Raw genomic sequence first — 45,283 nt, 5'->3', positions numbered from 1 at the left:
TTTGTGACGGAGACGATTGGGATCGAGGACGTGGAGAAGGCGTTCGCGCGGATGCATGAGGGCGACGTTCTGCGTTCGGTGGTGGTGCTCTGATGACCGCCCGGATCGAACACCTCGTCACCTCCGGCACGTTCTCCCTCGACGGGGGCACGTGGGACGTCGACAACAACGTCTGGATCGTCGGCGATGACGAGGAAGCGGTCGTCATCGATGCGGCGCACGACGCCGACGCGATCCTCGCCGCGCTCGGCGGACGGCGGCTGCGGGCGATCCTCTGTACGCACGCGCACGACGACCACATCGACGCCGCGCCCGCGCTGGCGGCCCGTACCGGCGCGACGATCCATCTCCACCCCGACGACCTGCCGCTGTGGAAGCAGACCTATCCGAGCGGGGCGCCGGACCGGGAGCTGGCGCACGGACAGGTGCTGACCATCGCCGGTACGGACCTCACGGTGCTGCACACGCCGGGACACGCGCCGGGCGCGGTCTGCTTCCACGCGCCCGACCTGGGGGTCGTGTTCAGCGGTGACACGCTCTTCCAGGGCGGGCCGGGCGCGACCGGGCGATCATTCTCGGACTTCCCGACCATCGTCGAGTCCATCCGCGAACGGCTCCTGACCCTCCCGCCCGAGACGAAGGTGCTGACCGGGCACGGCGACAGCACCACCATCGGGGACGAGGCGCCGCACGTGGAGGAGTGGATCGCGCGGGGCCACTGAGACGGGGCCGTAGCGGTGTCACTTGCTGCCGGTTTTCGAACCTTTGCGCCGCTATCCCCTGCACTCTGTCAGGCGGGCCGGTTACCGTGCTCGGTATGGCAACCAGCACAGCACCGACCGCGCACGGATACGCATTGCTGATTGCCGCCGATCCGCCGGTACGGCGGGCACTGCCGGCGACCACCGTGTTGCCGCAGCTGGCCGCCGTTCCGCCGGCGCACCTCGTGGGTGCCGCGTACGCCAGTGCCGTGCAGCTGGCCAATCCCGACGACCCGAACACGGTGCTGACCCACATCCGCACCGCGGCCGGCGTCGAGGGCCCGCTGTTCATCTATCTGGCGGGGCACCTCCAGGTGGACGCGCGGCAGGGCAGACCGCACCTGGCGCTGGCCCGGACCGCGCCGCGCACGGTCCGGTACACGGCGCTGCCGTGGCACTGGCTCGCCGCGGAGCTCCAGCACCGGCCGCCGGGCAGCACCACGGTCGTGGCCGATCTGGCGGCGGCGCCGGAGGTCTGGCAGCAACTGGGCGCGGGGCAGCTGTCGCTGGGCGGACCGTTCCTGCTGTACGGCACGGTGCAGCGGACCGACAAGCGGAGCCGGCCGCAGCCGGCGTACACCCAGGCCCTCGCGCAGGCGCTGCGCGCGGCGCACCAACGGCCCGGTACGGAGGAACTGCACGCCCACGTGGCGCGCACCGCCGCCCTGGACGGGGCGACGACGCTGTGGCTGGGCGGGGCGCCGGCCGTCAACGGGGCGTCGGCCGTCAACGGGGGGTCGGGCGTCAACGGGGCGCCGGGCGGGTGGCCGGCGGCCACGCCTGCCGCGGGGCCCGCGCCGATGGCGCCCGGCGCGCCGGATGCCTTCGCCCCGGCCGAGTACGGCGCGCCGGCGGCCGCCGAGTACGACGCGCCTGTTGCCGAGTACGGCGGGCCGGTGCCGGAGTACGACGCGCCTGGGCTGGAGTACAGCGCGCCGGTGCTGGCTTACGGCGCGGCCGCGCCCGAGCCGGGGCCTGCGGCTGCCGCGGCGGCTGAGCCGGAGCCGACGCCGGAGGCCGCGTACGAGGCTGACGTGTCTTACGGGGCGGCGGGGACCACGGCCGCCGCGTCGGGGGCGGCGTCGGCGTCGGAGTCCGCGCCGGAGTCGGACGACTATGAGCTGGCCCCCGCGGCCACGCCGGCCTCCCCGAGGGCGACGCTTCCCGAGGCGCCCGAGGCGGCGCCCTCCGAGACCCCCGAGGTGCAGCTCTCCAAGGCCCCCGAGACGCAGCTCTCCAAGGCCCCTGAGGCGCAGCGTTTCGAGGCACCCGAGGCGGCGGCACCCGCGGCCCCCGAGGCACAGCGTTCCGAGGCTTCTGAAGGGGCGGCACCCGCAGCCCCCGAGGCGGTGGCCCCCGCGGCGCCCCAGGCGGCGCATCATGCGGCCCCCGAGGCGCAGCGCTCCGAGTCCCCGAAGGGCACCGCCCCTGCCCCCGACCTCGACCCCGCTCCCGCCGCCACCCCCGTGCCCTTGCCGCCCATGCCCGCGCGGCCGCCGATTCCCGTGGTGGCGGCGATACCCCCGGTGCCGGGTGCGGCGCCCGTCGAGGAGCCGCACCACGCGGTGTTCGCCGCGGCCGCCGCCGGGCGGCACGGCGAGGCCGCCGCGATGGCCGCCGCCTGGGAGCAGGCGGCGCTCCGGAGCCACGGGCCCGTGTCGCCCGAGGCGGTGCACTGGATCGAGGTACAGGCCGAGCTGGCGCGCCAGGCCGAGGAGCCGGCACGGGCGAGCGGGCTGTGGATGCGGTCCGCGCACGTCCGGCTGGCCGGCGGGCAGAACGCCACGGACCCCGAGGTCACGGCCGCCGTGGACCGCGCCCACCACTGCTGGCACCAGGTCAGCGACCGGGACAGCATCCAGGACCTGGGCGTGGAGCTGGCGAACCTGCGCGGCCGGGTGCCGGGCAAGAGCGGTGCCCGCGACGACGTGCAGCGCCGCCTCGCCCAGCTGACCGAGACCGTCAACCGCCAGCGCCCGACCGCCCGGTCCGCCTGAGGCCGGTCCGCCTACGGCCCGGTCCGCCTACGGCCCGGTCCGCCTACGGCCCGGTCCGCCTCCCGCTCGGCCCGCGTACCGCCCAGCCCGTCGCCCGCTCAGCCCGTAGCCCGCTCCAGGATGCGGGCGGCCACGGCGGGGGAGTCGACCAGCGGGTGCAGCGCGAGGGCCCGTAGCGCCGCCTCGCGGTCCTTGAAGACGGCCGCCTCCACGGCCGCCCGCTCCACCGCCTTCAGCTGGAGCATCAGCCCCAACTGGTCCTCGCGGAGCGGCGCGCACGGCAGCGGGGTGGCGCCGCCCGACCCCACCTCGCACACCGTCTCGATGATCGCCTCGGGAGCGAGCGCCGGAACGGTCGTACCGTTGCGCACGTTCAGGATCAGCCGGGTCCGCCGGTCGTCGGCGATCGCGTGCATCAGGGCCAGCGCCACCCGGTCGTACCCCCCGCCCTCCAGGTCGCAGCTGTCGCGCTGCCAGCCGCCGCTCGCCTCCCGGCTCTCGGCCATGTACGTCTCCTCGCGCTCCAGGCGCGTGCGCTCCCACAGCCCGTACGCGTCCTCCGGGCGCTCCGCCGCCGCCTCGAAGAAGCCGCCCTGCTGCCGGTCGAGGAAGGCGCCGCGGGGCTCGTCCGACTCCCGTACGGAGGCGAGCGTCTCGCGGCGGAAGTAGTAGTAGTGCAGGTACTCGTTGGGGAGCGCCCCGAGGGCGTGCAGCCACTCCGCCCCGAAGAGCCGCCCCTCCTCGAACGACCCGAGCGCTTCGGGGTCGGCGAGCAGCCCCGGAAGCAGATCGCGGCCGTCGCCGGCGGTCAACGAGCGGAGCCAGCCGAGATGGTTGAGCCCCACGTAGTCGTACCGCACCGCGTCCGGGTCGGCGCCCGCCGCGCGTGCGGCGCGCCGCACCAGGCCGACCGGCGAGTCGCAGATGCCGATGACCCGGTCGCCCAGCACCTCCGCCATCGCCTCGGTGACCATGCCCGCCGGGTTGGTGAAGTTGATGATCCAGGCGTCCGGTGCCAGCGCCGCGGCGCGCTCGGCGATCCGCAGCGCCACGGGGATGGTGCGCAGCCCGTAGAGCACGCCGCCCGCGCCCACCGTCTCCTGGCCGAGCACGCCCTCGGAGAGCGGGATCCGCTCGTCGGCGACGCGGCCCGCCGTACCGCCGACGCGGATCGCGGAGAAGACGAAGTCCGCGCCGCGCAGGGCGTCGTCGAGGTCCGTCGCGAGCCGTACCTTCACCGGCTTCTCGCGCCCCGCCGCCTGCTGCTCCAGGACGGCCGCGATCACCCGCAGCCGGTTCGCGTCGGTGTCGTACAGCGTCACCTCCGTCACGGCGCGCGTGGGGTCGTCGAGCAGCGCGCGGTGGACCAGCGGTACCCGGAAACCGCCGCCACCGAGAATCGTGAGCCTCATGGGCCGGAACGTACCGCACGAAAGTGCCGGAACCCACCGCACGAACGTGGACCCGAACCCGCCCCGCCGGCGGCCGTGCGGCCCCGTCATCCGGCACACTGGCGTGACGCGCACGGACGAAAGGGGCAGGCAAGGTGAGCGCTCAAGACGGAGAACGGTTCGCTCCCACGAGTCCCGTGCCGACGGTGCTCGACCCGCTCGCCGCCGTACGCGGGCCGCAGGACCCGGCCACGGACGTCTACCTCACGGGCACGGTGTTCCTCGACGTCATCTTCACCGGGCTGGACTCGGCGCCCGTCCGCGGCACCGAGTCCTGGGCGCGCGGCATGGGTTCGAGCCCCGGCGGGGTCGCCAACATGGCGACGGCGCTGGCCCGGCTGGGCCTGCACACCTCGCTGGCGGCGGCCTTCGGGGACGACATGTATGGCGAGTACTGCTGGGACGCGCTGCGCCAGGGAGAGGGCATCGACCTGTCGATGTCGCGGAAGGTGCCCGGGTGGCACTCGCCGGTGACCGTATCGATGGCGTACGAGGGCGAGCGCACGATGGTCTCGCACGGGCACGAGGCGCCGCCCCCGGAGTCCGCGTTCGACGGCGGGCACGCGCCCGGCTGCCCGCCCCCGTCACGCGCCTGCGTGGCCTCGCTGGTGCCGGGGCGCCGCGAGGGCTGGCTGGGGTGCGCGGCGGGACGTGGTGCCCGCATCTTCGCGGACGTGGGCTGGGACGACACCGGACGCTGGGATCCGGCCGACCTCGCCGACCTCGAACACTGCGAGGCGTTCCTGCCGAACGCCGAGGAGGCGATGCGGTACACGCGTACGGACTCGCCGCAGGCCGCCGCCCGGAAGCTCGCCGACCTGGTGCCGGTCGCGGTGGTCACGATGGGCGCGCGGGGCGCCTGCGCGGTGGACGCGCGGACCGGGGAGAGCGCCGAGGTGCCGGCGATCGCGGTGGAGGCGCTCGACCCGACCGGTGCCGGCGACGTCTTCGTGGCGGGCTTCGTGACGGGCACGCTCGCGGGGTGGCCGCTGGCCGACCGGCTGGCGTTCGCGGGGCTGACGGCCGCGCTGTCGGTACAGGAGTTCGGCGGGTCCCTCTCGGCGCCCGGCTGGTCGGAGATCGCCACGTGGTGGCAGCAGGTCCGCGATCACCACACGGACGCGCTGGAGGGGACGGGGAACGGCGACCGCGGCGTCCTGCCGCTGCGGGAGCGGTACGCCTTCCTGGAGGGCGTCCTCCCGGCCGCCTACCGCCAGTGGCCCCTGGCCCGGGCCCTCCCCACGATCGGCTTTCGCCGTACGAGGTGACGGCACCGGCGACGGAGTGAGGCCACTGGCGACGGACGCGACGGCACCGGCGACCGATGCAACGGCACCGCAACAGCGACGACGGATGCGTGCCGAGCCTTTTGGGTAACCCCCCGGGCCTTGTGGGTAACCCCTGAGCAAGGGGGCGACGTCCGTTCGATTCGCCCCGAGAGTGAGCGGCCGCGCCCCTCTCCGCGATCGGCTTTCGCCGCGCGGAGCAGGCGCGGGACGGGTGTGTGCCGGGGGCTCTCCCCGGGGCCGTCATCGGGCCGCCCACAAAAGTTCTCCGTCGATGTCGGTGCCGCGTCGTACCCTGGACGTGCTCAGGAGAGCCGCAGGCATCGCTACGTAGAAATGGGGATCAGCAGGCCACAGAGCCGGCCCATGACGCAGACACCCACCAATCAGCAGGCGCGCGCCCAGTTCACCGTCCCGCCCAAGCACCCCATGGTCACGGTCCTGGGGTCCGGGGACTCGTTGCTGCGCGTGATCGAGAACGCCTTTCCGGCGGTCGACATCCACGTCCGTGGCAACGAGGTCAGCGCGGTCGGAGATCCCGCGGACGTCGCGCTGATCCAGCGCCTGTTCGACGAGATGATGCTGGTGCTCCGCACCGGACAGCCGATGACGGAGGACGCAGTGGAACGCTCGATCGCCATGCTGCGTTCGGCGGAGGACGGCGAGGGCGGGACGAGCGAGACCCCGGCAGAGGTGCTCACGCAGAACATCCTCTCCAACCGGGGCCGTACGATCCGCCCGAAGACGCTGAACCAGAAGCGGTACGTCGACGCCATCGACCAGCACACCGTCGTCTTCGGTATCGGCCCCGCCGGTACGGGCAAGACCTACCTCGCCATGGCCAAGGCGGTGCAGGCCCTGCAGTCCAAGCAGGTCAACCGCATCATCCTGACCCGGCCCGCCGTCGAGGCGGGCGAGCGCCTGGGCTTCCTGCCCGGCACGCTCTACGAGAAGATCGACCCGTATCTGCGCCCGCTCTACGACGCGCTGCACGACATGCTCGACCCCGACTCCATCCCGCGCCTGATGGCCGCCGGGACGATCGAGGTCGCGCCGCTGGCGTACATGCGCGGCCGGACGCTGAACGACGCGTTCATCATCCTCGACGAGGCGCAGAACACGAACCCCGAGCAGATGAAGATGTTCCTCACCCGGCTCGGCTTCGATTCCAAGATCGTGATCACGGGTGACGTGACGCAGATCGACCTGCCCGGCGGGACGAAGAGCGGCCTGCGCCAGGTCCAGGAGATCCTGGACGGCGTCGACGACGTTCATTTCTCGCGCCTCACCAGCACCGACGTCGTCCGGCACAAGCTCGTGGGCCGTATTGTCGACGCGTACGAGCAGTACGACAGCCGCAACGGAAAGCACTGAGCAGAGCAACGATGGCAATCGACGTCAACAATGAGTCCGGTACGGACATCGACGAGCAGGCGGTCCTCGACGTCGCCCGCTACGCCCTCGCCCGGATGCGCATTCACCCGCTGTCCGAGCTGTCGGTGATCGTCGTCGACGCCGAGGCCATGGAGCAGCTCCACATCCAGTGGATGGACCTCCCCGGCCCGACCGACGTGATGTCCTTCCCGATGGACGAGCTGCGGCCGCCGGCCAAGGACGAGGAGGAGCCCCCGCAGGGGCTCCTCGGCGACATCGTCCTCTGCCCCGAGGTCGCCAAGAAGCAGGGCGAGGACGCGCCGACCGGGCACTCCATGGACGAGGAGCTGCAGTTGCTCACCGTCCACGGCGTCCTCCACCTCCTCGGGTACGACCACGAGGAGCCGGACGAGAAGGCCGAGATGTTCGGCCTCCAGGCGGCGATCGTCGACGGCTGGCGGGCCGAGCGCGGCATCGAGGGCCCCTCCCCGGCGCCCACCACCCGGTGACGCGGTGTCCGCCCAACTGATCGCCGTCGCGGTCCTCCTGGTCGTGGTCGCGTGGCTCGCCGCCTGCGCGGAGGCGGGCCTCGCCCGTACGACCAGCTTCCGCGCCGACGAGGCCGTACGGTCCAGCCGGCGCGGCGCCACGAAGCTCGCGGCTGTCGCCGCCGATCCGACGCGCTATCTCAACGTCGCGTTGCTGGTGCGCGTGGGCTGCGAGATGGCCGCCGCCGTGGTCGTCACCTTCTGGTGCGTGCGCCGGTTCGACGAGACGTGGGAGGCGGTGACCGTCGCCATCGCGGTGATGGTGCTCGTCTCGTACGTCGCGGTCGGGGTCTCGCCGCGCACGATCGGCCGGCAGCATCCCCTGAACACGGCGACGGCCGCGGCATACGTCCTGCTGCCCCTCGCCCGGATCATGGGGCCGATCCCGCAACTGCTCATCCTGCTGGGTAACGCGCTCACCCCGGGCAAGGGCTTCCGCAAGGGCCCCTTCGCCTCCGAGGCCGAGCTGCGCGCCATGGTCGACCTCGCGGAGCAGGAATCGCTGATCGAGGACGACGAGCGCCGCATGGTGCACTCCGTCTTCCAGCTCGGCGACACGCTCGTGCGCGAGGTGATGGTGCCGCGCACGGACCTGGTGTCCGTCGAGCGGTTCAAGACGATCCGCCAGGCGCTCACGCTGGCGCTGCGCTCCGGCTTCTCGCGCATTCCCGTGACGGGGGAGAGCGAGGACGACGTCGTGGGTGTCGTCTACGTCAAGGACCTCGCCCGCAAGGTGCACATCAGCCGCGACGCGGAGACGGAGCTGGTGTCGACGGCGATGCGGCCCGCGGTGTTCGTGCCGGACACGAAGAACGCGGGTGACCTGCTGCGGGAGATGCAGCGCGACCGCAACCATGTTGCGGTCGTGATTGACGAGTACGGGGGTACGGCCGGGATCGTCACGATCGAGGACATTCTCGAAGAGATCGTCGGCGAGATCACCGACGAGTACGACCGGGAGCTGCCGCCGGTGCAGGAGCTGGGTGACGGCCGGTACCGGGTCACCGCCCGCCTGGACATCGGCGACCTCGGTGAGCTGTACGGCCTGGAGCTGGACGACGAGGACGTGGAAACGGTCGGCGGCCTGCTCGCGAAGTTGCTGGGCCGGGTACCGATCGCCGGCGCGCAGGCGGAGGTCGACCTCGCGGACGACGCGGTCGACCCTGCGCTCAAGGCCCTTCGGCTGACCGCGGAGTCCCCCGCGGGGCGGCGCAACAAGATCGTCACGGTGCTTGTCGAGCCGGTGGCGCCTTTGGCGCCGGGGACCGCGGTGGAGTAGGCCGCACCGCCGTTGTCGGGTGCGGTGCCGGTCGCTGCCGGTCGCTGCCGCGGGGGCTTTTCGTACGTTGCCTGGTGCGGCGCCGTCCGCTGGCGTGGGGGGCGTCTGAATTTGCCGGGTGCCCCGCCGTTTCGCCTGCGGCGCGGATCCGCTGCGCGGGGCTTGGCGTTACGGGGTCGGGTCTCCGCGGCAGGGGGTCCGGACTGCTTCGCTTTACGTCCGGACCCCCTACCGCTACGACCCGCCCCCTCCCGTCGGTGGTGGGTGGAAGGACGGGCCCCCGTCACGCCGTGCGGGTGTGCCTGCGGAGGCCGAAGGTGACCAGGGCGGCGACCGTCAGCAGGATGACTGTGTCGGCTGCCAGGGCCAGGCGTACTCCGTTGAGGGTTGCCGTGGCGAAGTCGGCTCCTTCGGCGCGTAGCGCGTTGATCCGGGCGGAGGCCAGGGCGCTCAGCAGGGGGATGCCGACCGTCATGCCGATCTGCTGGGCGCTGGTGACCAGGCCCGTTGCCAGGCCCTGTTCCTCATTGCGGAGGCCGGATGTGGCGGTGACGCCGTAGGAGACGATCACCCAGAGGTGGCCCAGGGAGGCGAAGGTGACGCCTGCCATGGCGAGCCATGCTGAGGGCGCCTCCGTGCCCAGGCCCAGAAGGGAGGCGGTCAGGGTCGCCTGGACGAGCAGGCCGGTCAGCAGCGTGCGGCGGGCGCCGAAGCGGGCGATCATGCGGGGGGCCACGATGCCGGCGAGCGCGGAGACCACGCCCTGGACGCCGAAGATCAGGCCGGTGCGGAAGGGCGAGAGGTGCAGCACCTCCTGGAGGTACAGGGTCAGGAGGAAGACGACGGTGCTCATCATCGAGACCGTGGTGAGGCCCGCGAGGTTGCCGAACGCCACCGTCGGGCGGCGGAGCATGGGCAGGGATACCAGCGGTTCGGGGGAGCGGGCCTCGACCAGAACGAAGGCTGCGAGGAGCGCGAAGCCCGCTACGAGAGTGATCAGGACATCCGCGTGCGCGAAGCCGTTCGTCGCGGCTGTGGAGAGGGCGTAGATCAGGGCGAGGAGGCCGCCGGTGACGGTGACGGCGCCCGGTACGTCGATCCGGGGGCGGTCCGGGCGGAGGCTCTCGGTCAGGAGCGTGGGCGCCAGGGCGAGGATGCCCGCGCCGGCCACGGCCAGCAGACCCATCGTCGAGCGCCAACCGAGGGAGTCGGTGAGGACGCCGCCGAGGACCATGCCGACGGTGAAGCCCAGGGACAGCAGGGTGCCGCTGATGCCCAGGGCGCGTTCGCGCTGCGGGCCCTCGGCGAAGGTGGTGGTGAGCAGGGCCATGCCGGTCGGCACGATGACGGCAGCGCCGACGCCCTGCAGCGCGCGACCGGCCAGGAACACGGCGGGCGACCAGGCCACGGTGGCCAGGACGGAGGCCGCGGCGAAGAGCCCGAGGCCGGTGAGGAAGAGCCGGCGGCGGCCGTAGAGATCGGCGATCCGGCCGGAGAGCAGGAGGAAGCCGCCGGACGGGAGGGCGAAGGCGGTGACCGCCCACTGGAGGTCGGCCTGGCCCATGCCGAGGTCCCTGCCCAGCACCGGGAGCGCGACGTTCAGGATGGAGAAGTCCAGGGCGACGATGAACTGCGCGGCGCAGAGGATGAGGAGGACGAGCCGGTCCCGGCCGGACATGCCGGTGGTGGGAGCGGGCGTGGGACGGCGTACGGCCTCGGGGGCGGAGGTCTGGGTGGGCATGTGCAGAGCCTCGCCGCACGGAATAACCCGTGGGGAGCGGCGACTTATCGTGGTGTTCGCACCACCAGCCAGGGACCAGGGGGAATGGCGTGTCGGAGCCCGGTACGAGTGTGCGTGCCATGCGGGAGGACAAACCGCGGCGGCGCGAGGAACTGCGTGCGTTCCTTCGGGCGCGGCGGGCGCGGGTCAGCCCGGCCGAGGCGGGGCTGCCCGACGGCGGGCGGCGCCGTACGCCGGGGCTGCGCCGTGAAGAGGTCGCCGTCCTCGCCGGCGTCGGCGCCTCCTGGTACCAGTGGCTGGAGCAGGGCCGCGACATCAGCGTCTCGCCGCAGGTGCTGGACGCGGTGGCGCGGGTGCTGAAGCTGCGCGACGCCGAGCGGCGCCATCTCTACGTACTGGCCGGGCTGAACCCGCCGCTGCCGCGCTCCGAGTACGACGGCGATCCGATCTGCGAGGGGCTCCAGCGGATGATCGACGCGTGGCTGCCGTTCCCGGCGCACATCATGGACCCGTACTGGAACACCGTCGCGTACAACGAGGCGTCGCGGCTGGTGATGGGCCACGGGCAGCCGGGCGTCTCGCCGAACTGCGTGATCGCCTACTTCACCGATCCGGTCTACCGCTCCCGCGCGAAGAGCTGGGAGCGGATCGCACCCCAGGTCGTCGCCCAGTACCGCGCGGCCTGCTCGGAACGCCCCGGCGACGAGGGCTTCGCCGAGGTGGTGAGGGAGGCCTCGGCAGCCAGCGAGGACTTCGCCCGCCTGTGGGCCCAACAGGACGTCACGGTCGGCGGCCAGCTCCCGAAGGAAATGGAGCACCCCCTGGTGGGCACCCTGCGCTTCGAGTCCACACAGCTGCGAGTGCCCTCCCGCCAGGACCTGACCGTGGTCATGCACAACGCCCAGCCCGACGATGAGACCGAGGCAAAGCTCCGCCTCCTGCTGCGACGCGGCGGAATGTACTCAGTGGCCGGCTGACGCACGCACCTGTCCTTCCACCCACCACCGACGGGAGGGGGCGGGTCGTAGCGGTAGGGGGTCCGGACGTAAAGCGAAGCAGTCCGGACCCCCTACCGCGGAGACCCGACCCCGTAACGCCAAGCCCCGCGCAGCGGCACAGCCCGCCGCAGGCGAAACGGCGGGGCACCCGGCAAATTCAGACGCCCCCGCGGCAGCGAACGGCGCCGCACCAGGCAACGTACGAAAAGCCCCGCGGCAGCGACCGGCACCGCACGCGACCCCCATGCCCCCGTCGGCTCAAGCCAAGCGCAGCGATAGGGTCGGCCACATGAGCGACAGCGCAAGCGCAGAGCTGGACCCCGAAGACCGCAAGATCGTCACGCTCGCCCGTTCGGCGCGCGCCCGGAACGGTGTCGCCGAGGGTGCCGCCGTGCGGGACGAGACCGGACGGACGTATGTCGCGGGCACCGTGACGCTGGACTCCCTGAAGCTGTCCGCCCTGCAGACCGCCGTCGCGATGGCCGTCGCCAGCGGCGCGCAGTCCCTGGAGGCCGCCGCCGTGGTCACCGAGGCGGCGACCGCGGCCGACGCGGACCGGGCCGCCGTCCGGGACCTGGGCGGCGCGGAGACGCCCGTGCTGGTCGCGGGCCCCGACGGCGTGGTGCGCGAGACCGTCAAGGCGGGCTGACCACCGCAGCCCGCCCGGACCACCGGCCGGGCCCGGCCGACGACCACCGGACCGGCCGACCGGCCCGGCCGACGACCACCGGCCCGGTCCGACCGGCCCGGTGGTCGGTGTCATGCCCGCGATCGGGGAGAATGGGCGCCATGAGCGTTCGTACAGACTCCTCCGCCCCGTACCGCGCCGGCTTCGCGTGCTTCGTCGGCCGCCCGAACGCGGGCAAGTCGACCCTGACGAACGCTCTCGTCGGTACGAAGGTGGCCATCACCTCCAACCGGCCGCAGACCACCCGGCACACCGTCCGCGGCATCGTGCACCGCCCGGACGCGCAGCTCGTCCTCGTCGACACCCCGGGTCTGCACAAGCCGCGCACGCTGCTGGGCGAGCGGCTGAACGACGTCGTGCGGACCACCTGGGCCGAGGTCGACGTGATCGGGTTCTGTCTGCCCGCCGACCAGAAGATCGGTCCCGGCGACCGGTTCATCGCCGGTGAGCTGGCGGAGGTCAAGAAGACGCCCAAGGTCGCCATCGTGACCAAGAGCGACCTCGTGGACTCCAAGACGCTCGCCGAGCAGCTGCTCGCCATCGACAGGCTCGGGCAGGAGCTCGGGATCGAGTGGGCCGAGATCATTCCGGTGTCGGCGGTGGGCGACAGCCAGGTGGGGCTGCTGGCCGATCTGCTGGTGCCCATGCTGCCCGAGAGCCCGCCGCTGTACCCGGAGGGCGACCTCACCGACGAGCCCGAGCAGGTCATGGTCGCGGAGCTGATCCGCGAGGCCGCGCTCGAAGGCGTACGGGACGAGCTGCCGCACTCCATCGCGGTCGTCGTCGAGGAGATGCTGCCGCGCGAGGACCGGCCCGCCGACAAGCCGCTGCTCGACATCCACGCCTTCGTCTACATCGAGCGGCCCAGCCAGAAGGGCATCATCATCGGCCCCAAGGGCAAGCGCCTGAAGGAGGTCGGGATGAAGTCGCGGAAGCACATCGAGGCGCTGCTCGGCACGCCGGTCTACCTGGATCTGCACGTGAAGGTCGCCAAGGACTGGCAGCGGGACCCGAAGCAGCTGCGCAAGCTCGGTTTCTGAGGCACGCCGGGCCACCGGTACGGGTCACGCCACGCCCCGGATACGGCGTACGAAGAGCGCGCCGGCCAGCCCGACCGCCGCGGCCGTCAGATACAGCGCGGGGTAGCCGCCCGCGTAGCGGACCACCGGGGCCGCCAGTGCCGGGGCGATCACCTGGGGCAGTGAATTGGCGATGTTGATGATGCCCAGGTCCTTGCCGCGGTCCGCTGCGGCCGGCAGGACGTCCGTCATGAGGGCGAAGTCGACCGAGGTGAACACGCCGAAGCCGATGCCCAGCGTCGCGGCGGCGACCAGCGCGCCGGGCCAGGTCTGCCAGCAGGCGAGCAGCACGGTGGCCACCGTCATCAGCACCCCGGCCCACAGCACGAACGGCTTGCGGCGGCCCACGCGGTCCGACCAGTGACCGGCCACCACGACCGTGGCCAGCAGCAGGGCGCCGTTGACGGCCGTCAGGAGCAGGACGCCGCTCTCCGGGTCCGGGTGGTGGAGCGCGTCACGCAGGTAGTACAGCAGGTAGAGCAGCACCAGTGAGTTGCCGAGGTTGATCAGGAAGCGGGTCAGCCAGGCCCAGGCCAGGTCCGGGTGGCGGCGCGGGCTGAGCCGGAAGCCGTGCAGGAAGGCGCGCCACACGAAGGGCGGGCGGCGGTCGGCCGGCAGTACCGGCTCGCGGTGCAGCAGGACGTACGGGAGCGGCGCGAGCAGCGTGAAGGCGGCGCAGGCGAGGTAGCCGGCGGGGATGCCGCCGGCCGCGGTGGCGAGTCCGGTACCGGCGAGGATGCCGAGGATCTGGGCGACGCCCAGCCAGCCGCCGACCGCGCCGCGCTGCCGGCGCGGCACCCGGTCCGGCACCGCAGCGGTGAGGGCGGCGAACGCGGCGCTCAGCGCGAGCTGCACCAGGCACCAGCCCAGCAGCATGACGGGCCAGGTGCCGGCCGCCGACAGCAGCACCAGTCCGCCCGCGCCCCCGGCGACGCCGCCCACGATCCAGGGCCGCCGGCGGCCGTAGCGGGACGCCGTACGGTCCGAGACCGCGCCGAAGACGGGCGTGGCGGCCAGTGCGACGGCGGCGCCCGCGCCGGTCACCCAGGCCAGTACGGATTCCTTGGCGGTGCCCGGCGGCGCCAGCTCGGCGGCCTGGAGCGCCAGGAGGATCTGCAGCGGGCCGAACCAGCCGACCCACAGCGCACCGTTGGCGAGGGAGAGGGCGCCCGTCCAGCCGCCGCCGACCCGTTCGGCGGGCTCGGCCAGGGCGTCCGCAGCCGCCGCCGGGCCCGCCGCCGGTCTCACCGCTGGGCCCGCAGCGCGTCCCGCAGCCAGTGGAAGGACGCCTTCGGAGTGCGGGCCAGCGTGGCGTAGTCGACGTGGACCAGGCCGAAGCGCTGCGCGTAGCCCTCCGCCCATTCGAAGTTGTCGAGGAGTGACCAGACGAAGTAGCCCCGGACATCCACCCCGGCCGTCATCGCCTCGTGCAGCGCCCGCAGGTGGCTGTCGAGGAAGGCGATCCGCTCGTGGTCCTCGGTGCCGTCGTACGAGCAGCCGTTCTCGGTGATGACGACGGGTGGCAGGGCGGCGGCGTAGCGGTCGTGGAAGGTGGTGAGCAGCTCGGTCAGCGCCTCGGGGACGACCGGCCAGCCGAAGGCGGTACGGGGACGGTCCGTGATCTCGCGCGGCGCGAAGGGCAGCTCGGGCGGGATCGGAATGCCCGCGAGATCGGTGGCGGGGGCCGCCGGGTCGGGCGCCCCCACCAGCGTCGGCTGGTAGTAGTTGATGCCGTACCGGTCCAGGGGCTGGGAGATGACCTTCAGGTCCTCCGCCACCGGGCCGGGGAGCAGTGCGGCCAGTTCCTCGTCGGGGTAGCGGCCGAGCAGCAGGGGGTCGGCGAAGAGGCGGTTGAGGAGGAGGTCGTAGAGGTCTGCCGCGTCCCGGTCGGCCTGCGCCGCCGAGGCCGGCCAGGTCGGGCCGTGGGAATTGGCGATGCCGACGCTGTCGGCGCCGCGGGCCCGGAGTGCCTGGAGCGCGAGGCCGTGGCCGAGGAGCTGGTGGTGGGCCGCGGGCAGCGCGTCGAAGAGCAGCTTCCTGCCCGGCGCGTGCACGCCCAGACCGTAGCCCAGCAGGGTGACCTCGGCGGGCTCGTTCAGGGTGATCCAGTGCGGTACCCGGTCCCCGAGACGGGCCGCGACCACGTCCGCGTACGCGGCGAAGGCGTGCGCGGTGTCCCGTACGAGCCAGCCGCCCGCCTCCTCCAGCGGCTGCGGGGTGTCCCAGTGGTAGAGGGTGGGGAGCGGCTGCACCCCGGCGGCCAGCAGCTCGTCGACCAGCCGGTCGTAGAAGTCCAGGCCCGCCGCGTTGACCGGGCCCGTGCCGCCGGGCAGGACGCGGGGCCAGGAGACCGAGAAGCGGTACGCGTCGGCGCCGAGGTCCGCGAGCAGGCCGACGTCCTCGCGGTAGCGGTGGTAGTGGCCGGTGGCAACGGCGGAGTCGGAGCCGTCCTTCACCCGGCCGGGCACGGCCGTGAACGCGTCCCAGGACGACCGGCCGCGCCCGTCCTCGTCCACCGCGCCCTCGATCTGCTGCGCCGAGGTGGACACGCCCCACAGGAAGCCCGCGGGGAAGCGGGGGAGGGAGCCGGGCGACGGGCGGTGCGGGGGCGGCGGCGTCATGGGCGGGATCTTCTTGACCCTTCAGTAACAAGTCAAGGGTGCCGCCCCGCGTGACGTGTCAGGAATGCGGGCGGAGCCGCCGGCCCGCACCCCTGGCACGCGTCGTCACGCGCCTTCCTTCAGCACCCGGGTGATCAGCTTGCGCTGGGGATCGGTCAGCCGGGGATCGGCGCAGTACACCGTCCGGTCGTCGACCGTGATCTGGTACGCGAAGCCGTCCGGCACTCCCACCGGCGGCTCACTGCGGCCCTCTGCCAGGGCCCGCTCGGCCAGGTCGTCCCACTGCGTTGCGTCGGCCCGGCCGGCGGTGTCGATCTCGGCGTACTTCTCGATGCCGGCGAAGCCGCCGGTGCGCCTCACACGAATCCGCATGACGGCAGCCTTCTCCTCAGGACGCCCCGGGTCAATGACCCCGGCTGTTGGTGACGCCCACCTGCGACCAGGCCTTGACCAGCGCCTCGTGCTCCGCACCCTGGTCGCCGTAGCGCGCCTTGGCCGCGTCGATCGTCAACTTGGCGAAATCCGTGAACTGGGCGTCCTTCGCGAGCTCGCCGCCGGTCAGCACGTCGTACCAGATCCGGCCCGCGCGCTCCCAGGCGTTGCCCCCGAGCGACACCGCCGCGAGGTAGAAGGCGTGGTTGGGGATGCCGGAGTTGATGTGCACCCCGCCGTTGTCCTGCGAGGTCTCCACGTACCCGTCCATCGTGGCGGGCTGCGGGTCCTTGCCGAGGACGTCGTCGTCGTACGCGGTGCCCGGCGCCTTCATCGAGCGCAGCGCCTTGCCCTTGTCGACCTCCGGGCCGAGCAGCCCGTCGCCGATGAGCCAGTCCGCCTGCTCGGCGGTCTGCTTGAGGGAGTACTGCTTGATCAGCGAGCCGAAGACGTCCGAGACCGACTCGTTCAGCGCGCCGGACTGGCCGAGGTACTCCAGGTTGGCGGTGTACTGCGTGACGCCGTGGGTCAGCTCGTGGCCGATCACGTCCAGGGCGCTGGTGAAGTCCAGGAACAGCTCGCCGTCGCCGTCCCCGAAGACCATCCGCTCGCCGTCCCAGAAGGCGTTGTTGTACTCCTTGCCGTAATGGACCGTGGCGTCCAGCGGCAGCCCGGCGCCGTCGATGGAGTGCCGCTCGTACCCCTTGAAGAACAGCTCGAAGGTGGCGCCGAGGCCCGCGAAGGCGCGGTTCACCGAGGAGTCGGAACCGGCCTCGTCGGACTCGCCGCGCACCTTCTTGCCGGGCAGCGTCTCGCGGCCCTCCGCGTCGTAGATCGTGCGCTGCGGCTTGTCGCTGCCGGCCCGGGCCTCGGCCGGCGCGGCCATGCCGCGGACGGTGGTGAGGCGGCGGCGGGTGCGCTGCAGGGCGTCGTGCTCCAGGGTCCGGCGGGCACGGCCGGAGATCGTGGAGTTCTCCGCGCGGGAGAGGTGATCGAGGAGGTGCGGGGGGACGATCCCGCAGAACGGATGGCTGGTGTTCGAGGAAGTGGCGTCCATGCGGCGAGCGTGACACCCCGTGTGAGCTGTGTCACTCCCCACTGCCGAGATTCCCTGGAATGTGTGCTTGGCCGCTAAACGGCCACAACGGATCTTCAGTCCCGCATACTGATACGGGACGTCCATTCGCCTTGGGTCTCGGCTAGGGTGCTGAGCATCATGCGTTTCGGGCTGCTTCTCCTTAGCTGCCGCGGCGAGGGCCTGTAGTCGTAGGCCGACCCCCTCCCCGCGGAGTTCGGTGTTGCGTTCCCCAAGCCCGTCGGCCTCCCCCGAGCTCTTCGAGCAGGGGGCGCCCCCTCCCGTTCACCTACGAGGAGCCCTACGCATCATGTCGAAGCCCGAGAACGCCATCGGTCGCCCGACCCCCGTCACCGCCGCTGCCATCCAGCAGAAGCCGTCCGGCATGCCGGTGCACAAGTACGGCCGCTACGAAGCGGTGGAGATTCCTGACCGTACGTGGCCGGACCAGCGCATCACCAAGGCTCCGCGCTGGCTGTCGACCGACCTGCGCGACGGCAACCAGGCACTGATCGACCCCATGTCGCCCGCCCGCAAGCGCGAGATGTTCGACCTGCTGGTCAAGATGGGCTACAAGGAGATCGAGGTCGGCTTCCCCTCCTCCGGCGAGACCGACTTCAACTTCGTACGCTCGATCATCGAAGAGGGCGCGATCCCCGAGGACGTGACGATCTCCGTCCTGACGCAGGCCCGCGAAGAGCTGATCGAGAAGACCGTCGAGTCGCTGCGGGGCGCCCACCGCGCGACGGTCCACCTGTACAACGCCACGGCGCCCACCTTCCGCCGGGTCGTCTTCCGCGGCTCCAAGGAAGAGGTCAAGCAGATCGCCGTGGACGGCACGCGGCTGGTCATGGAGTACGCCGAGAAGATCCTGGGCGACGAGACGATCTTCGGCTACCAGTACAGCCCCGAGATCTTCACCGACACCGAGCTGGACTTCGCCCTGGAGGTCTGCGAGGCGGTCATGGACGTCTGGCAGCCCGAGGAGGGCCGCGAGATCATCCTGAACCTGCCCGCCACGGTCGAGCGCTCCACGCCCTCCACCCACGCGGACCGCTTCGAGTGGATGTCCCGCAAGCTGTCCCGCCGTGAGTACGTCTGCCTGTCGACCCACCCGCACAACGACCGCGGCACCGCCGTCGCCGCCGCCGAGCTGGCCGTGATGGCCGGCGCCGACCGCGTCGAGGGCTGCCTGTTCGGCCAGGGCGAGCGCACCGGCAACGTCGACCTGGTCACCCTGGGCATGAACCTGTTCTCGCAGGGTGTCGACCCGATGATCGACTTCTCGCAGATCGACGAGATCCGCCGTACGTCCGAGTACTGCAACCAGATGGAGATCCACCCGCGCCACCCCTACGCGGGCGATCTGGTCTACACCGCCTTCTCCGGCTCCCACCAGGACGCCATCAAGAAGGGCTTCGACGCCCGGGAGGCCGAGGCGGCCGCCGCGGGCAAGAGCGTGGACGAGTTCGAGTGGGCGGTCCCGTACCTGCCCATCGACCCCATGGACGTCGGCCGCTCCTACGAGGCCGTCATCCGCGTCAACTCGCAGTCCGGCAAGGGCGGCATCTCCTACGTCCTGAAGAACGACCACAAGCTGGACCTGCCCCGCCGCATGCAGATCGAGTTCTCCCGGACCATCCAGGAGAAGACCGACTCCGAGGGCGGCGAGGTCACGCCGGCGGCCATCTGGTCCACCTTCCAGGACGAGTACCTGCCCACCCCGGACAACGCCTGGGGCCGTATCTCGCTGCGCTCCGCGCAGACCTCCACGACGACCGAGGGCACCGACGCGCTGACCGTCGAGGCGGTCGTCGACGGTCAGGACACGGTGCTGACCGGTTCCGGCAACGGCCCGCTGGCCGCGTTCTTCGACGCGCTGCACGCCATCGACGTCGACGTCCGGCTGCTGGACTACGTCGAGCACACGATGAGCGAGGGCGCCGGCGCCCAGGCCGCCGCGTACATCGAGTGCGCGATCGGCGACAAGGTTCTGTGGGGCGTCGGCATCGACGCGAACATTGTCCGCGCCTCGATCAAGGCCGTCGTCTCCGCCGTCAACCGCGCGAGCCGCTGACGCCCGTACGGGTGTGTCGGGCAAACCCGCTGGCCGGGTCCCGGACCGTACCGCCGGGCCGGATTTCCGGCCCCCGGTGAGGCCCTGCGGAAGGCCCCGCCCCTCGCGGACACGAGGGGCGGGGCCTTCCGCATCTCCCCGTACGACATGCTGACGCGACGGACTTGATGTGGCTAACATCACGTCAGCGCGGCAGCGTTGCCGTGTGGGCACCGCCTGTGCCCGCCAAGGGCTACGGGGGCGTTACGGAGGTTCGACGTGATGCACAAGCTGGGTCTGGTGGGCGTGCGCACGTCTTGGCGCACGATCGCCGACGGCGAGTTCTTCTGTACCGAGTGCGGTGGTGATCGCAACTACCGCCGCCGCACGGGCAAGCGCCGGCTGACCCTGCTCGGACTCCCCGTCCTCCCGCGGGGCGAGGCCGGGCCCGTACTGGAATGCTCCTCCTGCGGCGGCCACTTCGGCCTCGACGCCCTGGACCACCCGACCACCACCCGCTTCTCCGCGATGCTCCGCGACGCCGTGCACACGGTGGCCCTCGCGGTCCTGGCGGCGGGCGGCACGTCGGCCCGCCCGGTCCGCGAGCAGGCGGTCTCGGTGGTACGCGCCTCCGGCTTCACCGAGTGCACGGAGGACCAGCTGCTCTCCCTGCTGGCCGCGCTGGCCGCGGACACGGGCCGGCTCCCCGGCACGTACCACGACGGCCGGGACGGGCTCGACCCCTGCGGGACCGCGCTGGCCATAGAGCTCCACGAAGCGCTGGAGCCGCTCGCCCCGCATCTCGCCCCTGCGGGCCGGGAATCCCTGCTGCTGCAGGGCGCGCGCATCGCCCTCGCGGACGGCCCCTACGCCGGGCCGGAGCGCGAGGTCCTCCTGACCGTCGGCACGGCGCTCTCCCTGGACGAGGCCGACACGGAGCGGCTGCTCGCCGCGGCGCGTACGCCGTCTTGAGGCTTACGCCTTGAGCACCGCGAGGAACGCGGCCCACGCGTCCGCGGAGAAGACGACCGCCGGGCCGTGGGGGTTCTTGCTGTCCCGGACGGGGATGACGGGGCCGACGTGGTCGGCGACCTCGACGCAGTCGCCGCCGTGCCCGTCGCTGTAACTGCTCTTGCGCCAGTGCGCGGTGGTCAGGTCGATGCTCATGCTGTCCTGTAGCCCTCCGCCGCCGACTCGATCAGGGCCAGGGACGCCTGCGGCGACAATGCGGCGGCCCTGAGCAGATCGTATGTCCACTGTGCACGCTTCACCAGGGACGGATCGTCGGCCAGAGTTCCCGAATACTCCGCCTCCAGATAGACAGTTGGCGGAGCGTCCCCGAACTCCATGAGCTTCATCGGCCCCAGCATGGATGCGTGCGCCCCGGCCGCGAACGGGATCACCTGGAGCACGACCTTGCGGCTGCGCGCGAGCCCCGCGATGTGGTCCAGTTGCTGCGCCATGGCGACGTGGCCGCCCACCGGGATGCGCAGCACGCTCTCGTGCAGGATCGCCCAGTAGGTGACCCGCGACGGGTCGTTGAGGAGGCACGCCCGGTCCATCCGAGCGGAGACGATGTGCTCGATGTATTCGTCGGGCGCCAGCGGATTGCTCGCCAATGCGATCGCTCGCGCATACGCGGGTGTCTGCATGAGGCCCGGCACGAGCGCGTGCGAGAAGTCGCAGATGCTCGTCGCGAGCGCCTCCAGCTCGGCCGCGGCAGCGAAGTACTCCGCATACCGCGAGTCATTAATCAGCTTCTCGCACATGCGGGCGAAAAAGCCGTCCGTCTGTAGGGTTTCGTCGATCCTTTCCGCTACATCGAGTTGTGGCTTTCGGATCGCCTGTTCGAACTGGCCGATGTAGCCGCCGGATACGAACACCCTTCTCCCCAGTTCCTCCTGGGTGAACTGGGCGGCCTCCCGGCGCCGCTTCAGTTCAGCGCCGAAGAATTCCCAGGCGGCCTGTCGTGGGCCGCCGTGGTTGCGCCCCTTGCCGGTCATGGCCATGGCCTAACCCCCTCGCCCTGCCGCGCAGTTGTAGCGCGCGCACGGCTGCCGATTTTAGATCGGCACCCGCATCCTGAGGATGTGAACAGCGAAAATCTCCCGGAGGAAAAGACCGTGACGGGAAAGTGGGACAGGCGGTTGGCGGCGGAAAGAATCGGGGACGCGGAGGCGGCGGTGCGGGAATTGCGGGAAGCGTTCGCGCGGGTCGGTGTCGTGCTCCCCTCTCTCCGTCTCGACCTCATTTCGTGCGCGTACGAAACCCCTCGGCCGCTGGTCGAATTCGGACGCTGCACGGTCGGAACGGCACGGAAACTGATCGCCGTGCTGCGGGAGCGCGAGCAATGGCACGAGCAACGGCACGAGAAGGAAGCGAGCGAAGAGCGATGAGCGCCGCGGTGGGTTCGTACGTCGTGGACACCCGGACGGGCAGAGTGGGACTGGTGATGGGGAGCGAGGGTCCGTACCTCCAGCTGCGCCCGGTGGGCGGCGGGCGGGAGTGGGACTGCGATCCCGAGGCGGTACGGGACGCCACCGCGCAGGAGCGGCTGAGCGCGGCCACGGCCTACGTGAACGCCCGCAGCCGCGGCGAGGTGGGCTGACCGGCCCGCCGTACCGTCGTCGGCCGCCCGTGCCGGGACGGCACACCCGTACGCGACAATGGGCGCATGAGTCTGTTCCGTGATGACGGTGTCGTGCTGCGCACCCAGAAGCTGGGTGAGGCGGACCGGATCATCACGCTGCTGACCCGCGGGCACGGCCGGGTTCGGGCCGTGGCCCGCGGCGTACGGCGTACGAAGTCGAAGTTCGGCGCCCGGCTGGAGCCGTTCTCCCACGTGGACGTGCAGTTCTTCGCGCGGGGCTCGGAACTGATCGGGCGCGGGCTGCCGCTCTGCACGCAGAGCGAGACGATCGCCGCCTACGGTGGCGGCATCGTGCGGGACTACGACCGGTACACCGCGGGGACCGCGATGCTGGAGACGGCGGAGCGGTTCACCGACCACGAGGGCGAGCCGGCGGTGCAGCAGTACCTCCTCCTCGTGGGCGGGCTGCGGACGCTCGCCAACGGGGAGCACGCCCCGCATCTCGTGCTCGACGCCTTTCTGCTGCGGTCGCTCGCCGTGAACGGCTACGCACCCAGCTTTGACGACTGCGCGCGGTGCGGAATGCCCGGTCCGAACCGGTTCTTCTCGGTCGGCGCGGGCGGAGTGATATGCGGGGAGTGCCGTGTGCCCGGCAGCGTCGTACCCTCCTCTGAGTCGATCGCGCTGCTCAGCGCGTTGCTGACGGGGGACTGGGGCACGGCGGACGCGGCCGAGGCCCGGCACGTCCGGGAGGGCAGCGGGCTGGTCGCGGCGTATCTGCAGTGGCACCTGGAGCGGGGACTGCGCTCGCTCCGCTACGTAGAGAAGTAACCACCCAAGAGCTCCCCTCAAGAGCTCCACCGAAGAACTAGGAGACGTGGCACGCATGGCACGACGTGGGATTCTGGGCCGTTCGCGGCGGGAGTACCAGGCGCCGGAGCCGCACCCGTCCGGTGCGCGGCCGCCGAAGATCCCCGGTGAGCTGGTCCCCGAGCACGTGGCCATCGTGATGGACGGCAACGGGCGCTGGGCCAAGGAGCGCGGGCTGCCGCGCACCGAGGGGCACAAGGTCGGTGCCGAGCAGGTGCTGGACGTGCTGCAGGGCGCCATCGAGATGGGCGTGAAGGCCATCTCGCTGTACGCCTTCTCCACCGAGAACTGGAAGCGGTCGCCCGACGAGGTGCGCTTCCTGATGAACTTCAACCGCGACTTCATCCGCAAGACGCGTGACCAGCTGGACGCGCTCGGGATCCGGGTGCGCTGGGTGGGGCGGATGCCCAAGCTGTGGAAGTCGGTGGCCAAGGAGCTGCAGGTCGCGCAGGAGCAGACGAAGGACAACGACGGCCTCACGCTGTACTTCTGCATGAACTACGGCGGGCGCGCGGAGATCGCGGATGCGGCGCAGGCGATGGCCGAGGACGTGAAGGCGGGCCGGCTGGACCCGTCGAAGGTCAGCGAGAAGACCTTCTCGAAGTACATGTACTACCCGGACATGCCGGACGTGGACATGTTCCTGCGGCCCTCCGGCGAGCAGCGCACGTCGAACTACCTGATCTGGCAGAGCGCCTACGCCGAGATGGTCTTCCAGGACGTGCTGTGGCCCGACTTCGACCGGCGGAACCTGTGGGACGCGTGCATGGAGTACGCCAAGCGGGACCGGCGCTTCGGCGGCGCGCTGCCGAACGAGGTTTCCGGATCCGCACAGGAGGGCGCCGGGCAGCAGGCCTGAGCGGACGCTGAAGGGCCCGGGAGCCGCCGTGCGGCTTCCCGGGCCCTTCCTGGGTCCTCGGCGTCCCTCAGGACGCCTCCGCGGCCTTCGCGCAGTCCCCGCACGTGCCGAAGATCTCGATCGTGTGCCCGACGTCACGGAAGCCGTGCTCCGCCGCGATCTGATCGGCCCACCGCTCCACCGCGGGGCCCTCGACCTCCACGGCCTTGCCGCAGGAGCGGCAGACCAGGTGGTGATGGTGGTCGTCGGTGCTGCACCGGCGGTAGACGGCCTCGCCCTCGCTGGTGCGCAGCACGTCCACCTCGCCGGCGTCGGCCAGCGACTGGAGCGTGCGGTAGACCGTGGTGAGCCCCACCGAGTCGCCCCGGTGCTTGAGCATGTCGTGCAGTTCCTGTGCGCTGCGGAACTCGTCGACCTCGTCGAGAGCCGCGGCCACGGCGGCTCGCTGCCGCGTCGACCGGCCGCGCACCGGAGATCCCGCGCTCGTCGCCACCGTTGCCTCCCTTAGGCGTAGAACATCCCCCTGCGGAACGTCCGGCCATTGTGCCAGGTGATGACCGGAAGCCTGGTGGGACGCTTACACCCGTACGCTCATGCCGCGCTCACCGTGTGCCTCACGTGCTCACCCCGACGTCGTCCGCCGGCTTCCGGGCGGCCGGCACGCCGCCCGGCCCCTCCAGGGTGCACCCCTGCTCGTCCCGGACGACAGCTCGCGCGCGTCTTTTCGCCAATGGCGCGGCGACCAGCGAGAAGACGGCGAACACCGCGATGGCCAGCAGCACGATGCTCGCACCCGGCGGCACGTCCACGTAGAACGACACGGCCGTACCCGAGAGCGTGACGATCACACCGATCGCCACCGAGATGGCGAGGGTCGCGGCGAAGCCGCGGGTGGCCTGCTGGGCCGCCGCGACCGGCACCACCAGCAGCGCGCTGACCAGCAGCAGGCCGACGGCGCGCATGGCGACGGTGACGGTGACGGCGGCGGTGACCGCGAGCAGCAGGTTCAGGACGCGGACCGGCAGCCCGGTGACGCGGGCGAACTCCTCGTCCTGGCAGATCGCGAAGAGCTGGCGGCGCAGCCCGAGCGTGATCACGAGCACGAAGGCGGCCAGGATCGCGGTGACCGTGACGTCCTCGGGGGAGACGCTGGTGATGGAGCCGAAGAGGTAGCTCGTGAGGTTGGCGGTGGAGCCGCCGGGCGCGAGGTTGATGATCAGTACGCCGCCGGCCATGCCGCCGTAGAAGAGCATGGCGAGCGCGATGTCGCCGCGGGTCTTGCCGTACGAGCGGACCAGCTCCATGATCACCGCGCCGACCGTGGCGACCAGGACGGCCATCCACACCGGAGAGGTGTTGAGCAGGACGCCGAGCGCGACACCGGTCAGCGCGACGTGCCCGATGCCGTCGCCCATGATCGCCTGGCGGCGCTGTACGAGATAGATGCCGACGGCGGGCGCGGTGATGCCGACCAGTGCGGCCGCGATCAGCGCCCGCTGCATGAAGGCGTAGGTGAGGATGTCCATCTCAGGTCAGCAGTCCTGTCCGGACGGGCTCGTGGGCCGCGTCCGCGTGCGGGTGTACGTGATCGTGGCCCGGCAGGGCGTGCTGGCCCACGGCCTCCGGGGGCGGCCCGTCGTGGACGACGCAGCCGTCCCGCAGCACCACGGCACGGTCGATGAGCGGCTCCAGCGGGCCCAGCTCGTGCAGCACGAGCAGAACCGTGGCGCCGGCCTCGACCTGCGCGCGCAGCGTCGCCGCCAGCACCTCCTGGCTGGCGAGGTCCACGCCGGCCATCGGCTCGTCCATGATCAGCAGTTCGGGCTCGGCGACCAGCGCGCGGGCTATCAGGACGCGCTGGTGCTGGCCGCCGGAGAGCGCGCCGACCGAGTCCTTCGCGCGGTCGGCCATGCCGACCTGCTCCAGCGCCGACATGACGGCCGCGCGGTCGGCCTTCCCCGGCCACTTCAGCTTCGTACGGGCCAGCCGGCCGGCCGCCACGACCTCGCGGACCGTGGCGGGCACGCCGCCCGCCGCCGTGGTGCGCTGCGGCACGTAGCCGATGCGCGCCCAGTCCTTGAAGCGGCGCGCGGGTGTACCGAACAGCTCCAGTTCGCCGGCGCTCAGCGGGACCTGGCCGACCACCGCGCGGACGGCGGTGGACTTGCCGGAGCCGTTGGCGCCGAGCAGCGCGACGACCTCGCCGCGCCGCACGGTCAGGTCGATGCCGCGCAGCACGGGGCGTGCGCCCAGCGACGCGCTCGCGCCGCGCAGCGAGACGACGGCCGGTGCCTCGTCGGGACCGCTGTCCGTACCGCTCATGGCAGCTCCTTCTCCGGCGTCCGGCCCGGTCACTTGGCGCCCAGTGCCTTCTGCAGCGCCTTGAGGTTGGACTCCATGACGGCGAGGTAGTCGTCGCCGCGGGACTTCTTGGTGATGCCCTCGATGGGGTCCAGCACGTCGGTCTTGGCGTGCACGTCCTTGGCCAGCGTCTTGGCCATGTCGGGGCTGGTCAGCGTCTCGAAGAAGACGGTGTGGACGTCGTGCTCCTTCGCCAGCCCCTGCAGCTCCTTCACCCGGCTGCCGCTGACGTCGGTGGCCTCCGGGTCCAGGCCGCTGATGGCCTCCTCGGTGAGGCCGTAGCGCTCGGCGAGGTAGCCGAAGGCGGCGTGGGTGGTGATGAAGGTGTCCGACTTCCGGTTCTTCAGCCCGTCCTTGTACTCCTGGTTCAGCTTGTCCAGCCGCTTCACCAGCGCGTCGGTGTTCTTCTCGTAGTCGGCCTTGTGCTTGGGGTCGGCCGCGGCGAGGGTCTTGCCGACGCCCTTGGCGGCCTCGGCGTACTTCACGGGGTCCAGCCAGATGTGCGGGTCGAGGCCGGACTCGTCGCCGTGGTCGTGGCCCTCGTGGCCGTGCTCCTCGTGGCCGTGCTCCTCGTGACCGTGGGCGCCGACCTCGGCGCCGTGGCGCTCCAGGGTGGTGAAGGAGGCGGCGTCGGCGGTGTGCTCCACGCCGGACTGCTTGACCGCCTCGTCGACGGCCGGCTGGACACCCTTGAGGTAGACGACGGCGTCGGACTCGCCGAGCTGGGCGGTCTGCTTGGGGCTGAGCTCCAGGTCGTGCGGCTCGGTGCCGGGAGCGGTGAGGCTGGTCACCGACACGTGCTCGCCGCCGATCTCCTCGGCGAGGTACTGCATCGGGTAGAAGGACGCCGTCACGGCGAGCTTGCCGTCCTCCTTGCCGTCCGTGCCGGAGCAGGCGGAGACGGCGAGAAGGCCCAGGACAGCGGAGCCGGCAAGGGCCGCGGTGGATATTCGACGGCGTACGTTCATGACAGTCATTTTCAACTGGACTGGAAACGATTGTCAACAAACCAGGTGAGACGGGGACAGTGACGGGAACCGATTTGATCCGGGGGGCATGGCCGCCGGTAACCTGAAGCATTCGCCCGCCCGCCTCCCGACCACGCCCCTCCAGGAGGCGCCAGGGCGCCGCTCCTATTAATCGTTCGTCGTCGCAATGAAGAGAGCACCGTGGCCGCCGACAAGATCGACACCATCGTCAGCCTGAGCAAGCGCCGTGGCTTCGTATACCCGTGCAGTGAGATCTACGGCGGCCAGCGCGCCGCCTGGGACTACGGTCCCCTCGGTGTGGAGCTGAAGGAGAACATCAAGCGTCAGTGGTGGCGCAACATGGTCACCTCGCGCGAGGACGTGGTCGGTCTCGACTCGTCGGTCATCCTGGCCTCGGAGGTCTGGGTGGCGTCCGGTCACGTCGCGACCTTCACGGACCCGCTGACCGAGTGCACCTCCTGCCACAAGCGCTTCCGCGCCGACCACCTCGAAGAGGCCTACGAGGCGAAGCACGGGCGCCTGCCCGAGAACGGTCTCGCCGACGTCAACTGCCCGCACTGCGGCAACAAGGGCAGCTTCACCGAGCCCAAGCAGTTCTCCGGCCTGCTCTCCACGCACCTCGGCCCGACCCAGGACTCCGGCTCGGTCGCGTACCTCCGTCCCGAGACCGCCCAGGGCATCTTCACCAACTTCGCCCAGGTGCAGCAGACCTCGCGCAAGAAGCCCCCGTTCGGCATCGCCCAGATGGGCAAGTCCTTCCGGAACGAGATCACGCCGGGCAACTTCATCTTCCGCACCCGCGAGTTCGAGCAGATGGAGATGGAGTTCTTCGTCAAGCCGGGCGAGGACGAGACCTGGCACGAGTACTGGATGGAGCAGCGCTGGAACTGGTACCGCGACCTGGGCCTGCGCGAGGAGAACATCCGGTGGTACGAGCACCCCAAGGAGAAGCTCTCCCACTACTCCAAGCGCACCGCTGACATCGAGTACCGCTTCCAGTTCGGCGGCTCGGAGTGGGGCGAGCTGGAGGGCGTCGCGAACCGTACGGACTACGACCTCGCCTCGCACTCCAAGGCGTCCGGCCAGGACCTGTCCTACTTCGACCAGGAGGCCGGCGAGCGCTACACCCCGTTCGTCATCGAGCCCGCGGCCGGTGTCGGCCGGGCGATGCTCGCCTTCATGCTCGACGCGTACTTCGAGGACGAGGCGCCGAACGCCAAGGGCAAGATGGAGAAGCGCACGGTCATGCGCCTCGACCCGCGCCTGTCGCCGGTCAAGGTCGCCGTCCTCCCGCTGTCCCGGAACCCGCAGCTGTCCCCGAAGGCCAAGGGCCTCGCGGCGGACCTGCGCAAGAACTGGAACATCGAGTTCGACGACGCGGGCGCCATCGGCCGCCGCTACCGCCGCCAGGACGAGATCGGCACGCCGTTCTGCGTCACGGTCGACTTCGACACCCTCGACGACAACGCCGTGACCGTGCGCGAGCGCGACACGATGAAGCAGGAGCGGGTCTCCCTGGACCAGATCCAGGGCTACCTGGGCGCGCGGCTGCTGGGCTGCTGACCCTGCGCGCTGTGCGCGCTGATTTAACGACTGCCGGCCGGTCCCCGCGGGTGCGGGGCCGGCCGGCGGCGTATGTGCGCTCCGCGATGGCGGAGTGCGGCATGGCGTCGGCTGCTCGCGCAGTTCCCCGCGCCCCTACGCGCCGAAGCGGACATGCAGCCCGTCGAGCAGAGCTATTCCGCCGCCGCATTCGGCCACGGCGCGGCATTCTGCGGCGGGGCGCACAACCCGCGAAGGACCAGTTCACGTACCACCGTGAACTGGCCTTCGATTTCGGGGCGCTGCCAATCGCCGGCGTGGCACGGGTCGTGGAACCGGGCGGTGGCGTCGAAGACGGCGCGGGCGGTGGCGTCGGGGTCCGGCGCGTACGCGAACGTGCCCTCCGCGACGCCGTCCGCGACGATCCGGGCGAGCTGCCGGACCAGTACGGCGATGTGCGCGTCGACGACCTCGGCGGCCTCGGACGCCAGGACCAGGTACGTCGCGAACAGTTCGGGATCGTCGCCCGCCTTGCGCCGCTTCGCAGCGAAGAGCGCGTCCAGCCACCGCGGCAGCCGGTCGGCCGCCGGGAGGCCGGAGTCCCCGGCGAGTTCGTCGAGCACGCCGGTCGTGCGGTCCAGCCAGCGCCCCGTGACCGCCTCGCGCAGCGCCGCCTTCGTGGGGAAGTGCCGGTAGACGCTGCCGTGGCTGACGCCCAGCGCCCGCGCCACGTCGACCACCGTGGCCTTGGCCTGGCCGTGCCGGCGCAGCACCTCTTCGGTGGCCTGGAGGATGCGTTCGCGGGTCAGCGGCTCGGGCGGCATGGGGCGTCGGGCCTTCCTGGTCGAGGGGCGGCGGGCGGGGTGCCGTGCTACGGACGGTATCCGACGCCCCGCCCGCCGCCGGGCCGGGTCAGCGCTCGCTGTCCAGGTGCGCCATCTGGTTGGCCGGGTAGCGGTCGCCCGCCGCCGCGCCGGCCGGGACCGCCCGCTCGATGGCGGCCAGGTCGGCGGCGTCCAGGGTGACGTCCAGCGCGCCGAGCGCCTCGGTCAGCCGCTCGCGGGTGCGGGCGCCGATCAGCGGAACGATGTCCTCGCCGCGGGCGAGCACCCAGGCGATGGCGGTCTGCGCGACCGAGGCGCCCTTGCGCTCGGCGATGGCCCGCAGCGCCTCGACCAGCCCGAGGTTGTGGTCGAGGTTGTCGCCCTGGAAGCGCGGGCTCATGCCGCGGAAGTCGTTCGCGGCGAGCTTCCGGTCCCGGCTGAAGTGCCCGCTGATCAGGCCGCGGGAGAGGACGCCGTACGCGGTGATCCCGATGCCCAGCTCGCGGGCCGCGGGCAGGATCTCTTCCTCGATGCCGCGCGAGATGAGGGAGTACTCGATCTGGAGGTCGGAGACGGGCGCCACGGCCGCCGCCCTGCGCAGCGTCTCCGCGCCGACCTCGGAGAGGCCGACGTGGCGGACGTGCCCGGCCTCGATCAGCTCGGCGATGGCGCCGACGGTCTCCTCGACCGGTACGTCCGGGTCCAGGCGGGCGATGCGGTAGACGTCGATGTGGTCGGTGCCGAGGCGCTGGAGGGAGTACGCGGCGAAGTTCTTCACCGCGGCCGGCCGCCCGTCGTAGCCGGTGAACGCGCCCTCGACCGTCCGCAGGGCGCCGAACTTGACGCTGATCAGGGCGTTGTCGCGGGCGGCCGCCGGGGCGGTGCGCAGCGCTTCGTTGAGGAGCAGTTCGTTGTGGCCCATGCCGTAGAAGTCGCCGGTGTCCAGGAGGGTGATCCCGGCGTCCAGCGCCGCGTGGACGGTGGCGAGGGATTCGGCGCGGTCGCTGTCCCCGTAGAGCGCGGACATGCCCATGCAGCCGAGGCCGAGGGCGGAGGTCTGGGGGCCGGTGGTGCCAAGAGTGCGCGTCTGCATGCATCCACCGTCGCATGACAGCTGACAGATTTCAATAATTGTCATTCGTGTCGGCTGTCGGCGGACAGTCGTCAGTTGTCGGCCGTCAGCTGTCGTGCGTCGGCGCGCGTCGGATGGGGACGGGGCGGCGGCCGGGGTCAGGACAGGGCGCGCGGCAGCCGCAGGGACAGGCCCGTCATGGCCAGCAGGCCGACGAACTGGACGGCCAGCGCGACGAGCAGCGCGTCCCGTACGCCGGCCGACGGGACGAGCCCCAGGAACACCGAGCCGATCGTCGCGACGCCGAGCGCCAGGCAGGTCTGCTGCGCCGTGACCGAGAGGCCGCTGCCCGCGCCCGCCCGCTCCGGCGGCACGGCCGCCAGCATCACCCGGAAGTACGTCGGGAGCTGGAAGCCCTGCCCCGCCCCGATGACGGCCATCGCGGGGGCCAGCGAGACCGGGTCCAGGTCCGGCCAGCCGGCGAGCACGGTCGCCGCGAGCACGGCCAGCCCCACCGCGTGCGTCACCGCGCCGGCCGTCAGCACCCGGCTGCCCAACCGGGGCGCCAGCCGCGGCCCCCACATGGACGTGATCAGGTACGTCACGCTCATCGGCGCCACCGCGGCGCCCGCCACCACCGGCGACAGCCCCAGCCCCTGCTGGAGCGCGACCGCCACCACGAACATGAAGCCGCCGAACCCGGCGAACAACGGGACCGCCACCGCGAGCCCGCGCCGCAGCCCCGGCTCGCGCAGCAGCGACGGCGGCAGCAGCGGCGCCCCGCCACTGCGCTCGGCACGCCGCTCGACCACGTAGAACGCCCAGGCCAGCAGGGGTGCGGCGGCGAGCAGCAGCCACGACCACAGCGGGCCGCCGGCCGTCCGGCCCTCCGTCAGCGGCAGCAGCAGCGCAACGAGTGCGAGCGCGAACAGCAACGTACCGGCCCGGTCGCCGCGGGCCGGCCGGGCCGCCCGGCTGTCCGGTACCGAGAACCGGCCCAGCAGCAGGATGGCCGCCACCACCGGCACGTTCACCAGGAAGATCGCGCGCCAGCCGGTACCCAGCAGGTCGGCGGAGACCAGCAGCCCGCCGAGCAGCTGCCCGGCGACCCCGGCGACGCCGCCCGTCGCGCCGTACAGGCCGAGCGCCCGGCCGCGCAGGGCGCCCGACGTGGTCGCGTGGATCGTGGCCAGCACCTGCGGCAGCATCACCGCGGACGCCGCGCCCTGCGCCGCGCGCGCCGCCACCAGCGTCCAGGCGTCCGGCGCCAGCCCGCAGGCCAGCGAGGTCAGGCCGAAGGCGGCCGCGCCCCACAGGAACAGCCGCCGCCGGCCGTAGGTGTCGCCGAGCCGCCCGCCGAGGACGAGCAGCACGGCGTACGCCATGGCGTACGCGGCCGCGACCATCTCCAGGACCGCGGGCCCGGCCCGCAGCTCGCGTCCGATGGACGGCAGGGCGACGTTCACGATGAAGAAGTCGGTCATGGGCAGCGCGGCACCCAGCAGCAGGGTGGCCAGGCCGAGCGCGGTCAGCCGGGCGGGCGCCGCCGGGCCCGGTGTCGTCGGATCCGGGCCCGTCAGGCCCGGTGTGGTCGGTTCGGGTGTCGTCGTGGTGCTCACACTCCGAAGATCCGGCAGCGCTCAGCCGGGTACCAGAGTGTGTTCATCCTGGTACCAGCGCTACCTGGCAACCGGCTCGGCCGTGCGCCACGCTGGAACCATGAGCGTCACCTCACCCCCCGCGCCCGCCCGCAGCGCCGCCGACGTCCGCCGCGACGAGCTGGCCGCGTTCCTGCGCAGCCGCCGCGAACGCATCCCGCCCGAGCGGGTCGGCCTGCCGCGCGGCACGCGCCGGCGCACCCCGGGGCTGCGCCGCGAGGAGGTCGCGCAGCTCGCCGCGGTCGGCGTCACCTGGTACACCTGGCTCGAACAGGCCAGGGACATCCATGTCTCGGCGCAGGTGCTGGACGCGGTCGCGCGGGCGCTGCTGATGGACGCCAGCGAACGCGCCCACCTCTTCGCGCTGGCCGGCGCCGCCGATCCGGCGCCCGGCGGCGAGTGCGCGGTGGTCTCACCGGAGCTGCGGCAGGTGCTGGAGCAGCTGGAGCCGTTCGCGGCCTGCGTGCAGAACCGCCGGTACGACATCCTCGCGTACAACCGCACGTACGGGCGGCTGCTGACCGACCTCGACGCGCTGGAGCCGCAGGACCGCAACTGCCTGTGGCTCACCTTCACCCACCCCGAGTGGCGGGCCGCCGTGCCGCACCTGGAAGAGACGATGGCGCAGATGACGGCCCGCTTCCGGGCCGCCATGGCCGAGCACGTCGCGGAGCCCGCGTGGAAGGCGCTGCTCAAGCGGTTGCAGCGGGCGTCGCCGGAGTTCCGGGAGATCTGGGACCGGCACGAGGTGCTGTGCGCCCGCGCGAAGACCAAGACCTTCCAGAACGCGGAGGTGGGCCTGGTGCGGGTGACCAACACCCCGCTCTACCTGGGTGACCGGGAGGGCTTCCGGGTGACGGTGTACGCGCCGCAGGACGAGGCCTCGCGGGAGCGGCTGGTGCGGCTCCGGGAGCTGGCGGTGGCGGCGGAGACCGCCCGCGCACCGGCGGGCGGCGCGTAGCCGCCAACGGGGGGGACGGCAGCGGCCGGCCCGCGGCCCGCTCAGCCGCTCCGGCGACTGTCCGCCGGAGCGCCGGGCGACGGCACCGGGGCGCCCTCCAGCTGCCGGGCGGCCCGCTGTGCCGTCTCGCGGGCCCAGCTTCCGCTGGTGAGGGCGCCGACGAGGAGCACGGCCGCGCCGCAGCCGGTGATGACCCACCAGGCCGGGCGGCTCGCCTCGGCGAAGCCGCCGGTGGTGGCGGCAGCGCCGCCGCTCGCCAGCACGGCCCCGATCACGGCCACGCCCAGCGACTGGCCGACCTGGCGGCTGGTGGAGGCCACCGCCGCCGCGACCCCGGCCTGCGCCCGCGGCATCCCGGACACCGCGGTATTGGTGATCGGCGCGTTCACCAGGCCGAAGCCGATGCCGAAGAGCACGTACCCGGTGAAGAGCAGCGGGGTGCTCTCCTCCGCCCGGAAGCCGGCGAAGAGGACGCCGCTGATCACCATCCCGGCACCGGCCAGCAGCAGCGACAGACGCGGCCCGCGGGCCCCCACCAGCCGCCCCGACAGCGGTGCGAAGACCAGCGTCATGGCCGCCATCGGCAGCATGTACAGGCCCGCGTGCAGCGCCGAGAGACCGCGGACGTCCTGGAGGTAGAGGGTGTTGACGAAGAGGAAGCCGCCGAGCGCCGCGAACGCGCTCACGGCGATCACGGTCGCGCCGCTGAACGGGGCGCTGCGGAAGAAGCGCAGCTCGATCAGCGGTTCGGTGCGCCGCCGCTCGTACCCGATCAGCCCGGCGAGCGACAGGACGGCCAGCGCGCTGCAGCCCATGATCAGCGGCGAGCCCCAGCCCGACTCGGGCGCCTCGATGATCGCGTACGTCAGGGAGCCGAGCAGCAGGATGACCAGCACCTGACCCACGGGGTCGGGGCGGCGTGGGTGGGGCGCGCGGGAGTGCGGGACGTAGCGCATGGTCAGGAAGAGCGCGAGCAGCCCGATGGGGACGTTGATCCAGAAGATCGCCCGCCAGTCCACGGCCTCCACGAGCAGCCCGCCGACCACCGGTCCCGCGGCCATGCTGAGGCCGACCACGCCGCCCCACACACCGATCGCGCGGGCCCGTTCGCGCGGCTCGGTGAAGGTGTTGGTGATGATCGACATCGCCACGGGGTTGAGCATCGAGCCGCCCACCGCCTGCACCATCCGGAACACCACCAGCCACGGCAGGCTCGGCGCGAGGCTGCACAGCAGCGAACCCAGGGTGAAGACGATCAGCCCCACCTGGAACACCCGGCGGCGGCCGAGCCGGTCCGCCGTGGATCCGGCCAGCATCAGCAGCGACGCCAGGACGAGGGTGTAGGCGTCGATCGTCCACTGCATGCCGGACACGGAGGCATGCAGATCCTGGCGGAGGGAGGGCAGGGCGACGTTCAGGACGGTGTTGTCCAGGCTGACGATCAGCAGGCTCATGCAGCAGATCGCCAGCACCAGCATCCGCCGCCGGTGGCTGAGCTCGGGCATGGTTGAACGTTACAACGAGTAGCGGTACCGGGCTCCCGGAGCGCCCGGCCCGACGGCCCGTAGCGGCCTTCCGGGGAGCGCGCGTACGGCCCGTACCGGGCTCGGGGAGCGGGCGGACGCCGGCCGGGGACGGCCTTCCGGGGACGCGCGTACGGCGCACCCGCCACGTGCGGGACAATGGGAGACCGCACCCGCCCCGTACGCCAACCCGTACGTCGAATCCGTACCCGTCGAAGGAACCCGCTTCAGATGTCGTCGCTGCAGATCGGCCCGCACAGCGTGCAGCCCCCCGTGGTCCTCGCGCCGATGGCCGGGATCACCAACGCGCCCTTCCGGACCCTGTGCCGGGAGTTCTCGGGCGGCAAGGGCCTCTTCGTCAGCGAGATGATCACCACGCGGGCGCTGGTCGAGCGCAACGAGAAGACCATGCAGCTGATCCACTTCGACGCGAGCGAGAAGCCGCGCTCGATCCAGCTGTACGGCGTCGACCCGGACACCGTCGGCAGGGCCGTCCGCATGATCGCGGAAGAGGACCTGGCCGACCACATCGACCTGAACTTCGGCTGCCCCGTCCCGAAGGTGACCCGCAAGGGCGGCGGCTCCGCCCTCCCGTACAAGCGGAACCTGCTCCGCGCCATCCTGCGCGAGGCGGTCGGCAACGCCGGGTCGCTGCCCGTCACGATCAAGATGCGCAAGGGCATCGACGACGACCACCTCACCTACCTCGACGCCGGGCGGATCGCCGTCGAGGAGGGCGTCACCGCCGTCGCGCTGCACGGCCGCACCGCAGCCCAGCACTACGGCGGCACCGCCGACTGGGACACCATCGCCCGCCTCAAGGAGCACGTCGGCGCGATCAGTGAGATCCCGGTGCTCGGCAACGGCGACATCTGGTCCGCCGACGACGCGCAGCGGATGATGCGCGAGACCGGCTGCGACGGCGTCGTCGTCGGCCGCGGCTGCCTGGGCCGCCCCTGGCTCTTCGGCGACCTGGTCGCCGCCTTCGAGGACCGGCCCGAGGACTACGCCCGGCCGACCATGAAGGAGGTCGCGGACGTCATGCTCCGGCACGCCACCCTCCTCGGCGAGTGGCTGGGCGACGAGGCCCGCGGCGTGATCGACTTCCGCAAGCACGTGGCCTGGTACACCAAGGGCTTCTCGGTCGGCTCCGAGATGCGCCGCAAGCTCGCCGTCTCCTCCTCCCTGACCGAGCTGGCCGACCACCTCTCCGCACTGGACCTCGACCAGCCCTGGCCCACCGGCGCCGACGGCCCCCGCGGCCGCACCTCGGGCCGCAACAAGGTCGTCCTCCCGGACGGCTGGCTGAACGACCCGTACGACTGCGCGGGCGTGAGCGCGGACGCGGAACTGGACACTTCGGGGGGCTGACCGGCCGGGCTCCCGCAGTCCCGCACTCTTCGTCCCCCTCCTTCGTCCCTCCTCTTCGTCCCCTTCGTGGTCACCGCCCCCGCAGCGGTATCTGCTGGAGGTCCTCGCCCGGGATCACGCGGCCCGAGAAGCCCTTGGCCGCGCGGTGGCGCCACTCCGCCGAGGAGACGGCCTTCGGGTCGGCGGGGCAGATGTGGCTCAGGACGAGGGTGTCCACGCCCGCCCGTTCGGCGATCGGGCCCACCTCCGTGACGTCCGTGTGCGACTGCAGCATGTGGTCCAGGTAGGCCGGCGGCAGCCCCGCAGCGCGGTAGAAGTCCGCGTCCATCACCTCGTGCACGAGGAGGTCGGCGCCGCGGGCGAGCCGTACGACGTTGTCGTGCTTCACCGTGTCGCCGGAGAAGACCACCGACCCGTGCGCGGTGTCGAACCGGAACGCGTACGACGGGAACACCGGGCCGTGATCCACCAGGATCGCCATCACTCGTACCGTCCCGTCGTCCGCCACCTCGAAGGGCTCCATCGGCGGCGCGGTCGGGCCGAGCGGGTGCGCGCCCGTCCCCTCCGGCAGCTCGATCTCGTGGGTACGGATCAGGGTGCGCGGATCCGCGATGCCGGAATCCCGGATGAAGACGTTGGTGCTGTACGCGAACGCCTCGATCTGCTTCTCCGTCAGCTGCTTCAGGCCCGGCGTGGGGTGGTGCGGAGCGACGACCGGCGGATCACCGTGGTCGAAGGCGGGCGGCAGGGCACCGGCCGGGCCGGGCCCGTACACGTCCACCGGCTTCGTGATCAGGTCGTCCTCGTCGTTGGAGAGCTGCGCGCCGAGGAGGAAGAAGTTGTAGTAGTCGGCGATGTGGTCGGCGTGCAGATGGGTCAGGAAGATCGATGTGAGGTCGGCGAGCTTCAGCCCGGCCAGGCCGTACTGCGTCACCGCCGAGCGGCCGCAGTCGATCACGTACGTACGGCCGTCCACGACGAGGGCGCTGGCGATGCCGCGGCGGGACGCCTCCGGGGGCGGGCCGGCCGCGGTACCGAGCAGGACGAGCCGGGGTCCGTCGAGCGGGCGGATCCGGGGCGCGGCCGGCGCGGCCGCTGCAGCGGTGGCCGGGCCCAGCACCGCGGCCCCGCCGGCGAGCGTGGCGGCGCCGGTCGCGGCGAGCAGACGACGGCGGGAGACGGGCTGTTCGGGCATGGGGCGGCTCCTCGGAAGGGGCGACACGGGAATCGGAAGGGGCGGCAGGGGGAGGGGGCGGAGTGGGTGGTCAGGGGGTGTCGTCCGTGGCGCAGGTGCCGATGGCGGCGTACGCGTCGGGGCGGGCGAACCGCAGGAAACGGGCCCAGGCGATGCCCAGGACGGCGGCCACGAGCACCAGGCAGGGCAGGATCCAGCGCAGCGGATTGCCGGGGCCGACGCCCAGCTGGACGCTGAAGTTGGTGAGCGCGAGGTAGAAGATCACGGCGAGGGCGACGGCCGAGAGGGCGGGGGCGATCAGCCGCTGCCACGGTCCCTCGTCCGCACGGCTCCTGCCCCGCCGTGCGAAGTAGCAGATCACCGCTACTGACGTGACGAGCAGCAGCAGGATGACGCCCAGCGCGCCGAGGTTGGTGAGCCAGGTGAAGACGTCGTCCACCGGGTCGCGCCCGGCCAGCGCGAAGAGGACGGTCACGGCCACCGTCACCGCGGTCTGCGCGAGCGAGCCGCGCGCGGGCGAACCGTACCGGGGGTGCAGCGCGCCCAGCCCGCGCGGCAGCACTCCTTCGCGGCCGAGGGAACGTACGTAGCGGGCCACCGCGTTGTGGAAGGAGAGCAGTGCGGCGATCAGGGAGGTGATCAGGAAGAGTTGCGCGAGGTCGGAGAAGAGCGGGCCGAGGCTGTCCGCACCCAGCGCGAACATCATGTCCGGGCCGTGCACGGCGGCGTAGCGCACCGCGCGCCCGCCCCCGGCGCCGCTGATCATCGCCCAGGCCGTGACGGCGTAGAAGACGCCGATGAGCGCGACGGCGGTGTAGGTGGCGCGGCCGACGGTGCGCCGCGGGTCCTTGCACTCCTCGCCGTAGAGCGCCGCCGATTCAAACCCCATGAAGGCGGCGAAGATGCAGCACAGCGCGACGCCGAGCGCGCCGTCGGTGGCCGCGTGCCAGCTCAGCGGGGCGAGCGAGACGCCCTGCGGGGCATGGCCGAACTGCGCGATGTCGAAGACGAGGACGGTGCCGGACTCGATGACGATGAGCACGGCGAGGACCTTCATGCCCACGTCGATGCGCCGGTAGCCCAGCGCCCCGACCAGTGCCGTGGCCGCCAGCACCAGGGCCCACCACGGGACGTCCAGGCCGGTGCGGGCCTTCAGGAGGTCGGCGGTGGTGGCGCCGAAGAGCCCGGCGATGCCGACCTGCATGGCGTTGTAGGAGACCAGCGCGACGAAGGCGGTGGCGACTCCCGCGGTGCGGCCGATGCCGTGCGCGGCGTAGGCGTAGAAGGCGCCGGCACCGGTGATGTGCCGGCTCATCGCCGCGTAGCCCGCGCTGAAGACTGCCAGCAGCAGCGCGATCAGCAGGTAGAGCAGCGGGATGCCGAGGACGCCGGTGACGCCGAGGGACTGCGGGATGCCGCCGGCGGCGACGGTGAGCGGTGCCGAGGCGGCGATGATGAAGAAGACGATGCCGGGGACGCCGATGCGGGGCCGCGGGGTCGCGGACGGTGCCGCGTCCGTCGGGCGGGCTGCGGGAGGGCGTGGGTCGATGGCCATGCCGGGCTCCTGGGGCGGGGATGATGGGACGCGTGCGTACGGCGCAGGCGTGCGGGTGTACGGGCGCGAGCGGGTGGGGGAGGCCGCGGGGTCGCGGGATACCGCGATATCGTTTGAGCCCGTACGAATAGCGGGGTGCGCAGATCGTACGACCGCAAACGAAGCCCGGCAAGGGTGCGGACGGGTCCGGTGCGGGACGCGTCACCCACCGGGGTCCGGGACCACCGGGGTCCAGGAGGGTTCGAAGGAGATGCTGTGGTGACCGGTCACCGTTCCATCAGGGACACGGAGAAGGCGGTACAGGCCAAGCTCGGCGACACGCCCATCCGGCACGCGCAGATGGCCGCGGTGGGGAACATCTACCGGGCCGCCGCCGCGGTCCGCCAGCACTTCGAGAACTCGGTGCTGCGCGGCGCCGAGCTGACCTGGACCTCGTTCGTGGTCCTGTGGGTGGTGTGGATCTGGGGCGAGATGGAGACCCGGCGGGTCGCCGAGGAGGCCGGCATCTCCAAGGGCACGCTCACCGGCGTCGCCCGTACGCTCCAGGGCCGCGGCCTGATGGAGCGCAGCGGGCACCCGACGGACGGCCGGCTCGCGCTGCTCTCCCTCACCCCGGCCGGCGAGGAGCTGATGGCGGAGATCTTCCCGCAGTTCAACGCCGAGGAGGCGTTCGTCACCGACGACCTCGACGACGACGAGGCCCGCCAACTCGCCGACCTCCTGCGCCGCATCGTCGTCCGGGTGGAAACGGACGGCGAACAACGCCGCCTGGACCTCCTGAACGGAGCGGACCCCCGCCCTCGGAGGAGCGGACGGCGGGCGCGGGGGTGAACGCGTCGCCGCGGTGCGGTCCGGGCGAGGCCGCCAGGTCCAGGCGAGGCCGTGAGGCCTAGGTGAAGCCGCGAGGTCTAGATGAGGCCGCGAGGTCCAGGCGACGCCGCGAGGTCTAGGTGAGGCCGCGAGCCGCCCGGACCAGCGCGTCGAACAGCCCCTGTTGTGCCGGGTCCTTGGCAGCGGTGTCCTCCGGATGCCACTGCACGGCGGCGAACCACCCTTTCCCGTCGGTCAGTTCCAGGGCCTCTACCGTCCCGTCGGCGGCCCGGCCGGTCGCGACCAGTCCGTCGCCCAGCCGGTCCACGCACTGGTGGTGGTAGCAGGACGCGTCCACCCGCTCCGTGCCGGCCGCCCGCGCCACGGCCGATCCGCTCGCCAGCCGTACGGGGTGCACCACGTGCCGGTGTTCGCGGTCCGGACCGCCCATGTCCTGCCGCAGCGTGCCGCCCAGCGCCACGTTGGCGACCTGCAGCCCGCGGCAGACGGCGAGCGTGGGCAGCCCGTGCGCGAGCGCGTACCGGGCCACCGCCAGGTCGAACGCGTCCTGCTCCTCGTCCACGTCGTACACGCTCTCGTGCACGGCCGCCTCCGCCGCCGCGTACAGCTGCGGCGTCAGGTCCCCGCCGCCCGGCAGCAGCACCCCGTCGCAGCGCGCCAGCCGGGCCGCCACCGCCGCCTCGTCCACCCGCCCCTCGGGCGCGTACGGATGCATCATGAATGGCTCGCCGCCGGCCCGCAGTACGGCGTCGGCCAGCGCCCGCGCGGTGACGACGGCCTCGTAGCGGAGCGCGGACGTGGTGGCGGAGAACCGTTGCGGCAGCGCGATCAGCGGCCGGGTACCGGTACCGGAAGAGGGAGCGGTGTCGGTATGGGTAGAGGGCGCGGCGTTCACAACCGGATCCAGGTGGTCTTGAGTTCGGTGTACTTCTCCAGCGCGTGCGCGGACTTGTCGCGGCCGTTCCCGGACTGCTTGTAGCCGCCGAAGGGGACGGTGAGGTCGCCCTCCTCGTAGCAGTTGACCCAGACCGTGCCGGCGCGCAGCGCGCGCGAGACGGTGTGCGCGGTGGACAGCGAGCCGGTCCACAGGCCCGCCGCGAGGCCGTACGCGGTGTCGTTGGCCAGCGCCACCGCCTCCTCGACGGTGTCGAAGGTCAGCACGGACAGCACCGGGCCGAAGATCTCCTCGCGGGCGAGCGCCATGTCCGGCGTGACCCGGTCGAAGACGGTGGGCCGGAGGTACGCACCGCCGGGCACGGGTGGCGGGTCGAGCGGCGTACCGCCGGTACGCAGCCGGGCCCCGGCCACGTGGCCCGCGTCGATGTGCCGTCCCACGGCGTCCAGCCGGGCCGCCCCCGCCAGCGCGCCCATCTCCGTCGCCGGGTCCAGCGGATCGCCGACCCGCAGCGCTTCGGCACGCTCGACGACGGCCTCGGTGACCTCCTCCGCGACCGAGGAGTGCACGAGCAGCCGGGACGGCGCGGTGCACATCTCGCCCTGGTTGAAGAAGATCCCCCAGGCGGCGGTGGCCGCGGCGGTGGCCAGGTCCGGGGCGTCCGGCAGCACGATGTTGGGGGACTTGCCGCCCAGCTCCAGCCAGACCCGCTTGAGGTTGGAGTCGGCCGCGTACCGCAGGTAGTGGCGGCCGACGGCGGTGGAGCCGGTGAAGGCCAGCACGTCGACGTCCGGGTGCAGCCCGAGCGCGCGGCCCGCGGTGGGCCCGTCGCCCGCGACGACGTTGAGCACCCCGGGCGGCACCCCCGCCTCCGCCAGCGCCTCGTCCACGAGCCGCCCCAGAAGCAGGGCGGAAAGCGGGGTCAGCTCGGACGGCTTGAGCACGGCGGTGCAGCCGGCGGCGAGCGCCGGGGCGATCTTCCAGGCGGCGAGCGTCAGCGGGAAGTTCCACGGCACGACCGCCCCGACCACCCCCGCCGGCTCCCGCGTGACGAGCGCCAGCGCGCCGGGATCGGTATGCGGCACTTCATCACGCAGCTTGTCCGCGAGCTGCCCGTACCAGCGGAACGTACCGGCGACGGCGCGCAGTTCGATGCCGTACGACTCGGCGACGGGCTTGCCGTTCTCCAGTGAGATCAGCGCCGCGATCTCAGAGCGGTGCTCCTCGACCAGATCGGCGATCCGCAGCAGGACGCGGCCCCGGTCGGCCGGCGCGAGCCGCGGCCAGGGCCCCGAGTCGAAGGCCCGCCGCGCCGCGGCGACGGCCAGGTCCACCTCCTTCTCGCCCGCGTCGGCGACGGTGGCGAGCGTCGCACCGTCCCGCGGCGAAACGACGTCGAACGACGCCCCCGACCCGTCCTCCTCCCGCCCCCCGACCCGATGCCGCACCGGCGGCACAAGCCTCCCGGCGACACGTATCCACTCCGCATGACTGCTGTCGAGCGTGACGACGGACGTCTGCTCCATCGCGGCCTCCTCGTCTGCTGATGCTGCTTGTTTGCCGGTACTGCTGCCGTTGTTCGCCGGTACTGCTGCCGTGGAGCGGTCAGTGGGACTCGTGGACGACTTCGCCGTTGAAGAGGGTCATGGTGATCGGGAGGGCCGGTATGTCCTCCGGGGGTGTGTGGAGGAGGTCGCCGTCGAGGATGCAGAGGTCGGCGGCCTTACCGGGTTCCAGAGAGCCCTTCCAGGACTCGGCGAAGTCCTGGCGGGCCGCGTGGGTGGTGTAGGCGCGCAAGGCCGTGCGGAGGTCGACGCACTGGTCGGGGCCGCTGGGGCGGCCGGTGGCCTTGGAGCGGCGGAGGAGCATGGAGGAGACTCCGGCGCGCCAGTCGGGGTACGTGATCGGCGCGTCGGAGCTGGCGGTGACCGGGATGCCGGCGTCCACCGCGCTGCGTACGGGCCACTGGTACGCCGAGCGTTCCGGGCCGACGACGCCGTCCATCAGGTCCGCGATGGCGTCCTTGACGCCCGGGTTCATGTTGGCGCCCCAGCCGTGTGCGGCGAGGGTGGCCAGGGCGTGGGGCGAGGCGAAGTCGCCGTGGATGATGTAGTGCCGGGCGTCCGGGCGGGGGTGGTCGAGCTGGGCGGCGGCGAAGGCGTCCACGACCGCGTCGATGCCGGCGTCCCCGGTGATGTGGACCCCGAGCTGGTGTCCGATGCGGTGCGCCTGCCGCACGATCGACGACAGTTCCTCGACGCGTTGTCCGTCGGTGTGGCCGTGCAGGCAGAGGCTGCCGCGGCCGCCGCCGTTCGTGTACTCCTCGCTCATCCAGGCCGTACGGCTGGGCGGCACCCCGTCGGCGAAGAGCTTGACGCCGAGGACGGAGAGGAGGCGGGGGTCGACGCCGTCGCAGATCCCGTCGAGTGCGGCCAGGCGGTCGGTGAGGTCGGCGGCGGCGCCGCCCATTTCGAGGGGGAGGAGCAGCACGCTGACGCGGGCGCGGAGTTCGCCCGCGCGCGCCATCCGCGCGTACACCTTCAGCGTCGCGGTGTCGGCGGAGCCGAGGAAGAGGCTCTTGCCGCCGGGCCCGAGCCCGGGTTCGGTGAAGCTGGTGATGCCCTGGGCGTGGCAGACGCCGATCGCGGCCCGGATCGCCGCCTCGCGGGCCGCGTCGGTCATGGGCGGGATGACGGTGTTGACCAGTTCCTGGGCGCTCTCGCGGAGGATGCCGGTGAGCGCGCCGTCGGGCCGCCGCTCGATGACGCCGCCGGGCGGCGCCTCGGTGGCCGCCGTGAGGCCCGCCGCCTCCAGGGCGCGGGAGTTGAGCCAGGCGGTGTGCCCGGAGAACTCGTACAGGAGGACGGGATGGTCGGGGGAGACCGCGTCCAGGTCCCAGCGGGTGGGCGTGCGGGTGCCGTCCGCGCGGCACTCGTCGAGGTAGCCGATGTCCCAGCCGTTGCCGAAGATCCAGGTGCCGGACGGCTGCCGGTCCGTCTGTGCGCGTACGGCGTCCCGGATGCCGGCGATCGAGGTGACGGCGGGGGGCGAGACATCGACGGCGAGCGGCGGGCGGGTGCCGCCGAACGCGCAGCCGTGCAGGTGGGAGTCGTTGATTCCGGGGAGGACGGTGCCGCCCGCGAGGTCGACGACCTCCGTGCGCGGCCCGATCAGCGGGCGCAGCTCGGCGGTGGTCCCGGTGGCGGCGATGACGCCGTCGCGCACGGCGACCGCCTCGGCCGTACGGAAGGCGGCGTCCAGGGTGAGGACCTGGCCGTTGCGGAGGACGAGATCGGCGGGTCTGGGTGCGGGCGGCACGGGAGCCCCTTCCGTCGGGCGGGTTCCTTTGAGGGGTGGGGTCGGTCGGAGAGTGTGTGGGGACGAGGAGTGGCCGGCGTTCTGCTACGGGGGTGCCGGGGGTGTCGGTGGTGCCAGGGGCGCCGGCAATTCGTTTGGGGCCAAACTTAATCCCGGAGCGGGGGTGCGGCGCAAGAGGGGCGAGCGGGGTATTCCGTCGCCGGACGGACGTGCCGTACGCTCCCGCGTGCGCGCCCCTTACCGCGGCCCGCACGGCCCCGTGCCGCGCTCCGCATGACCCCGTACGGCCTGCGCGCAGAAGGCTCGTCCGACCCGTATCGCGGGCCGGTCCCAGCATTTAAAGTGCTTAATCGTGGAACTCAGGCACCTGGAACACTTCGTCGCCGTCTCCGAGGAGCAGCACTTCACGCGCGCGGCAGAGCGGCTGCACATCGCGCAGTCCGGCCTGTCCGCCTCGGTGCGCGCTCTGGAACGGGAACTCGGCGCCGACCTCTTCACCCGCACCACCCGCCGTGTGCAACTCACCGCCGCCGGCCGGGCCTTCCTGGTGGAGGCGCGCCGCACGCTCGCGGGCGCGGCGGCGGCGCGGGAGGCGGTCGCCGCCGTACGCGGCCTGTTCACCGGCACGCTCGCCGTCGGCACCGAGCAGTGCATGGGCATCGTCGACCCGGTGTCACTCCTGGCCGACCTGCGCGGACGTCACCCCGGCGTCGAGGTCCACATGGTCCAGTCCGGCTCCGCGCACCTGCTGGAGGAGGTCCGCCGCGGCACCCTGGACCTGGCGTTCGTGGTGTACGAGGGGCATGAGGACGGCGTACGCATCCGCCCCCTGGCGGCCGAGCCGATGATGCTGCTCTGCCGCCCGGACCACCCGCTCGTCTTCAGCGGCGAGCCGCTCACCACGTACAACGGCGAGCCGCTCGCCGCGCAGGCGCTGGCCGGCGAGGTCTTCGTCGACCTGCACCGCGACTGGGGCGCGCGGCGGGCCGCCGACGCGCTCTTCGCCGCCGCGGGCACGCGCCGCACGGTGGCGCTGGAGGTCAACGACGTCTACACGCTCCTCGACCTGGTCGCACGGGGGCTGGGCGTCGCGGTGGTACCCCGCCCGGTGACCCACAAGGACCAGGCCCGCGGGCTCGCCGCCGTACCGCTCGCCGCCGACACGGTGTGGAACGTGGGCATCGCCGTGCCCCGCAGCGGCCGCCTCTCACCGGCGGCCCAGGCCCTTCTGGAGAGCCTGGCGGCGATTGAGCACGAGAAAGGCGATTGAGCACGACAGTTGATGAATTCGATCAGTGTTGGGTGTTGGACGCCATAGCGCCGGAGCGCCAGGGTGGACGCGAGGGCGGGCAGGACAGGGCACCGCCCCGCGAACCGACATGGCGAAAGGCTGCTCCCATGGCGCAGGAAGTACGCGGAGTGATCGCACCGGGGAAGGGTGAGCCGGTGCGGGTGGAGACGATCGTGGTGCCGGATCCGGGTC

The 45,283-nt window shown here is 72.2% G+C and carries 42 protein-coding genes; 21 read left to right on the top strand and 21 right to left on the bottom strand.

Annotated elements, in window-relative coordinates:
• Positions 1-92 precede the first annotated feature (92 nt).
• Both ACZ6WH_RS38425 and ACZ6WH_RS38420 read left to right on the top strand, forming a co-directional pair.
• Positions 93-722, top strand: a complete 630-nt coding sequence (locus ACZ6WH_RS38425) for an MBL fold metallo-hydrolase (RefSeq protein WP_469734746.1) — start codon at positions 93-95, stop codon at positions 720-722.
• Between the two features lie 95 nt (positions 723-817).
• Entirely contained in the window at positions 818-2,758 is a 1,941-nt protein-coding gene (locus tag ACZ6WH_RS38420; RefSeq protein ID WP_469734744.1) for a hypothetical protein, read from the top strand.
• A gap of 98 nt (positions 2,759-2,856) precedes the next feature.
• On the opposite strand, the gene ACZ6WH_RS38415 is transcribed toward ACZ6WH_RS38420, so the two are convergent.
• The gene (locus ACZ6WH_RS38415; RefSeq protein ID WP_432854182.1) at positions 2,857-4,170 is read right to left on the bottom strand and encodes a family 4 glycosyl hydrolase; all 1,314 of its coding nucleotides are present in this window, start codon (positions 4,168-4,170) and stop codon (positions 2,857-2,859) included.
• Between the two features lie 134 nt (positions 4,171-4,304).
• Here ACZ6WH_RS38415 and ACZ6WH_RS38410 point away from each other — a divergent pair, with 134 nt between their 5' ends.
• The 4 genes from ACZ6WH_RS38410 (at position 4,305) to ACZ6WH_RS38395 (ending at position 8,696) form a co-directional block, all read left to right on the top strand.
• Complete coding sequence (locus ACZ6WH_RS38410) at positions 4,305-5,477, top strand: carbohydrate kinase family protein (protein ID WP_469734741.1); 1,173 nt, start codon at positions 4,305-4,307, stop codon at positions 5,475-5,477.
• Positions 5,478-5,861: 384 nt separating this feature from the next.
• On the top strand, positions 5,862-6,869 hold the full coding sequence (locus tag ACZ6WH_RS38405) for a PhoH family protein (RefSeq protein WP_432854176.1): 1,008 nt from the start codon (positions 5,862-5,864) through the stop codon (positions 6,867-6,869).
• Positions 6,870-6,880: 11 nt separating this feature from the next.
• Positions 6,881-7,378 carry an rRNA maturation RNase YbeY gene (gene ybeY / locus ACZ6WH_RS38400; RefSeq protein ID WP_052869606.1) on the top strand — a complete coding sequence of 166 codons (498 nt, stop codon included), beginning with the start codon at positions 6,881-6,883 and terminating at the stop codon, positions 7,376-7,378.
• A 4-nt stretch (positions 7,379-7,382) separates the two neighbouring features.
• Complete coding sequence (locus ACZ6WH_RS38395; RefSeq protein ID WP_432854173.1) at positions 7,383-8,696, top strand: hemolysin family protein; 1,314 nt, start codon at positions 7,383-7,385, stop codon at positions 8,694-8,696.
• 283 nt (positions 8,697-8,979) lie between these two features.
• Here the strand turns inward: ACZ6WH_RS38395 and ACZ6WH_RS38390 are convergent, their stop codons facing one another.
• Positions 8,980-10,437 (bottom strand): MFS transporter, encoded by a 1,458-nt coding sequence (locus tag ACZ6WH_RS38390; protein ID WP_469734738.1) that lies wholly within the window; start codon positions 10,435-10,437, stop codon positions 8,980-8,982.
• Between the two features lie 119 nt (positions 10,438-10,556).
• Here ACZ6WH_RS38390 and ACZ6WH_RS38385 point away from each other — a divergent pair, with 119 nt between their 5' ends.
• The 3 genes from ACZ6WH_RS38385 to era all read left to right on the top strand — a co-directional run bounded on the left by ACZ6WH_RS38385 (position 10,557) and on the right by era (position 13,163).
• Positions 10,557-11,414: a helix-turn-helix transcriptional regulator gene (locus tag ACZ6WH_RS38385; RefSeq protein ID WP_469734736.1), complete on the top strand. Its 858-nt coding sequence runs from the start codon at positions 10,557-10,559 to the stop codon at positions 11,412-11,414.
• Positions 11,415-11,724: 310 nt separating this feature from the next.
• Positions 11,725-12,084, top strand: coding sequence for a cytidine deaminase (locus tag ACZ6WH_RS38380; protein ID WP_469734734.1), 360 nt, complete (start codon positions 11,725-11,727; stop codon positions 12,082-12,084).
• Positions 12,085-12,224: 140 nt separating this feature from the next.
• A complete protein-coding gene (gene era, locus ACZ6WH_RS38375; protein WP_432854161.1) occupies positions 12,225-13,163 on the top strand; it encodes a GTPase Era in 939 nt (312 codons plus the stop codon).
• Between the two features lie 24 nt (positions 13,164-13,187).
• Here the strand turns inward: era and ACZ6WH_RS38370 are convergent, their stop codons facing one another.
• The 4 genes from ACZ6WH_RS38370 to ACZ6WH_RS38355 form a co-directional block, all read right to left on the bottom strand.
• Positions 13,188-14,450 (bottom strand): MFS transporter, encoded by a 1,263-nt coding sequence (locus ACZ6WH_RS38370; RefSeq protein WP_469734732.1) that lies wholly within the window; start codon positions 14,448-14,450, stop codon positions 13,188-13,190.
• On the bottom strand, positions 14,447-15,823 hold the full coding sequence (locus tag ACZ6WH_RS38365) for a GH1 family beta-glucosidase (protein WP_469734730.1): 1,377 nt from the start codon (positions 15,821-15,823) through the stop codon (positions 14,447-14,449). Before ACZ6WH_RS38365 ends, ACZ6WH_RS38370 begins: the two co-directional genes overlap by 4 nt.
• Positions 15,824-15,928: 105 nt before the next feature.
• On the bottom strand, positions 15,929-16,195 hold the full coding sequence (locus tag ACZ6WH_RS38360) for a protealysin inhibitor emfourin (RefSeq protein ID WP_399720457.1): 267 nt from the start codon (positions 16,193-16,195) through the stop codon (positions 15,929-15,931).
• A gap of 31 nt (positions 16,196-16,226) precedes the next feature.
• On the bottom strand, positions 16,227-17,312 hold the full coding sequence (locus tag ACZ6WH_RS38355) for a M4 family metallopeptidase (protein WP_469734728.1): 1,086 nt from the start codon (positions 17,310-17,312) through the stop codon (positions 16,227-16,229).
• Positions 17,313-17,640: 328 nt separating this feature from the next.
• Here ACZ6WH_RS38355 and leuA point away from each other — a divergent pair, with 328 nt between their 5' ends.
• Both leuA and ACZ6WH_RS38345 read left to right on the top strand, forming a co-directional pair.
• A complete protein-coding gene (gene leuA, locus ACZ6WH_RS38350; protein ID WP_469734726.1) occupies positions 17,641-19,407 on the top strand; it encodes a 2-isopropylmalate synthase in 1,767 nt (588 codons plus the stop codon).
• Between the two features lie 261 nt (positions 19,408-19,668).
• Positions 19,669-20,358: a TerB family tellurite resistance protein gene (locus tag ACZ6WH_RS38345; protein WP_469734724.1), complete on the top strand. Its 690-nt coding sequence runs from the start codon at positions 19,669-19,671 to the stop codon at positions 20,356-20,358.
• Between the two features lie 3 nt (positions 20,359-20,361).
• Here ACZ6WH_RS38345 and ACZ6WH_RS38340 read toward each other — a convergent pair whose 3' ends face one another.
• Both ACZ6WH_RS38340 and ACZ6WH_RS38335 read right to left on the bottom strand, forming a co-directional pair.
• Complete coding sequence (locus tag ACZ6WH_RS38340) at positions 20,362-20,553, bottom strand: DUF397 domain-containing protein (RefSeq protein WP_469734722.1); 192 nt, start codon at positions 20,551-20,553, stop codon at positions 20,362-20,364.
• The gene (locus tag ACZ6WH_RS38335) at positions 20,550-21,395 is read right to left on the bottom strand and encodes a helix-turn-helix domain-containing protein (RefSeq protein WP_469734720.1); all 846 of its coding nucleotides are present in this window, start codon (positions 21,393-21,395) and stop codon (positions 20,550-20,552) included. Before ACZ6WH_RS38335 ends, ACZ6WH_RS38340 begins: the two co-directional genes overlap by 4 nt.
• Before the next feature lie 81 nt (positions 21,396-21,476).
• On the opposite strand from ACZ6WH_RS38335, the gene ACZ6WH_RS38330 reads away from it, so the two are divergent.
• The 4 genes from ACZ6WH_RS38330 to ACZ6WH_RS38315 all read left to right on the top strand — a co-directional run bounded on the left by ACZ6WH_RS38330 (position 21,477) and on the right by ACZ6WH_RS38315 (position 23,705).
• Positions 21,477-21,782: a hypothetical protein gene (locus ACZ6WH_RS38330; RefSeq protein ID WP_469734718.1), complete on the top strand. Its 306-nt coding sequence runs from the start codon at positions 21,477-21,479 to the stop codon at positions 21,780-21,782.
• Positions 21,779-21,994, top strand: a complete 216-nt coding sequence (locus ACZ6WH_RS38325; protein WP_361557421.1) for a hypothetical protein — start codon at positions 21,779-21,781, stop codon at positions 21,992-21,994. The genes ACZ6WH_RS38330 and ACZ6WH_RS38325 overlap by 4 nt, the downstream gene beginning before the upstream one ends.
• Before the next feature lie 66 nt (positions 21,995-22,060).
• Positions 22,061-22,807, top strand: coding sequence for a DNA repair protein RecO (gene recO / locus ACZ6WH_RS38320; RefSeq protein ID WP_432854129.1), 747 nt, complete (start codon positions 22,061-22,063; stop codon positions 22,805-22,807).
• A gap of 55 nt (positions 22,808-22,862) precedes the next feature.
• Positions 22,863-23,705, top strand: a complete 843-nt coding sequence (locus ACZ6WH_RS38315) for an isoprenyl transferase (RefSeq protein ID WP_399720484.1) — start codon at positions 22,863-22,865, stop codon at positions 23,703-23,705.
• A 67-nt stretch (positions 23,706-23,772) separates the two neighbouring features.
• On the opposite strand, the gene ACZ6WH_RS38310 is transcribed toward ACZ6WH_RS38315, so the two are convergent.
• The 4 genes from ACZ6WH_RS38310 to ACZ6WH_RS38295 form a co-directional block, all read right to left on the bottom strand.
• On the bottom strand, positions 23,773-24,198 hold the full coding sequence (locus ACZ6WH_RS38310; protein ID WP_361557412.1) for a Fur family transcriptional regulator: 426 nt from the start codon (positions 24,196-24,198) through the stop codon (positions 23,773-23,775).
• A 121-nt stretch (positions 24,199-24,319) separates the two neighbouring features.
• Complete coding sequence (locus ACZ6WH_RS38305) at positions 24,320-25,231, bottom strand: metal ABC transporter permease (protein ID WP_432854122.1); 912 nt, start codon at positions 25,229-25,231, stop codon at positions 24,320-24,322.
• Position 25,232: 1 nt separating this feature from the next.
• Entirely contained in the window at positions 25,233-26,027 is a 795-nt protein-coding gene (locus ACZ6WH_RS38300) for a metal ABC transporter ATP-binding protein (protein WP_469734714.1), read from the bottom strand.
• A gap of 29 nt (positions 26,028-26,056) precedes the next feature.
• Positions 26,057-27,034, bottom strand: a complete 978-nt coding sequence (locus tag ACZ6WH_RS38295; RefSeq protein ID WP_469734713.1) for a metal ABC transporter substrate-binding protein — start codon at positions 27,032-27,034, stop codon at positions 26,057-26,059.
• A 201-nt stretch (positions 27,035-27,235) separates the two neighbouring features.
• Between ACZ6WH_RS38295 and ACZ6WH_RS38290 the strand changes: the two genes are divergently transcribed.
• Positions 27,236-28,618: a glycine--tRNA ligase gene (locus tag ACZ6WH_RS38290; RefSeq protein WP_432854113.1), complete on the top strand. Its 1,383-nt coding sequence runs from the start codon at positions 27,236-27,238 to the stop codon at positions 28,616-28,618.
• A 173-nt stretch (positions 28,619-28,791) separates the two neighbouring features.
• On the opposite strand, the gene ACZ6WH_RS38285 is transcribed toward ACZ6WH_RS38290, so the two are convergent.
• The 3 genes from ACZ6WH_RS38285 to ACZ6WH_RS38275 form a co-directional block, all read right to left on the bottom strand.
• A complete protein-coding gene (locus ACZ6WH_RS38285; protein WP_469734711.1) occupies positions 28,792-29,421 on the bottom strand; it encodes a TetR family transcriptional regulator in 630 nt (209 codons plus the stop codon).
• 88 nt (positions 29,422-29,509) lie between these two features.
• Positions 29,510-30,514, bottom strand: a complete 1,005-nt coding sequence (locus ACZ6WH_RS38280; protein WP_469734709.1) for an aldo/keto reductase — start codon at positions 30,512-30,514, stop codon at positions 29,510-29,512.
• A 137-nt stretch (positions 30,515-30,651) separates the two neighbouring features.
• Positions 30,652-32,112: an MFS transporter gene (locus ACZ6WH_RS38275; RefSeq protein WP_469734707.1), complete on the bottom strand. Its 1,461-nt coding sequence runs from the start codon at positions 32,110-32,112 to the stop codon at positions 30,652-30,654.
• Between the two features lie 100 nt (positions 32,113-32,212).
• On the opposite strand from ACZ6WH_RS38275, the gene ACZ6WH_RS38270 reads away from it, so the two are divergent.
• On the top strand, positions 32,213-33,112 hold the full coding sequence (locus tag ACZ6WH_RS38270) for a helix-turn-helix transcriptional regulator (protein ID WP_469734705.1): 900 nt from the start codon (positions 32,213-32,215) through the stop codon (positions 33,110-33,112).
• Between the two features lie 41 nt (positions 33,113-33,153).
• Here the strand turns inward: ACZ6WH_RS38270 and ACZ6WH_RS38265 are convergent, their stop codons facing one another.
• Positions 33,154-34,617 (bottom strand): MFS transporter, encoded by a 1,464-nt coding sequence (locus tag ACZ6WH_RS38265; RefSeq protein ID WP_469734703.1) that lies wholly within the window; start codon positions 34,615-34,617, stop codon positions 33,154-33,156.
• 249 nt (positions 34,618-34,866) lie between these two features.
• Here ACZ6WH_RS38265 and dusB point away from each other — a divergent pair, with 249 nt between their 5' ends.
• Positions 34,867-36,006 (top strand): tRNA dihydrouridine synthase DusB, encoded by a 1,140-nt coding sequence (gene dusB, locus ACZ6WH_RS38260; protein ID WP_469734701.1) that lies wholly within the window; start codon positions 34,867-34,869, stop codon positions 36,004-36,006.
• A gap of 70 nt (positions 36,007-36,076) precedes the next feature.
• Here dusB and ACZ6WH_RS38255 read toward each other — a convergent pair whose 3' ends face one another.
• Together ACZ6WH_RS38255 and ACZ6WH_RS38250 are read right to left on the bottom strand one after the other, a co-directional pair.
• Positions 36,077-37,201, bottom strand: coding sequence for an MBL fold metallo-hydrolase (locus ACZ6WH_RS38255; protein WP_469734699.1), 1,125 nt, complete (start codon positions 37,199-37,201; stop codon positions 36,077-36,079).
• A gap of 70 nt (positions 37,202-37,271) precedes the next feature.
• Complete coding sequence (locus ACZ6WH_RS38250; RefSeq protein WP_469734697.1) at positions 37,272-38,756, bottom strand: APC family permease; 1,485 nt, start codon at positions 38,754-38,756, stop codon at positions 37,272-37,274.
• Positions 38,757-39,014: 258 nt separating this feature from the next.
• Between ACZ6WH_RS38250 and ACZ6WH_RS38245 the strand changes: the two genes are divergently transcribed.
• Positions 39,015-39,587 carry a MarR family winged helix-turn-helix transcriptional regulator gene (locus tag ACZ6WH_RS38245; protein WP_432854086.1) on the top strand — a complete coding sequence of 191 codons (573 nt, stop codon included), beginning with the start codon at positions 39,015-39,017 and terminating at the stop codon, positions 39,585-39,587.
• Positions 39,588-39,702: 115 nt separating this feature from the next.
• Here ACZ6WH_RS38245 and ACZ6WH_RS38240 read toward each other — a convergent pair whose 3' ends face one another.
• From ACZ6WH_RS38240 to ACZ6WH_RS38230, 3 genes are all read right to left on the bottom strand, one after another.
• Positions 39,703-40,482, bottom strand: coding sequence for a gamma-glutamyl-gamma-aminobutyrate hydrolase family protein (locus tag ACZ6WH_RS38240; protein ID WP_469734695.1), 780 nt, complete (start codon positions 40,480-40,482; stop codon positions 39,703-39,705).
• Positions 40,479-42,008 (bottom strand): aldehyde dehydrogenase, encoded by a 1,530-nt coding sequence (locus ACZ6WH_RS38235; RefSeq protein ID WP_469734693.1) that lies wholly within the window; start codon positions 42,006-42,008, stop codon positions 40,479-40,481. The genes ACZ6WH_RS38240 and ACZ6WH_RS38235 overlap by 4 nt, the downstream gene beginning before the upstream one ends.
• 79 nt (positions 42,009-42,087) lie before the next feature.
• Positions 42,088-43,800 (bottom strand): amidohydrolase, encoded by a 1,713-nt coding sequence (locus tag ACZ6WH_RS38230; protein WP_469734691.1) that lies wholly within the window; start codon positions 43,798-43,800, stop codon positions 42,088-42,090.
• Between the two features lie 352 nt (positions 43,801-44,152).
• Here ACZ6WH_RS38230 and ACZ6WH_RS38225 point away from each other — a divergent pair, with 352 nt between their 5' ends.
• Entirely contained in the window at positions 44,153-45,070 is a 918-nt protein-coding gene (locus ACZ6WH_RS38225) for a LysR family transcriptional regulator (RefSeq protein WP_432854077.1), read from the top strand.
• A partial coding sequence (locus tag ACZ6WH_RS38220) for a hypothetical protein (protein ID WP_469734689.1) occupies positions 45,067-45,283 on the top strand: 217 nt, incomplete at its 3' end. The genes ACZ6WH_RS38225 and ACZ6WH_RS38220, both read left to right, overlap by 4 nt.

The sequence above is a fragment of the Streptomyces sp. NPDC050806 genome (assembly GCF_055586425.1).
Note: the sequence above shows the minus strand (reverse complement) of the source record. Positions and strands in the feature narration are given on the sequence as shown.

Coding starts and splice junctions, on each gene's coding strand:
- ACZ6WH_RS38415 (WP_432854182.1), bottom strand. CDS start 4,170: ATGAGGCTCACGATTCTCGGTGGCGGCGGTTTCCGGGTACCGCTGGTC.
- ACZ6WH_RS38280 (WP_469734709.1), bottom strand. CDS start 30,514: ATGCAGACGCGCACTCTTGGCACCACCGGCCCCCAGACCTCCGCCCTC.
- ACZ6WH_RS38235 (WP_469734693.1), bottom strand. CDS start 42,008: ATGGAGCAGACGTCCGTCGTCACGCTCGACAGCAGTCATGCGGAGTGG.
- ACZ6WH_RS38270 (WP_469734705.1), top strand. CDS start 32,213: ATGAGCGTCACCTCACCCCCCGCGCCCGCCCGCAGCGCCGCCGACGTC.
- leuA (WP_469734726.1), top strand. CDS start 17,641: ATGTCGAAGCCCGAGAACGCCATCGGTCGCCCGACCCCCGTCACCGCC.
- ACZ6WH_RS38390 (WP_469734738.1), bottom strand. CDS start 10,437: ATGCCCACCCAGACCTCCGCCCCCGAGGCCGTACGCCGTCCCACGCCC.
- era (WP_432854161.1), top strand. CDS start 12,225: ATGAGCGTTCGTACAGACTCCTCCGCCCCGTACCGCGCCGGCTTCGCG.
- ACZ6WH_RS38360 (WP_399720457.1), bottom strand. CDS start 16,195: ATGCGGATTCGTGTGAGGCGCACCGGCGGCTTCGCCGGCATCGAGAAG.
- ACZ6WH_RS38405 (WP_432854176.1), top strand. CDS start 5,862: ATGACGCAGACACCCACCAATCAGCAGGCGCGCGCCCAGTTCACCGTC.
- ACZ6WH_RS38365 (WP_469734730.1), bottom strand. CDS start 15,823: ATGACGCCGCCGCCCCCGCACCGCCCGTCGCCCGGCTCCCTCCCCCGC.
- ACZ6WH_RS38295 (WP_469734713.1), bottom strand. CDS start 27,034: ATGAACGTACGCCGTCGAATATCCACCGCGGCCCTTGCCGGCTCCGCT.
- dusB (WP_469734701.1), top strand. CDS start 34,867: ATGTCGTCGCTGCAGATCGGCCCGCACAGCGTGCAGCCCCCCGTGGTC.
- ACZ6WH_RS38315 (WP_399720484.1), top strand. CDS start 22,863: ATGGCACGACGTGGGATTCTGGGCCGTTCGCGGCGGGAGTACCAGGCG.
- ACZ6WH_RS38345 (WP_469734724.1), top strand. CDS start 19,669: ATGCACAAGCTGGGTCTGGTGGGCGTGCGCACGTCTTGGCGCACGATC.
- recO (WP_432854129.1), top strand. CDS start 22,061: ATGAGTCTGTTCCGTGATGACGGTGTCGTGCTGCGCACCCAGAAGCTG.
- ACZ6WH_RS38325 (WP_361557421.1), top strand. CDS start 21,779: ATGAGCGCCGCGGTGGGTTCGTACGTCGTGGACACCCGGACGGGCAGA.
- ACZ6WH_RS38285 (WP_469734711.1), bottom strand. CDS start 29,421: ATGCCGCCCGAGCCGCTGACCCGCGAACGCATCCTCCAGGCCACCGAA.
- ACZ6WH_RS38385 (WP_469734736.1), top strand. CDS start 10,557: ATGCGGGAGGACAAACCGCGGCGGCGCGAGGAACTGCGTGCGTTCCTT.
- ACZ6WH_RS38340 (WP_469734722.1), bottom strand. CDS start 20,553: ATGAGCATCGACCTGACCACCGCGCACTGGCGCAAGAGCAGTTACAGC.
- ACZ6WH_RS38335 (WP_469734720.1), bottom strand. CDS start 21,395: ATGGCCATGACCGGCAAGGGGCGCAACCACGGCGGCCCACGACAGGCC.
- ACZ6WH_RS38380 (WP_469734734.1), top strand. CDS start 11,725: ATGAGCGACAGCGCAAGCGCAGAGCTGGACCCCGAAGACCGCAAGATC.
- ACZ6WH_RS38265 (WP_469734703.1), bottom strand. CDS start 34,617: ATGCCCGAGCTCAGCCACCGGCGGCGGATGCTGGTGCTGGCGATCTGC.
- ybeY (WP_052869606.1), top strand. CDS start 6,881: ATGGCAATCGACGTCAACAATGAGTCCGGTACGGACATCGACGAGCAG.
- ACZ6WH_RS38355 (WP_469734728.1), bottom strand. CDS start 17,312: ATGGACGCCACTTCCTCGAACACCAGCCATCCGTTCTGCGGGATCGTC.
- ACZ6WH_RS38300 (WP_469734714.1), bottom strand. CDS start 26,027: ATGAGCGGTACGGACAGCGGTCCCGACGAGGCACCGGCCGTCGTCTCG.
- ACZ6WH_RS38305 (WP_432854122.1), bottom strand. CDS start 25,231: ATGGACATCCTCACCTACGCCTTCATGCAGCGGGCGCTGATCGCGGCC.
- ACZ6WH_RS38250 (WP_469734697.1), bottom strand. CDS start 38,756: ATGGCCATCGACCCACGCCCTCCCGCAGCCCGCCCGACGGACGCGGCA.
- ACZ6WH_RS38420 (WP_469734744.1), top strand. CDS start 818: ATGGCAACCAGCACAGCACCGACCGCGCACGGATACGCATTGCTGATT.
- ACZ6WH_RS38425 (WP_469734746.1), top strand. CDS start 93: ATGACCGCCCGGATCGAACACCTCGTCACCTCCGGCACGTTCTCCCTC.
- ACZ6WH_RS38255 (WP_469734699.1), bottom strand. CDS start 37,201: ATGCCCGAACAGCCCGTCTCCCGCCGTCGTCTGCTCGCCGCGACCGGC.